Below are 57,671 nucleotides of genomic sequence, written 5' to 3' on the forward strand. Positions count from 1 at the left end.
GTGCCACATCCTCCGGACCTTCTTCCGGATAGTCGTAGTCCGCCACGAATCTGGGAAACCAGCGCCTCAACAGCCGTTGATGACTGGCAGGGTTGAGGTCTACCCCCGGTAGAGTCTTGGCTCCCGACCATATCCGTTGTTCGTCGGCGACCACCTCTTCGGTGTTCACTACAGGGGAGTAAAAGTGGCCGTCGGGAAACAATGCTGATTTCGTCACTCTTGCTCTCCTGTCTTGCTCTTCACTTGCAGCAAAACGTGTCGTCTGGACTCTATTCCGGGCCAGCGGGGAAATCTGGAACCTGCCGCCTATCAAGCAGCCACTGGCTACTTTGTCGCCAGGATGACGAGTTGCTCCTGGCCGATGTAACCAAATGCTACCGACCAGAACAATTCGGCCCTTGCATCCGTGAACCCTGCGTTTGTCAGCGCTTGCAGGAGGTCCCAGCCAAAGTGATGGAAACAGAGTATTCCGCCGCCCGAGGCCACGGGATCACCGTGATACTCCGGCGGAAGCAGGTGCTCAATCTCACCATTCCGACCGATACGGGCACGCTCGATGGTTTGCGGCGAGGAGACAACGAAAGGTGCCGAAAGCATCAAGGTTCCGCCCGGCTTGAGCACCCGGTAAAACTCCGCCAGCGAGGCCTTGTAGTCAGGCACGTGTTCAAGCACGTCAAAAGTCATGACGCATTGAAAGGCTGCGTCAGGAAAACTGAGCTGCGTAACGTCTTCGTGCCGAAGGCCACGCTCGTCAATTTGCCCAGGATGAAAAGAAGGGCCGAGGTATTCGCTGGTTACCACGCCGGGATGGCGTTCACGCATGAGAGCAGCGAGCGAAGTCACCGCTTCGGTAAGGTAAATCTGATCCCCATCTGCGCAGCCGAGGTCCTCAAACAGGTGAAAACTCAGGCGCAAACGATTGTTGAGCTGGCAAACAGGACAGAGGAGCCGCTCCCGCCAGTTGACCTGATCGGCAGGTGCGTAGTGATGATCATAGCTGAGCAACCGATAAGCGCGACAAGCTCTGCAGTAAGCAGGGATGGAGGCCGTTGCTCCTTCAGGCAGGCTGGCCGCCAACGCCGACTCAAACGCCCGGCGCTGAGAAAGCAACCCTGCATGGTCGCGCTCCAGTGAGGCGTATTCGCAGTACTGGCGGGCCACGATCTTCCACAGATGCGGCTCGACCCCGTCTAGCCAGGTGTAACGTTCGCGCTCACCATCCATGCTGTTTCCCTCGCTGGTGTAGCCGTGGGCTTCTATCGGCATTCAGCCCGCGGCTTGTTTACGACAGCTTTGATCATCGCATTTCGTCGACCAAGGCGTGCCTGCGACTGCACTGGCGGCTTTTCCATCCTCTCGCCCGTCAGTGCGAGGCCACATCATTACCCAGCGCCCGCGTCAACGCTGTAGTCATCGTCCCCACCGAGAAGCGATGTGAGATGTATTCGCTGCCCCGTTTGGAAACTTCATGCCATGCACCATCGTTATCGAGCATTCGGATGACCGCTTCCGCAATGCCCTCCGGGTCGTCTGCGACGCAAACCGTGGTTTCCAATGCCGGCAAACCCTGCGCCCCCACCGAAGTGGTCACCAGCGGGACGCCCTGCTGCATGGCCTCAAGCACCTTTAGTTTTACGCCTGCGCCGAAACGCAGCGGTGCCACCACGACTCGCGAGGACTTGTACAGCGATGCCAGCGTGGCATCGTCGACGTACCCCAGCACCTGAACATCGGTGGCAGCCAGCGCCCTTACCTGCTCGGTGGGATTGGAGCCAACCAGTCGCAACGTGACCCCGGCTATGCGACTGCGTACCTTCGGGAAAATTTCCTCGACCAGCCAACACGCCGCGTCGACGTTCGGTGGATGCGCAAAGCCAGCGACGAACAATATGTCGCTGCGTTCGTCGAGGTTGGATGCAGCATCCTCCACCACGTTGTCAAAGCAAAACAGCGGCACGGACATGACGTTCACGCCCGGAGCGATGGCAAGCAGCTCGGCCACCTCGTCTTCCGACGGATACAGCACCACATCGCAGCCCGACCATAATTTTCTTTCGACGCGCTCGATGGCGGCTGCCTCGCGACCAAAAGCGCTATCCCCCGTGATTTTCTGCTGGCGACGCAGGCGCATGCAGTGGAGGTCATGACCAAAATAGATCAGGCGGGCCCGGGTGTATTTGCGCAATGCCTCGACATAGTTGATGGCGATATTCGGTCGGCTCAGGAGAACGTGATCAACCCCGCTGCCACGCTCGGCAATGAATTTGTCGAATGCATCCGGCCGCTTCTCACCATAAATCACCTCGATACCCATCGATTGCAACTGCCGCGTATAGACCGGCATGTTCCACAGATTGTCCGGCCAGAAGACAACCTTCATCCCCATCGCCACGAACTGACGCATGAACTCGACCATGACCCGCGAACCGGCGTCGCGATCGGGTTGTGGCACGTAGTGGTCGATAACCAAAATGGTGGCTACCGGCGAGTTACGCTCGCGGGCACGAAGAACGTTCAATGCATTCGGGTAGTGGGCCTGTTCCAGGTTTTCCGCCCAACGTTCCCGGAAGAGCTCGCGGTTACGAACCTGATACCCCTTGATACCCACATTTTCATCCGTGCCATGCGAAACCCCCTCATGGTGGATCACCGTGGAGAACGGCGTGTAGTAGACCCGCTTGCCAGCGTCCCTTACCTTGAAGGCCAGATCGGTGTCCTCGTAATAGGCCGGCACATAACGTTCGTCAAAGCGACCGAGCTGGTCGAACAACGTGCGAGGCACAAGCAATGATGCCCCGGAGCAATAATCCACCTCTCGCACATAGTTGTACTCAGGATCGGCTGCGTTCTGCAGCCTGCCATAGTTCCAACCGGATCCGTCTCTCCAGATAATGCCGCCAGCTTCCTGCAGACGGCCATCGGGGTAGACCAGTTTGGAGCCGACCATGCCGCACTCGGGATAGTTCGCGAAAACTTCGAGCATGGCGTCCAGCCAGCCCTCGGTCACCTCGGTGTCATTGTTGAGGAAATACAGGTACTGGCCACGCGCCAACCCGGCCGCTCGATTGCACGACAACAGGAAACCCAGGTTCTCGGGGTTATTCTCAAAACGCAGCCCCGGCACTTCGGCTAGTGCCTGGATCTGCGGATCGCCGGAAGCATCCTCCATCACCAGCACTTCATAAGGTACCGCTGGCGGATGGGCGGCAATCGAGTCGAGACAGGCAACGGTGATGGGGAGATTGCCGTAGCCAGGGATGATGATCGTGACTTCGGGGGTGTGGTACTGCGGAAAGGTCAGCCGCGCGAGAATTTTCTTCAGCGCGACGTGATCATCCTCCTGTGGAGGTTTGCTGCCGCTCGCGGATACCGAACCGGATGACTTGTTGCGATTGCGCCGGGATGCCAGCCCGGCGCGAACGCCCGCGATATCGCCGCGCAACAAACGCGCCGCAAAACGAAGGGGGCGGGTCAACCGCCATGAGTGCGAACGCAGCATCTGTTCGTAGAGCTGCCGCTGCGCTCCAAGCTCACCGCCCAACTCCTCCGTCCGACCCTTGAGCCGCCGGCACTCCGCCACCAACGCCGCCATTTGCGTATCGCGGTCAGTCAGCTTTTTGCGCAGCTTTGCAACCGCTGTATCGTCATCAACCAGCGCTTTGCGGAGCTTTGCAACCTCTTTATCCAAACCCTGACCCCAGACCGCGACTTCTTCGTGCTCGGCGACCAAGCTCGCGTAGCGTTTCCCAATTTCGAGCAAATCCACATCCAGCTTCTTCGCCCACGCGGCCACCTGCCGATGGTGTGTGTAAAGATCCTCGTTCTCGGAGAAAAGCACTGAGGAATGCAGTCGTTCGGAGAGCCCAGCCCCTTCTGCCCCAGCGACGGCAATGAAATACACTGGATCGGCCAAGGACGCCGCCCGCGGAACAACTTCCGCACCCGTATCCGTGAAAGCATCGATCGTCGGGCTTGCGGACTTGTCGAACAAGGCAAATATCGATGAGCCGACAGCAAGTCGTTGGCCGAAATAACTGACGTTATGAAATTGACCCTTCAGTACCTGATCAAACTCATCGAAATTCAGCTCTTTGACATGAAATTCGTTGTGATACCCCGCCAGTTCTGAATAAACCGTACGATTGGGCGAGGATATGATGAGTATTCCATCCGGGCGCAGCACGCGCCGAATTTCACTCAGCATTTCTTCATGCCGATCGTGATGTTCGATGGTTTCGAAGGACACGACCACATCCACGCTGTCATCAAGCAGCGGTATCTCCGCAGCGTTGCCTGAGCGGAATGTGAGATTCGCAACATCTCCATACGCTTTTTTAGCGTGTTCCACAGCCTCGAGCGAGATGTCCACGCCCACTACGGAGCGCGCGCGTCGCGCCATGAGCGCGCTGCCATATCCTTCGCCGCAGGCGATATCGAGCACGGCCTTGCCAGCAATCAAAGGCATGCACCATGCATAGCGGTGAAGGTGTTCGTGGCGGACTTCTCCCGCTTCGGTTGGAACATAGCGTTCGCCAGTGAATTCCATTCCTAATCTCCAATTTTCTCGATTTCGACGGAGTGCATCGGAATACCAACCAGACCATGACGCATGGTGCTTTCGCTGGCTCGAAAGGTCAGTGCATCATGTATCCAGTGTTGCTGGGTATGATTTTCCTGGGCGCCAGTTGCGAGCGCCACATCGACCGAGTAATCGCCACTGGGTAGCACCGGAAGGCGAAAACGGAAATGTGCGCGCAAACGCGCCCCCGGCTGTGCATGCACCGGTTGATCGCGGTAGCTGACATAGGTGTTGTCGCCGAAAAGCCGCTGCCCCAACCGGTCCTTCACATAGAACCCGAAGATCGGCGCATCCAGTGGTTCGATCACCTCGGCTTCGATCACCAGCTCGGCGACCTCGCCGCCTGCCGTCAACTGATGCAACTCGCCAACATCGTTGAGCAATCGCACATCAATAATGCGTGCGGCTCCGGCACCAAACTCGTTATTGAGCTTCGCGGTATCGAACTCGAACACCTCGACCAAGTTGCGCGTTGCTTCGCCGTTCAACACCGCCCTGCGCGGGTCGACGACGTCCATCGGCATGGCATCGACTTTATGGGTCGAGTTCTTCGTAGCTTCACCGGCAACCGAAGCGAGTGGCCGAACGGTAACCGTCTGCCCCAACGATGCGCGATCGGCAGCATGTTGCTCGGCAAGGTAGTACTCCACCACATCGCGCGCGCTGCCGTCCTTCATCATCCGGCCCGAATCCAGCCAGATGGCACGGCTGCACAGGCTAGTGACCGCACTGGTGTCGTGGCTGACGAACAATAGCGTTCCGGTCCGCTGGAACTCACGTAGGTAGCGCATGCATTTCTGCGTAAATCGAATGTCGCCGACGCTCAGCGCCTCATCGATGACCAACGTATCGGCATCGACGTGGGCGGCGATCGCGAAGGCGAGTCGAACGTACATGCCGCTGGAGTAGGTCTTGACGGGTTGATTGATGAATTCGCCGATATCGGCAAATTCCACAATGGACTGATACCGCTTGCGCAGCTCGCTTTCAGGAATACCGTAAAGGAGGCCACTCAGGTAGACGTTCTCCTTGCCGGTGAACTCCGCGTTGAAACCCGCACCGAGTTCAAGCAACGCGGCTATGCGCCCATGGACGCTGACCGTTCCCTCGGTCGGGTGCAGTGTGCCGCATACCATTTGCAGCAACGTCGACTTGCCGGAACCATTGCGCCCGATAATGCCGACAGTTTCGCCCCGCCGCACCTCGAAGCTGACGTCCCGAAGGGCCCAGAATTCATCGTAGTAGGCGCGCCTTCCCCTGCCGACCAACCGGCCAACGCGTGGCAGGACCATCTGTTTGAGGCGATCCGCAGGTTGCGCATAGATGTCGTACTTCTTGCCAAGCGACTTGACAGAAATGCTCAGCGGCTCAGAGGACATCAGCAAACCCCTTGCGACTGCGCTCGAACCAGGCAAACGCTACCCACGCGAAAGCGCAGGACACCAGCGTATAAATGCCAAGCATGCCCCAGTCCGGCAAGCGCCCCCAAACCAGCACGTCCCGCGAAGCCTCGACGATAGCCGTAAGCGGATTGAGGTAAAGCAGATTGCGATAGTCTGGAGGAATCTGTTCCATGGGGTAGAAAATTGGCGCCAGAAACATGAGCGCAGCCGTGATGATGCCCATTGCCTGCTTGAGATCCCGGAGAAACACCCCAAGCGAGCTCAGCAGCCAAATCAGGCCGGCGATGAAAGGAAGAAACGGGGCGACGACGATCGGAAACAACACGATCGTCCACGGCACAGTGCCAAGCACGAGCAACGAGATCGCCAACAGCACGAGAGTCGACACCAGTAAGTGAAAAAGCGCAGATCCCAAGGTGCTCCATGCCAGAGTCTCCAGCGGGAAAACTACTTTCTTCACGAAATTCGTGTTTTCTATGATCAGCGTTGGCGCGCGGTTTGCGCATTCAGCGAACATCGAATTGATGTTCATCCCCGCGAACAGGATGATCGCGAACTCGAACTTGCCGCCAACCTGGCCGGCCCAGTGCGATTTGAAGATGACACCGAAAACAAACGTGTAAATGATGAGCATCAACAGGGGGTTGAAAAACGACCACAGCAGGCCGACAAATGAACCTCTGTAGCGACCCACAACATCGCGCCTACCCATTTGCGCGATTATGGCGAAATGACGAAGAAGCGCCAGATAGGGCGAAAATGGGTTATTTGTCCGATAAATTGAAATCATGCTATCTCGGATAACTCTTCACTAAACTCAGGCCAGGGGTCAGACCATCAGCAGACCCGGACGGTGATCCGCTGAATAACCGAATTGAATCGTCTTTGAAAAATGCCTCGGTAAATTGCTGTCCACGCAAAAGCCGATACTTTTTGACGCCGAAGCCTCTTGATGAACCAACCCCATTAGCGGTGCTCGACAACCCATCGCTGAAACCAGGATTCTCACTGAGACGAACAGGCATCAAAGCGCGGGCGAATGGTTTTCAACCCAGAGCCGCAGCAAGCTCATCGCGCAGATCTTCCACGTTCTCCACCCCCACCGACAGCCGTATCAATCCGTCACTGATGCCCAGACGTCTACGGTTGGCGGCGGGCACAGAAGCGTGCGTCATGATCGCGGGATGTTCGATCAGGCTCTCGACCCCCCCAAGCGATTCAGCCAGCGAGAACAGCTCGCATCGTTCAAGCATGCGCCGGGCCTTTTTCAGACCGCCCTTGACCTCGATCGTGATGATGCCGCCGAAGCCACGCATCTGGCGCTTTGCCAACGCATGCTGAGGGTGGCTCTTCAGTCCCGGGTAGATCACCCGCTCCACCGCCGGATGTTTTTCCAGCCACGTGGCAAGTTCCAGCGCACTGGCGCAATGGGCCTTCATGCGCAGGTGCAGGGTCTTCAGGCCACGCATGGCAAGGAAGGCATCGAATGGCCCGGCCACGGCACCCACGGAATTCTGAAGAAAGCCCATCTTCTGAGCTAGATCCTCGTTGCCTGCGACCACGATGCCGCCGACCATGTCGGAATGACCATTCAGATATTTGGTAGCTGAATGCAGCACCAGGTCGGCGCCTTGTTCCAGCGGCCGCTGGATCATCGGTGAGCAGAACGTGCTGTCGACCACCAGAATCAGACCGTGTTTTTTTGCAAATGCGGCGACCTTGGTCAGGTCGACCAGCTTAAGCATCGGATTGGTAGGCGTCTCGGCCCATATCATCCGGGTGTTCGGCTTCAGCGCAGCCTTCAGCGCCGCGCCGTCGTTCAGATCGATAAAGCTGAAGTCCAGACCAGCCGAACGCCGACGAACTTTTTCGAACAAGCGATAGCTGCCGCCATACAGGTCATCCATCGCGATGATATGGCTGCCCGAGTCAAGCAGGTCCAGCACAGTCGATGCCGCGGCGAGACCGGACGCGAAAGCGAAACCGGCTACCCCACCTTCCAGATCCGCCACGCAGCGCTCGTAGGCCATCCGTGTAGGGTTCTGCGTACGTGAATACTCATAGCCCTTGTGCTTGCCGGGGCTTTGTTGCACGTAGGTCGAGGTGGCGTAGATCGGCGTCATGATGGCGCCAGTGGAAGGATCCGGATGCTGCCCGGCGTGGATGGCCCGGGTTCCCATGCCATGCCGCTTTTGCTTCGTGCCAGTTTTCATCGACCTCAACAACCCGCCGTGCGGGCTCCTGTCATACATGAAGTCCGTCATCTTACCTTCTATGGAGGTTTTGCCGACTGCCCGGACGCGCAACGTTCATCCAAGGGGAGGCAGAATCGGCTTTTTTCGTCACAGTTCCAACCTGCCCGAGCCCTCGAGCTTGGTTGGCGAAGCGGGAAAAGGCATCATTTGCCACTCCCTCGGCAAACAAGTTGCCGCTTATTTCCGTCGAACCATGGACGTATTGATGACTTCTCCATCCACCTTGCTGGTCACCGGAGGCGCCGGTTTCATCGGTGCCAACTTCGTGTTGCAGGCGGTCGCCGACGGCTTGTTGGTGATCAATCTGGACAAGCTTACCTACGCCGGCAACCCGGACACGCTGGCCTCGCTGGCCGGCAATGACCGTCATGTGTTCGTGCAGGGCGATATCGGTGACCGGGAACTGGTGGCGAAGCTGCTGGCCCAGCATCGCCCCGACGCCGTCGTGAACTTTGCGGCCGAATCGCACGTAGACCGGTCCATCGACGGCCCGGCCGAGTTCGTGCAGACCAATGTGGTGGGCACACTGGCCTTGCTGGAAGCCGCCCGCGACTACTGGCGCGGCCTCGACGACGGGGTGCGCGATGCGTTCCGCTTCCTGCACGTGTCGACCGACGAGGTCTACGGCTCGCTGGGCGCCGAGGGCAAGTTCACCGAACAGACCGCCTACGCGCCGAACTCGCCCTACTCCGCCTCCAAGGCCGCCTCCGATCACCTGGTGCGCGCGTTCCACCATACCTACGGGCTGCCGGTACTGACCACCAACTGCTCGAACAATTACGGGCCGTACCAGTTCCCCGAGAAGCTCATCCCGCTGATCATCCAGAAGGCGCTGACTGGCGAATCACTGCCGGTCTACGGCGACGGAAAGAACATCCGCGACTGGCTGTTCGTGGGCGACCACTGCAGCGCTATCCGCCGCGTTCTTGACGCCGGCCGGGTCGGCGAAACCTACAACGTCGGCGGCAATGCCGAGCGTGAAAACATCGAAGTGGTGGAGGCCATCTGCGCCCTGCTCGATGCGCGCCAGCCGTTGGCCGACGGGCGCCCGCGCGAATCGCTGATCACCTACGTGAAAGATCGCCCCGGCCACGATCGCCGCTACGCGATCGACTCCAGCAAGCTGCAGGGCGAACTGGGCTGGCGGCCGTCGCAGACCTTCGAAACCGGCATCGCGCAGACGGTGGACTGGTATCTCGCCAACCAGCCGTGGAGCCAGCGCGTGCTCGACGGCAGCTATCGCATGGAGCGGCTCGGATCATGACGACAACCAAGGGCATCATCCTGGCCGGCGGCTCGGGCACCCGGCTGCATCCGATCACCCGCGCGACCAGCAAGCAGCTGCTGCCGGTGTACGACAAGCCGATGATTTATTACCCGCTGGCCACGCTGATGCTGGCCGGTATCCGCGAAGTGCTGGTGATCAACACGCCGCACGAGCAGGAAATGTTCCAGCGCCTGCTCGGCGACGGCTCGCAGTGGGGCATCGACATTCGCTACGCGGTGCAACCCTCGCCGGACGGGCTGGCCCAGGCTTTCACCATCGGTCGCGATTTCATCGACGGCAAGCCGAGCTGCCTGGTGCTGGGCGACAACATTTTCTATGGCCACGGCTTCACCGAGCGGCTCAGGCACGCTGCGGCACGCGAGCATGGCGCCACCGTGTTCGGCTACTGGGTGAAGGATCCGGAGCGCTACGGCGTGGCCGAGTTCGATGCCGCCGGCAAGGTGATCGGCCTGGTGGAGAAACCGGCCCAACCGAAATCGCACTACGCGGTAACCGGCCTGTATTTCTACGACGAGCGCGTCTGCGACTACGCCGCGGCGCTGAAACCCTCGCCGCGCGGCGAGCTGGAAATCACCGACCTCAACCGCTGCTATCTCGACGACAACTCGCTGCACCTGGAGCAACTGGGCCGCGGCTTCGCCTGGCTCGATACCGGCACGCACGAGTCGCTGATGGAAGCAGGCAACTACATCCAGACGATCGAAAACCGGCAAGGACTCAAAGTTTGCTGCCCCGAGGAGATCGCCTACCTCAACGGCTGGATCGACACCGAGCAATTGCTCGCCCTGGCGGCGCCCTTGGCCAAGACCGGCTACGGCCAATACCTGCAGCAATTGCCGAAGCAGGGCCTGGCACGATGAAGGTGATCGAGACCGCGCTTCCCGGCGCACTTGTCCTCGAACCGCAAGTGTTCGGCGACGCCCGCGGCTTTTTCTACGAAAGCTACAACGAGGCAAAGTACCGCGACGCCGGCATCGACCGCCGTTTCGTGCAATCCAACGTCTCGCGTTCCGCCAAGGGCGTGTTGCGCGGCCTGCATTACCAGTGGCCGAATCCGCAGGGCAAGCTGGTCAGTGTGCTTGAGGGCGAGGTCTACGATGTCGCGGTGGACATTCGCCAAGGTTCACCGACATTCGGTCAGTCGGTCGGCGTAATGCTCACCGCCGAAAACCATCGTCATTTCTGGGTGCCGGAGGGTTTCGCGCACGGCTTCTGCGTCTTGTCCGACTTCGCCACGTTCAGCTACCAATGCACCGCGCTGTACGACGCCAAGACCGACGCGGGCATCCGCTGGAATGACGCCGCGCTGGGCATCGACTGGCCGGTCAGCGACCCGTTGTTGTCGGACAAGGATCGAATCACGCCGTTTCTGCACGATGTGGCGCCGGAGCGTTTGCCGGTCTTCAAGGCATGAGAATCCTGCTGCTCGGCGCCAATGGACAGCTTGGTCGCACGTTTCTCGACCAGGGCGGCCTGGCGGCACGCGGCGACCTGCTTGCCGCTAGCCGCGACGGCGTGCTCGTCGACGGGCGCCATGGCGAAATTGCCGATCTGTCGATTCCCGAATCGCTGCCCGCGCTGCTTGATCGCGCGCAGCCGGACGTGATCGTCAACGCCGCGGCCTATACCGCGGTCGATCGCGCCGAGCAGGAAGAAGCGCTGGCGACACGCGTCAATGGTGAGGCTGTCGGCGTACTTGGTCAGTGGGCCGCCACGCATGACGCGCTGGTGATCCACTATTCCACCGATTATGTATTCGATGGCCGCCAGTCGCAGCCTTACGAGGTTGACGCGCGCACCGCGCCGCTGGGCGCCTATGGCCGAAGCAAACTGGCTGGTGAAAGGGCACTGCGTGACAGCGGCGCCGACCACCTGATCTTTCGCACCGCATGGGTGTACGCGGCCCATGGACACAACTTTCTGCGCACCATGTTGCGCCTGGGCGCCGAACGCGAGGAGCTGCGCGTGGTTGCCGACCAGCACGGCGCCCCGACTGATACCTCCCTCATCGTCAACGGCAGCCTGACCGCGCTCGATCGCTGGCTGGCAACAGACCGTAACGAACAGCCCCCACTGCTCGGCACGCACCATCTCGTAGCCGGGGGCGCCACCAGCTGGCACGGTTTTGCCACCGAGATCTTTGAGCAGGCCGAAATGCTGGGGCTTCTTGCCCGGCAGCCGCGTGTGCTGCCGATCAGCAGTGCCGAATTCGCCACGCCTGCCGTGCGTCCGGCGTGGTCGTTGCTCGACAATAGCGGCTTTCGGCAACGTTTCAACTTTCCCCTGCCCGACTGGCAACAGGGCCTGCGCGAGGTCGTGCGCACGCTCGCTACTTCAGGACATTGAATCATGTTGATCCCCCTCATTCTCAGTGGCGGCAGCGGCACTCGGCTTTGGCCGGTGTCGCGCAAGAACCTGCCCAAGCAATTCCTGGCGCTAGCCGGCCAGGGCACTCTTTTCCAGCAGGCGATCGCGCGTACGCGGCAGTTGCCGCGGGTGGCGGCGCCGATCGTGGTGGCCAGTGACGACCACCGCTTTCTTGCCGCCGACCAGTTGTTGGAATCTGGCATCGACGACGCCACCATCGTGCTGGAGCCGCTGGCGCGCAACACGGCGCCGGCGATTGCGCTGGGTGCGCTGCAGGCGATCGATCGCGATGCCGACGCGGTGCTGCTGGTGCTTCCGGCCGACCACCTTATCGGCGACACCGCCGCGTTTGCCGCGGCGGTGGAAAAGGCGTTGCCGCTGGCCGAGCAGGGCTGGCTGGTGACGTTCGGCATCCGTCCTGATCGCCCGGAAACCGGCTTCGGCTACATCCATCATGGCGACGCGGTGGGTGACGGTTACCACGTGGACAAGTTTGTCGAGAAACCGGATCTCGCCACCGCACAGTCTTATGTCGCCGACGGCGGCTACGACTGGAACTCGGGCATGTTCCTGTTCAAGGCGTCGCGCTACCTGGAAGAGCTGGCGGCGCATGCGCCGGCGATGCTGGCCGCGGTGCGCGAGGCGCATGCGAAAGCGTCGGTCGATCTGGATTTCGTGCGCATCGACCGTGACGCATTCGCCCGCGTGCCGGACGATTCGATCGACTACGCGGTGATGGAAAAGACCCGCCGCGCGGCGGTGATTCCGGTCAGCTGCGCGTGGAGCGACATCGGCTCGTGGTCGGCGTTGTGGCAGACCTCGGCGCACGATGCGCAAGGCAATGCGCACGACGGCGACACGCTGGCGATCGATACCCGCAACTCGCTGCTGCGCTCGCACGATCGCCATCTGCTGGCGACCGTCGGCGTCGACGACCTGATCGTGGTGACCACGCCGGACGCCACCCTGGTGGCGCATCGCGATGCCGCGCAGGACGTGAAGAAGATCGTCGAGAAGTTGAAGGCCGCCGGTCGCAGCGAACACTCACTGCATCGGGTGGTGCATCGCCCCTGGGGCAAGTACGACTCGCTGGAGGAAGGCGAGCGTTTCCAGGTGAAACGCATCGTGGTCAAACCCGGCGCCAGCCTCAGCCTGCAGAAGCATCACCACCGCGCCGAACACTGGATCGTGGTCTCCGGCACGGCCGAGGTCACCTGCGACGACAAGGTTTTCCTGCTGGGCGAGAACCAGAGCACCTACATCCCGCTGGGCAGCAAGCATCGCCTGCGCAATCCCGGCAAGCTACCGCTGGAACTGATCGAGGTGCAGTCGGGCAGTTATCTGGGTGAGGACGACATCGTGCGGTTTGACGATGTTTACGGGCGGGCCTGATTCTCGACATTCACTGTGGGAGCGGCTTCAGCCGCGATGCTCTTGCTGTGGGGTTCCAGAGCAGAAGCATCGCGACTGAAGTCGCTCCCACAGAGGTCGTGGCTCCTACAGGAAATCGGCGGGTTGCAGTTTGTAGGTCTGGCCGGCCTTCGTCGACAGCAACACCTGCCGCTTGCCATAGCGCACCTTGCAGTCGCCGCCGCGCAGTGAGCGCACGCTGGCTTCTACCAGCTTGCCTTTCGCCCAGCGCATGTCGATCACGAAACCGCCGCGCGCGTGCAGGCCGCGCACTTCGCCTTGCGGCCACGCATCGGGCAAGGCGGGCAGCAGGTCGAGCTGGCCGGGTTCGCTTTGCATCAGCATTTCCACCATGCCCGAGGTGGCGCCGAAGTTGCCGTCGATCTGGAATGGCGGGCCGGCGTTGAACAGGTTCGGATAGGTGCCGGCCCATTCGTGGCCCAGCCGGGTGTCGCGCGAGGCGGGTTTGAACAGCACGTTCAACAGGTGCAGCGCGCGGTTGCCGTCGCCCAGGTGGGCCCACAGGTTCACCTTGTACGCCTCCGACCAGCCGGTGGAATCGTCACCGCGCACGTCCAGCGAGCGCGCTGCCGCGGCGGCGAGCTTCGGGGTTTTGGCAAGGTCGATCTGGTTGCCGGGAAACAGCGCCCACAGGTGCGATACGTGGCGGTGGTGCACTTCCACTTCGCGGTAAGGCTTGAGGTATTCCTGGATGCGCCCGTCGGGGCCGATCTGGATCGGCGCCAGTCGCGCCCGCTTGGCTTCCAGCTCGCGGCGGAAATCGGCATCCACGTGCAGGGTTTGCGAGGCCTCGATCACCGCGCCGAACAGGAAGCGGATCAGTTCCTCGTCCATTGTCGGGCCCATCACGATGGCGGCTTTGCCACCGTTCTCCATGTAGACCGTGTTTTCGGGCGAGCTCGATGGTGCGGTCACCAGCCAGTGGTGGCTGGGCTCCTCGATCAGCACATCGGCGTAGAACTGCGCGGCGCCGCGCAGCACGGGGTAGTAGCGGCGCAGGAAGTCGCGGTCGCCGGTGTAGCGGTAGTGATCCCAGATGTGGAAGCTCAGCCATGCAGGCGCGCCCTGCCACACGCCCCAGCTGGCCTCGGCGCCGGGTGCGGTGAAGCCCCACAGGTTGGTCAGCGTATGCACCACCCATCCGCGCGCGCCGTAGTAGCGTTGCGCGGTTTTGGCGCCGGGCTGTTGCAGCGAGGCGGTCAGCGCAAACAGCGGCTGCACCAGCTCGCCCAGGCCGGTGGGCTCGGCCGGCCAGTAGTTCATCTCGATGTTGACGTTGGTGTGGTAATCGCCATTCCATGGCGTGCTGGTGCCTTCGGCCCACAGCCCCTGCAGGTTGGCGGGCAGCCCGCCGGGGCGCGAGGAGGAAATCAGCAGGTAGCGCGCGTACTGGAAATACAGCGCGGCGAAACCGGGGTCGCCGCTGGCGCCGTAGGTATCGAGCCGCGCCCGCATGGACATCGTTTCGCGCGTGTTGTCGACGCTGCCCAGTTGCAGCGAGAAGCGGTCGAACCAGGAACTGAAATCGGCCACGTGCGCCGCATGCAGTTGCGCCACTGAGCGGCTCGCCACCCGCTGCAGATCGGTGGCGCTGGCGGCGACGGGGTCGGTGGTGTGGCGTCCGGCGAAACCATCGTAGTCAGTGGCTTCGCTGATCAGCACGGTGACGTCGGTGCCGTGTTCGACGCGGATGCCGTGCGCGTCGGCGTGCATGCTGGCGCCGGGTGCGATCACCCGCACCCGCGCGGCGAAAGCCAGCCCCTTGCCGCTGCCACCGCTGTCCAGTTCACCGCGCATCAGCAGGCCGTTGGCGCCATCGCCCTCGACGCTGGCGCGTTCGGCGCGATCGAGGCGAGCCACGAAATTCAACGCACCAGCGCGGTCGGCGCTGAGGTGCAGCACCATCACCTGGTCGGGCGCGCTGACGAACATCTCGCGCCGATAGCGGACGCCGTCTTGCGCGTAACGCACGTCGCTGGTGGCGCTGGGGATGTCCAGGCGGCGGCGGTAGTCGCTGACCGGTGCCGCGTTCGCGGCGAAATCCAGTGTCAGCGTGCCCAGGCCTTGGTAGGTGCCGTAGTGCGCATTGGCGCCCTCGCCGCTCCAGGTGAAGTGCTGGTTGGTGAGTTGCTCGGCTTCGACATTCCGGCCTTGCAGCAGCAGCTGGCGGATCTTCGGCAGGTAGTTCACCGCCTCCTTGCGATCGGCGCCGTCGTAGCGCGAGCCGGAAAACATGCTGATTTCGCTGAGCGAATAACGCGCCTGCTGCACGCCACCGTAAACCATCACCCCCATGCGCCCGTTGCCCAGCGGCAACGCTTCGTTGAAGGTGTTGGCGGGCGCGTCGTAGTGCAGTTGCAGGTTCTGGGCAGCGAGGGACGCGCCGGAAAACAGGCCGAGTGCGGCGACGGCGGCCAGCATCAGGCGGGCGCGCGCCTTGCCACGGCGGCGCCGGGGCGGGTCGGGTATGAGCATGTGATCATTCCAATCTTGTGAAGAAAGCCACTGCTGGGGGTTTTTCCATCGCGTGCCCCCATCCGCCCTCCGGGCACCTTCCCCCGCAAGCGGGGGAAGGAACAGCTCTCCGCGTTGTTGCTGTCGGCGTGGCGAAAACCCCCAGGCCGGCGATGTTCACGACCGTCCCACCTGCCCGGACTCGGGCATCAACCCCGCGGCCCGTGCGATCTGCCACAGGCCCAGTGCGGCGGCGCCGCGTGGCGGTAACGCCATGCCCAGTTCGAAGCAGGAGGCGGCCACCGCGTAGCGCCGACACAACACCGGGTTGCCGATGAGTTGCAGCGGGGTGGAGGTGTTGACGCGGCCGGCGGCGATCGCGCTGCGCAGCTCCTCGCCGATCAGCAGCCCGGAGAGGTAATCGGGTACGGCGGGCAATGCCAGCTCGCCGGTGAGTACCAGCGCACGGCTGGAAAACAGCCGGCTCAGCGCGCCGCCCGCGCCGCTGTCGCGCGCGCTCTGCGCGCCGCGCAGGAAGGCGTCCTGGTCGAACGGCGGGTCGTCCTTGCCCAGCCCGGCACCCAGGATGCTGTGGTGACGCAGCGCCGTGTACAGCTCGCCGGTCATCGCGGTGGCGAAATCGACCACACGCCCGTGCAGCACGTTGACCCATTTGCTGTGGGTGCCCGGCAGCAGCAGCGCCGAGCGTCCCGCCAGCACCGGTTGCAGCGCCAGCGCGCCGAAGATCTCGGTCTCCTCGCCGCGCATCACGTCGGCGACAACCGTATTGCGCAGGCCCGGCACCAGATGCACGCGACGGCCGCTGACGCTGTCGACTGAACCCAACGCCACCACCACCGCATCGATGGTGGCGGGCAGTTCCACGTAGGGCACTTCCCGCCAGCCACCGCGGCTGCCGACCATGCCGGAGGCCAGCACCGGCAGGTCGGGCCAGTCGGCCACGATGCCGTCCAGCGCCGCATCGAAACCGCCGGCAGGCAGGTGCCGGATGCCCCACGGACGCTCGCGGGATTCCAGCACGCGACCACCTTCGCCCATCAGGTAGGCGCGCAGTCCGGTGGTGCCCCAGTCAAGACCGATCAAGCGCGGCCGTGGCGTACTTTCTTTCATGGTGTCGACGCGTCCTTGTGTACGGTGATCGCGGTGCCGTCGTAGTGCACGCTCTGCGCCGCCTTCGCCTCGAAATCGGTGGCGGTTGGCGTCGGGCCGGAGATCCAGCGGATGTTGAAGGTGCGCTGCGCGGGCATGCCCGGATAGCTGCCTTCGCGCTTGCCGATGGTCAGCGTAGCACTGGCCTCGTCATAGCTGAACGGCACGCGGGCGAACGCACCGTGCTCGTAGTCGTAGGTGGTGCCCTGGTCCTTGTACATCGAGAACGTGCCGTTGGCGCCGGTGTAGACGAACAGCGTGATCGGCGCGTCGGGCTTCTCGTTGGTGTACTGGATGGCCGGGCCGACCGGCACGATCGCGCCGGCGCGCACGAACAACGGCATCCGCGCCAGCGGCGCATCCGCCGTGATCGTCTGGCCGCCCTGGTACCGCTTGCCGGTGTAGAAGTCGTACCAGCTGCTGCCGGCCGGCAGGTAGACGTCGCGGCTGCGCGCCTGGTATTCGGTGACGGGCGCGACCAGGAACGCCGGGCCGAACAGGTACTCGTCGTCGATCTCGCGCACCTTGGGGTCGTTCGGGAAATCCATCACCAGGCCACGCATGATGGTGCCGTCCTTGAAATACGTATCGGCCGCCAGCGTGTAGATGTACGGCAGCAGGCGATAGCGCAGTTTGTCGTACCAGGCCAGCGTGTTGTAGACGTCCGAACCGACCGGCGCCAGGTTGTAGATCTCCCGCAGCGGCGCCTGGCCGTGCGAGCGGAACAGGGGGCTGAAGGCGCCGAACTGGAACCAGCGCACGTTGAGCTCGCGCCATTCCTTCAGGCTCTCCGCATCGGGTTTCTCGTAGCGCGTCTCCACCGCGAAGCCGCCGATGTCGGTAGTCCAGTTGGGGATGCCCGACAGCGAGAAGTTCACGCCGGCGGAGATCTGGTCGCGCAAGTTGCTCCAGCGCGACACCACGTCGCCGCTCCAGCTTGCCGCGCCATTGCGCTGCTGGCCGGCGAACGCCGAGCGGGTCAGGATGAACACGCGCTGGTCGGGATACGACTTGCGGCTGCCCTGGTACACCGCGGTGGTGGTCATCAGCGGGTACGAGTTGAAGAACGCGGCGCCCGGCCCTTGCGCGGTCGGCCCCATGCGCAGCTTGCGCTCGTCGATGCTGATGTTGGACTGGATGTCGGGCTCGGTGGCGTCCATCCACCACGCGTCCATGCCCAGCTTGCCCAGGTTGTCGTTGATCTGGCGCCAGTAGATCGCGCGCGCCTCCTCGCTGTACGGGTCGTAGAACGAGTTGAGGTAACCCTTGCCGACCCAGTCCTTCTGGCCCAGCTCGACGTTGCGCTTGTACATGTAGCCCTTGGCGTCGAGCTCCTTGTAGTTGGCGGTGGTGGGGTAGAACTTCGGCCACACCGAGATCATGAAGTGCGCATGCAGGCCGTGCAGTGTATCGACCAGTTTCTGCGGGTCGGGGTAGCGCGCGGGGTCGAACTGCTGCGAGCCCCAGGCGTCCTCTTTCCAGTAGAACCAGTCCTGCACGATGTTGTCGAGCGGCAGGCCCAGCTTGCGGTATTCCTTCACCGTGCTGATCAGGTCGTCGCTGGAAGCGTAGTGCTCGCGGCTCTGCCAGAAGCCGTACGCCCAGCGCGGCAGCATCACCGCCTTGCCGGTGACGTCGCGGTAGCCAGCGATCACGTCGTCGAGATTGTCGCCGCCGATGAAGTAGTAGTTGATCGCATGGCCCAGCTCGGAGAACAGCGACAGCTCGCTCTGCTCGGCGGCGGGCAGCGGGTCGAGATGATCCAGCGCGATGTAGCCCGATTGCGGCGTCCAGTCGAGGCGGATGGCGTGTTTCTCGCCGGGCTTCATCGCCACGGTGAAGTCGCGGTACCAGGGGTTCCAGTTCTGGCGCCAGTCATCGAGTACCAGCTTGTCGTCGATGTACAGCTTGAAATAGCCGCTGGCATACAGCCGGAACTTGTGCAGGCCGGCCACGTCGGACGCCAGCGAACCTTTCCACTCCACCTTCTGCCCCGGTCCGCCGGTAAGGGGGTTGCCCTGGAAGTCGACACCCTGCAGCGATTTGGGCCAGTGCTTCAGATCCTTGTTGTATTCGTAGTTGATCTGCGACTCGACCCGGCTGAGCTTGAGCTTGCCGTCCACGTAGTAGTTGGCGGTGAGACCGCCAGGCTTGCCGTCCGCGTCGAACACCTTCAGCTGCTTGTCGATCATCTGGTACGGGCGCGGGTCGCCGAAGCGGGTGATCGAGTTGTTGTCCCACAGCACGCCGTAGTTGCGGCTGGAGACCACGAACGGAATGGCGATGTCGATGTTGTGCTGGGCCAGCTCCACGTCCTTGCCCTTGTAGTTCATCGTGCCTTTCTGGTGCTGGCCCAGGCCGTAGAACGCCTCGTCGTCGGGCGAGGCGAACTCCTGCCGCACGGCGTAGAACGGCTTGCCGTCCACCTTCACCGGCGTGAAGCTGCGCCCGTCCGGCTGCTCGGCCAGGATCACTTTGCCGCTGCTGTCGAGGAAGCGCACCGCGCCGGTTTTTGTCGCCACCTCGGCGGTGACCTTGGGCGTCTTCAGCAGCACGTGGCCGGCGTCGGTGGCGACGGTGAACTGCTTGTCGCCGCCGGTCTTGATCGCCATCAGGCTCTTGGGCAGGTCGAAGCCGCCCGTGGGCACGGCGGTGACGTGGATGATCGAATCGTCCACCACCTGCAGGCGCACTTTCTCGCTGTCGCCCACGTCCACGATGACGCCGTCGGCAATCTGCTGGAACGCGGCCTTGGTCGACGCGGCGCTGTTGTCAGCGGATGGCGCGGCGTTGCTGCCGCAGCCGGACAGGAGCCCGATCAGCAGGCATCCGACCAGCGGATTCAGGGGAATGCGGTACATGGGTCAGTCTCCAATCGGTGAATCGGTTGAGCGCGGCGTACGTTCGGGACTCAAGTGTGTTCTTGCTTCCCCCGCGCAGCGGGGGAAGGTGCCCGAAGGGCGGAAGGGGGTGCTTTTCGCTGTGCAAAGGCAAGATCAAGAGCGCCCCCATCCGCCTTCGGCACCTTCCCCCGCTTCGCAGGGGAAGGAAAAAATTGGTTGCGCGCTGCCCCATGGACTATTCACGACCTATGGGCACCATGCGGTTCGGGATTCAATACGTGGCCAGCTTCACCCGCAGCACCTGCGGCTGGCTGGTGAGGTTGAGGCCGTAGTCGGTCTGGTCGCCGTTCCATTCGCGGATGAAATGCCACTGGCCGTTTTCGTCGTAGCGGCCTTCCTGCACTTTTTCCAGCAGGAAGTGCTGGCCGTCGTGGCCCTTGGGCGGCATGAAGTTCACCCGCGCGTGATAGCCGGCCACCAGGTATTCATTGGGGGCCAGTTGCACGATCACCACGCCGCCGAGTTTTTGCGGATTGCCCTGCGGCGGATCCATGCCGAACTGCGGCCGGCCGTAGCTCACCTGCACCCGCCAGTCGCCCAGGTCCAGCGTCTGCTCGTGGGCTTCATCGGGTTCGGACGCGCCCCACACCTTGCCCGCGAAACTCTGCTTGGCGATCAGCCCGGCCAGCGGCGCCAGCAGCTCGTAGTTGGCGGCGAACGGCTGGATGGTTTCCGGGGTGATCGCCTTGGCGCCCAGCGGCCAGTTGGAATACTTCGTGTAATCCATGCCGAACGGCGAGAAGCCAATGCCCTGATGGCCCAGCGTGGCGAACACGTAGCGCGCATAAGCCACGTCGTTGCCGGTCTCGGCCACGAACAGCGCGTTGTCGGGGCGGCTGTAGCGGTCCAGCACGGTGGTGTATTTCTTCCACTCGCGCATGTAGATGTCGGGCGAAACGAAATCGAGCGACGGCGCTGCCGCACGCCAGATGCCGATCACGTTGTCGGTGGGGCCGCCACTGGAGTAACCGCCGGGCGGGCCGGGGTTGAACGGATCGCGCAGCGCCGCGTTGGCGTACATCGGCAGGTTGTAGACGGCCTTGCCCGCGGCGGCCACCTGTTCGATGTAGTGCGCGATGGCCCAGGCGTAGGAATATTCCGCCGCATCCTTGCCGAACACCTCACTCCACGTGCCGACCGATTTGCCGGCTTTCTTCAGCACCGCGGCAGGCACGGGCGACTGCAGCAGCTTGTCGCCCGCGGCCGAGTAGTCGCGATCGCTGCCGTAGGTGCCCGACTCGTTTTCCACCTGCACCATGATCACCGTGTGGCGATCGCCATCGATCTGCCGCAGGTGCTTCATCAGCGCCACGAAGGCGGTGCGATCGGCGTCCAGCGTGTGGCTACCCAGCGGCGACAGCGAGCCCAGTGTGGAGCCGTCCTTCTTCACCACGCGCGGGTAGCGCGCGTTGTCCAGCTTCACCCACGCGGGCGCGTAGTTCGGGCCGTTGTTTTTCCAGGTCGCGAACCACAGCAGCACCAGCCGCACGTCGTGCTCGCGCGCCTGCGTCACCAGCGTATCGAGGAAGCTGAAGTCGAACTGCCCCTGCGTGGGCTCGACCTGGCCCCAGCCGATCGGCACCTGCACCGTGTTGGCGTGCAGCGCTTCGATTGCCGGCCACACCGCCGGCAACATGTCCGGCCAGCCGCTGGAGTTGTTCACCTGCGCACCGAGGATCAGGTACGGCTTGCCATCCACCTGCAACTGATGGCGGCCCTCGGCGGTGACCACACGCGGCAATGGCGTGGATGCGGCCTGCACGGTGGTGACACCCAGCGTGGCGACGCAAAGCAGCGGCAGCAGCAAGCGACGAATGGATCGGGATGGGGAAATGATCATGGTTTCACCAGGGTCGGGTTTCAAAGGGCGAGGCCGGCAGGCCCTCGCGATTGATCAGGGTGGCGTGCACCGGGTTGTCGCTCCAGCCGTAGCGCACCGCGATCGGCACGCTGACATCGGCGCTGGATACCACCACGGTGTCGCCCTCGATGCGCGCCTGGGCGGGATGGAATTGACGATCGGCACCGGCCATCTGGAAACCGCCCAGCTTGCCGTCGCGCGCGGCCAGCGTGCTGCCTTGCGTATCGAACGAGAGGATGGCGCGCGGGCCGTCGATGCGGATCGTGGTGTAGCGCGGCCCGGCATACACCAGCGTGTCGCCGTACACCACGTGCCGCGCCGCCAGCGCCAGCCGATGGCCGACGTCCTGCTTGTTGACCGGGTGGATATCGTCGGGATTGCCGATGTCGATCGTCACCGCCTGCCCCGTGGCCGGCAAGCTCAGCGCGGCCGATTGCGACGCGCGCAATTGCGCCCACGGACTCGCTTGCGCGGTGTCCTGCCCGGAAATCCAGTTGGCCAGTTGCACCCACAGGAACGGCAGTTGCGGTTGCTGCCAGTCTGCGCGCCACGCCTTGATCATGGTGGTGAACTGGTCGCGATAACGGCTCGCATCACCGGGGCCGGCGTTCGCCTCGCCCTGGTACCACAGCACGCCGCGCAGCGGGTAGCGGATCAGCGGATGGATCATCTTGTTGTAGAGCAGCGTGGCCAGCTGATTCTTGCCGTCCAGCGTGGTGATGGTCACCGTCGCCGGCACCGGGCGGAACTGCCAGTCGCCGGCCAGCGGATGGCGCGTGCCGCCTTGCGCCTGCACGTAGAACATGTCGGCGTCGCCATAGATGCCGCCGTAGCCACCTTCGTCGGTAACCTGCAACGCGATGGTGTTGCGCCCGGCATGCAGCAGCGCCGGTGCCACGTGGTAGACACGGGCGACGTTCCACTCGTCGCTCTGCGCGGTAACACGCTTGCCGTTGACCCACGCCTGCGCGGTGTCGTCGAACTTGCCCAGGCCCAGCTGCACGCCGCGCGCGGCTTCGGCCGCATCGAGGGTGAAACTGGTGCGATACCAGGCCACGCCATCCATACCGAAATAACCGGCCTTCTCCCAGTACGCGGGCACCGCCATGGATGCCCAATCGCCGGTATCCAGCGCCGCCGCAGCCCATGATGGTTCACCGCTGGCATCCATCACCGGACCCTTCGCCCCGGCCCCGGCCTCGAGCCGCTTCCACGTAGCCTGCGTCTTGCGCCGATCCTCCGCCGCCAGCCCGGCAGCCTGCGCACTCACCACCGACGGCGACACGCCGGTGCTGGCGGCATCCATCCACGCCTCGATGCGGCTGCCGCCCCAACTGCTGTGGATCATGCCGATGGGCACGCCGGTGCGAGCGCGGATCTCGCGCGCGAAAAACCAGCACACGGCGGAAAAGTCGCCCGCCGTCTGCGGCGTGGCGTGCTGCCAGCTGCCCCCGGCGAGGTGGTCGGACGGCTCACCCGACCACGACTTGGGCACGGTGAAACCACGTATGCCGACATCGTTGGCGCGGGCGATTTCCGCCTTGGCGTTCCGCGCCTGCGACAGCTTGAACTCCATGTTCGACTGGCCCGAACACAGCCACACGTCGCCCAACATCACGTCGTGCGCCACTTTCTTCTGGGTGCCGTCGGCGATCGTCAAGGTGTAGGGGCCACCGGCGCCATGGGCTGGCAAGGCGGCCTTCCATTCGCCCTTCGCGCTGGCGGTGGCTTGCGTCGATTTGCCGTCGAAGGCGACCTGCACCACGCTGCCTGGCGCGGCCCAGCCCCACACATTCAGCGGCTGGTCGCGCTGCAGCACCGCGCCGTCGGTAAACAGCAGTGGCACGTCCAGCGATGCCGCTGGCGCTGTCGCGGCGCAGGCCAGCGGGCTGCACAACAGCGCAAGCCACGCCATGTGATTCAGACGGCTATTCATCGTTTACCCCCGACCCGATCGAACACGATGGCGGCGGCCTGGTAATCGCCCTTCAGGGCCAGGTCGATGCCGTGATTCATCCAGTAGGCGCCGCTGGCCTCGACCAACGTGCCTGCCACCGGCGCGCCGTGCAGCGAACGCCAACGATAGCGCGCATCGGGATCGAGCCCCTGCAGGCGCACGCGCGGATAGGGGTACTTCATCTGGCTGGCATGCAGGAAGGCGAACAGCACTGCCTGCGCACCATCGCGCGATACCGATTCGGTGGCCGCGTGCGGGCTGTTGTCGCGTGGCGACAGCAGCCGGTACAGCTTGCCCTGCTGCACGCTGGTGCGGATCGCCTTGTACTCGGCCACGTATTTTTTCGCGGCGGCAAAGTCCTGCGGACTCCAGTGCAACAGGTTGGCGCCGATGCCCAGCGAACCCTGCATCGAGGACAGGAAACGGTAATCCAGCGAGGTGCTGCGGTCGTTCACCCAGTTTGGCGAATCGGTGACCCAGGCCATCATCACGGCCGGCGCGTAGGCGTAGCTGAAACCGTCCTGGATCGACAGCCGGTCGAACGGGTCGGTGTTGTCGGACGGCCATACTTCGTCGGTGTGGCCCAGGATGCCCAGGTCGACGCGACCGCCGCCGCCCGAGCACGATTCGATCTCCACGTTCGGGTGCCGTTTGCGCAGCTCGGCCAGGATGCCGTACAGGTTGCGCACGTAGTCGACGTAGACTTTCTGCTGCTGATCGGGCGCCACCTGCGGCCAGCCCGGCTCGGACCAGTTGCGGTTGTAGTCCCACTTCAGAAACGCGATGTCGTTGTGGCTGAGGAGGTCGTCCAGCACCTTGAACACGTGGTCGCGCACATCCTGCCGCGCCAGGTTCAGCACCAGCTGGTTGCGCCCCTCGCTGCGCGGGCGGCCGGGGAAATTCAGCACCCAATCGGGATGCGCGCGGTACAGGTCGCTGTCCGGGTTGACCATCTCCGGTTCCACCCACAGGCCGAAATCCATCTTCAGCGCGTGCACCTTGTCGATCAGCGGCTTCAGCCCGTGCGGGAATTTCTTCGGGTTGACCACCCAGTCGCCCAGCCCGGCATGGTCGTCGTTGCGGGCGCCGAACCAGCCGTCGTCCATCACGAAGCGCTCCACCCCGATGCTGGCGGCCAGCTCGGCCAGATGTTCCTGGCCGGCCTGGTCGACGGCGAAGTTGGTGGCTTCCCACGAGTTGTACAGCACCGGGCGCAGCCGCGGTTTCGGATGCTGGGGCACGATCTGCGCCAGCTCGAACCGGTGCAGCAGGCGCGATGCCTCGCCGATGCCGCCGCTGGTGTAGCCGGCGTAGAAAACGGGTGTGCTCACCGATTCGCCCGGCGCCAGCGGCCAGGCGAAATCGAACGGGTTGAAGCCGCCGGTGACCCGCACCTGATGCAGCACGCCCTGCTCCACGGTGATGCGCCACGAGCCACTCCAGGCCAGCGCGCCGAACCACACGTCACCGTGATCCTCGGCCCAGTCGCCACCGCGCTCGATCGCGAACCACGGGTTGTTTTCGTGGCCGGTGGAACCGCGCCGGCTCTCCAGCACGGTGTTGCCGGGGGTGATCGCACGCGTCTGCAGCTGCCATTCGCCGGCCCAGCGTCCAGTGAGGTAGCGCAGCGAATAGTCCTCGGCGGCGGGCAGGTTCCAGCTGGCCGCGGCGACGCTGTCGATCGTCAGCGCCTGCTTCGTGTGGTTCTCGATCAAGGCCGAGCGGCCGATGATGCCGGTGGCCGGATCGACCACGTAATGCAGCGTCACGTCCAGCGGCTGGCGGATGTCGCGCAGGTGCACGTCCAGCGTGTCGCCCTTGATTTGATGCGACACGTAATGCAGCACCAGGTCGCGGTTGCCGTCGGCGTAGCGCAGTTTCAGGTCCGGCTCCACATACATCGAACCGCCCCAGCCGGCGTACTCCTGCAGGCTGGTGCTGGCCGGCGGATCGAACGAGACATTGCCCTCGTTGGTATGTGCGGCGGGCAACGCGTCACTCGTCGCCAGCCGCGCGCCCCAGTACAGCGTCTGCAACTGGTCGCTCTCGTTGACGCCGAACGCGTAGGACATCGCGTCGGTATCGATGCGGAACACCCGCGTGGTCGCGTCGTAGCGGATGGTCTGCGCCTGCGCCATGGCGGCGACGCCCATCAATACGCACGCCAGCAGCAGCCGCCGTGTCGCGCTCCACGAAAGAGAGAAGGTGGCGGCTGGATTCATGGTTGTTCCCCTTTCGGATCGCCGCGGAAGATGCCGCGGCCACCCGTAGCAAAATACACGCGCCCGAACACGCGCGGGTCGCCGGTGACGTAACCCACCTCGCCGTACTGATGCGCATCGTCGTTGACGCGCTGCCACTGCGCGCCGCCGTCGATCGAACGGAACAGCCCGCGCTGACCGTCAATCGCGCCGGCCAGGAACAACGCCGATTCGCTGTGCCCAGGTGCGGGCTTGCCGAAGCCCAGCGACACCGCGCTGTCGATGCCGTGGCTCTGTCGCAACACACGGCCGTCGTCGCTGCCATGGATCACACCGCCGCGCGCGCTGATCGCCACCAGCTCGCCGGCCTGCCCCGGCACCGCGTAGACCACGGCATTGGTGGGCCGATGCGGCGCCTGGTATTGCTGCTTCACCGCGTCGCCGAAAGCACCGTCGATCGCGCTGAAATGCAGCCCGCCATCGTGGCTGGCGAACAGCGCGCCGGTGGTGATGTCCTGCGCGTAGAAACGCTGCGCATCGACGCGATCGGCCAGCACGCGCGCCGCTTTCGGCAAGCCTTCTGCCGCATTCCAGTGCTTGCCCCAGTCGCGGGTGACATACGCGTTGCCGGCGTCCAGCGGAAACCACAACGCGCTGCGGCCATCGGCGGCCACGGCCACCGTACCTTCGCCCTTGCCGCCCGGCTCGCTGGCAAACGCGTGCCAGGTGCTGGCGCCGTCCAGCGAGTACGCAGCGCGTACCGCGTCGACCGACCCGCGGATGCGGCCCGTGCGCACCACCACGCGCGGCGCATTGCCGGCCACATCGATGCTGTAGCCATTGGCATAGCGTGGTGGCGCGGCGAACTGCAGCGGCGCCACGTCGAGATCGTCATGCCGGAAACCATCGAGGTCACCCACCGCGCTCAGCAGATGCGCGCCCTCGGCCGGGCTGGCCAGACCCAGCGGCACGGTCTCCTCCAGGTTGGTGTCCTGGAACCACCAGTCCACGGTGCCGCCGTGGTCGAACGCGCGCATGTTGCGCGAGGCCCACACGCCGTAGCCGGTGACGAACATCACGTGGTCGGGATCGAACGGATCGATCACCAGACTGCTCATCCAGTGCGGATGATGGTCGGCGGTCCAGCGTGCATTCGAATGATCGAAGGTGGAGCGCGGAAACACGGGCTGCCAGTGCTGGCCGCCATCGGTGCTGCGGTAGATCTCGTCGTACGGCGTGTAGTGGCAGAACGTGCTGGCCATCAGGATGCGCGGATCGTGCGCATCCACGGTGATGTCGCCCCAGCCGAAGCCGCTGGGTTTGCCGTTGCGCGGGATCGGCGTGATGTCGGTCCAGCGGTCGTCGGCGGGGGTGAATTTCCACACCGCGCCGTCGTTCATGTCGTCCGGCCCGGGCTCGTCGCCATAGGTCAGGTAATAGCTGCCGTCCGCGCTGCGGCGCATGTGCGTGGGGCGCAGGCCGGTGGGTTGGCCCGGTACCGCCTGCCAGCTTTTGCCGCCATCGGTGGAACGGAACAGGCTGGTTTCGCGGGTGGAAACGCCGGCGTACAGCACCGGCGTGGGCTCGCCGCTTTTGCCGCTGGCCGGCTCGAACACCACGAACACGATGCCGATCGGCTGGCGTCGCCACTGGTTCTTCGCGGTGGAGGCGAACGAGGTCGCCACCGCGGGAAACGCGTCGACACGCGCCCAGTGCGCCGCATGGTCGTCACTGCGCCACAGGCCCGCATCGCGCGAGCCGAAGAAAAGAATGCGGCCATCATGCGGATCAACGGCGAGTCGCTCGCCATTGCCGCGGGCCAGTTCATTGCCACCCAGTTTGAACGGCAGGTCCACGCGCTGGAACGTGGCGCCACGATCGTGCGAGCGCAGGATCGCGCCGTTGCCGGCGGCCTCGGTCGTATACGTGCCGGCGGCCAGGTAGATCCAGCCGGTGTCGTGCGGGTCCACCGCCATGCTGCCGATGCCGGTGAGGTTGGCGTCGTCGGCGCCCAGCCAGTCGGTCAGCGGCAGCCATTTTTTCGCCGCATCGTCCCAGCGGTACGCGCCACCGACGTCGGTGCGCGCGTAGTACAAGCCTTTTTCGGCGGGATGAAAAACCAGGCCACTGACATAACCGCCACCACCGATGCGCACGCTTTGCCAGTCGTAGTGCACGTCCTGCGCGACGGCAGCCAGCGGCAACCACAAGCCGCAGACCCACAGGCAGGCAACACGCCGAAGGCGCGACAGCAGGGTGGAAGAAGGACGATGGAATCGGTGCTGGCTCATCATCGCGTCCTGTGGAAAAAGGTGCCGACAACCCGGGAAGGGGTACGGACTGCCGGCACCGTGGAGCAACGGATCAGAAACTGAACTGTGCCTTCAGGCTGAACATGCGGTCGTTGATCTGCACATCACGCGGACGCGTATCCACACCGAAGATCGTGGCGCGCTTGGTGTTGGTCAGGTTTACCGCCGCGGCGGTCAGCGAGAACAGGTCCGAGAAGTGATACGTCACCGACGCGTCGACCTGGCCATAGGCCTTGTCGTAGATCGGCAGGTCGCCGGTGCCGTTGCCGCGCGTGGTGACTACCCACTGGCTGCGCCAGTTGTAGGCAACGCGGGCGGAAATCGGGCCCTTCTCGTACATCGCCACCAGGTTGTAGCTGTTCTTCGACAGGCCTTCCAGCGGCACCTGCAGCGGGTTGCCGTCGGTGTCCATCGCATCCGGGCTGGGTGCCTTGCTGTAGACGTAGGTGTAGTTGACCTGCATGCCCAGTCCGTCGAATGGCTCGGGCAGGAAGTCGAAGAAGGTCTGGTAGCCCGCCTCGGCACCCTTGATCACGCCGTTCTCGCCATTGACCAGACGGGTGATGTCGTAATCATGCATTTTGCCCAACTGATCGGGATGCGGCTCGTTGACCGAGGTGCTCTGCACGAAGCCGTCCACCGCCTTGTAGAACAGCGCGCCGTAGAGCATCTGGTTGGGCGAGATGTACCACTCCAGCGAGGTGTCGTACTGCTTGGCCGTCATCGGTTTCAGGTAGGGATTGCCGCCGGCGTTGCCGGTGTAGGCGTTCGCGCCGGTATCCGCGTTCGGGGTGCTCAGGGTCAGCATCGGGTTGAGCTGGTCGAAGCTGGGCCGCGACAAGCCCTTCGACGCGGCGAAGCGCCACTGCAAGGTGTCGGTGAGGTGGGCCGTGACGTTGAGGCTGGGCAGGTAGGAGTTGTACGAGTTGTCGACGCTGAGCGGCAACACCGCGCCGGTCGAGTCGGTCATCACGCCGTGCGTGCTGACATTCGTGCGCACCGCGCGCACGCCGACATTGCCATCGACGGGGATGGAGCCCAGCTGGGTACCGAAGGTGATCAGGCCGTAGGCGGCGTAGGTCTTCTCGCCCTGCTTGTTGGTGCCGGTGGCCGGATAGGTCAGCGGATCGGGGTATCCAAACATCGTGCGCGAGGCGTCGTAGTCGTACAGCAGCGACGGATTCGGCGCGATGAACGAGCCGATCACGTCGGCATCGCCATGGAAGAAATCGGCAAACGAACGCTGGATCCAGGTGGAGTCGTCGTAGTTGGACAGCGGCTGGCCCACCCACTTGAACTGGTAACCCGAGTCGGCGGTTTCCGCCTTGCGATCGGTGGTGCGCACGCCGAACTTGATCGACTGCAGGAAATCGCCGCCAAACGAATACTCACCGTCGGCGCGCCAGGCAAACTCGCGCCCGTTGCTCCTGGTCTTGTCGTCCATGATGAAGTTGAACGCGTTGTTGGCCGGATCGGTCACGTACGCGTTGTCCACGCCCAGCACCGGCGTGTGGCCAGCGATGTTCTGATAGAAATACGGCGTGGTGGTGTGGGTGTTGAGGATGTAGCGGAAGGTGTCGGTCTTGGCCTTGATGTACTGGAAATCGGTTTTCAAGGTGAGGTTGTTGGTGGCGTTCCACGAGCCGCCCCACGAGAAGTCGGTGGTGACCGAATGGCGCGTGGTGAGGCTGCTGTTGGAGTCCACGCTGACGCCCGCGGTCGGCGCCACGGAGGGATCAGGTACGCCCTTGGCATCGTTGCCGCCGGTACCGTTGAAGGTGCCGCTGATGAAGTCGCCGTTGGGGCCGAATGCGAACGGCTTGGTCGGGTCGGGAATCATCCCCTGCGCACTGGTGTAGGCGAAGTACGAGTAGTCGTTCCACTGGAATTTGTAGTCCGAACGCAGTGCCTGCGCGTACAGCTCGACGTCGGCATTCGGACGCCATTGCAGCGCGACGGATGTGCCCAGTCGACGGCGCTGCCCCAGCGTCTCGCCGACGCCGCCGCCATGCGGCACCTGCAGCGTGCGGCCTTCGAAACCCGGGTAATCCGCTTCCGGATAGACCTCGCCCGTCGCGTCCGCAGCGCCGGCATGGATGGTGTAGAACGGCTCGGTGCTGATCACGTCCTGGCGGAACGAATGCTTCTGGTAGGCCACGTCCACCAGCAGGCCGAACTCGCCGGCATCGGTATCCCAGCGGTTGCTGTACAGCGCGGAGGCCGACGGGTGGCCGTCCTTGATCAGGTCGCCGTAGTCGTATTCGCCGGTGACCGCGATCTTCTGGCCCGCGAAATCGAACGGCTTGTGCGTGCGCAGGTTCACCGTGCCGCCGAGGCCGCCCTCGATGATTTCCGCGGACGGGTTTTTGTACACGTCGATGCCGGCCAGCAATTCGGACGGCACATCCTCGAAACTCAGCGCGCGCCCGCCGTTGGCGGTGAAGGCGTCGCGGCCGTTGATCTCGGTGCGCACCTGGGTCAGGCCGCGGATGGCGATGGTGCTGCCTTCGCCGTAGTTGCGATCGATCTGGATGCCGGAGATGCGCTGCAGCGCCTCGGCCACGTTGCTGTCGGGCAGCTTGCCAATGTCCTCGGCCACGATCGAATCGACGATCTGATCAGCGTTCTGCTTGATCGAGATGGCCGACGCCATGCTGGCGCGCACACCGGTAACGGTGACCGCACTGAGACTGGTGGTGTCCTTTTTGGGCGCGGGCTTTTGTGTCTGCGGTGCAGCCTGGTCGGTGTTCGCGCTGGTGGTCGTGTCGGCCTGTTGCGCCCACACCGCCGCCGGCATGGCGAACATCGCCACGCTCATCGCGATGGCCATCGAAAGGCCGCTGCGGCGCAATGGCACCGTGCCGAAACGCCCGGATTTATCGTTGTCTTGCCTGTTCATCTGATATTTCTTCCCGAAGAATTTGGATTGCCGCTGCAGTGATCTGCGCAAGCATGTCGCCGATGGCGATGGCACCAACCTGGCGTACATCTCCGGGTTGCGTCAGCGCCCTGCCCGTCCCCTGTTGCTCACTGAAGAACATTCGGTGCACTGGCAGCGCACGCATGCTGGAGCGAGCGCAACACGGGCGCAATTACGAAATCAGCGATTCGCGTGACGTTTCTTCATTTGCATCCGCCGCAAAACACAAGGCGAATCCAGCGCATCGGCCCGCACGAAATCCCCGCGAAAACACGGCGATCCGAATGCTTTGCGAGCCGGGACCGATCGACCGACCGTCGTATGGGTTGCGACCACGCGAGGGCGGGAACGGCGACGCAACCTCACGCCAATTATTTGCCCATCACCCTTGCCAGACCCGCGACCTTCTTGCCGAACGCCGCATCACCACCGGTGGCGCGCAAGCTTTGCGATGCGTTGTCCCAGTGCAGCGCCGTGGTGGTGCCCTGCCCCTTTTGATAGGCGTACGACGTGCCGTCGTCGTCATACAGCGCGAACTCGGCGTCGCTGCCGGGATAGACGCGGATCTCGGCAATCGATTGCTTCGAGACGGTGGACTGGACGTCCGAACCCAGCGGCACGATCGAACCGGCGCGCACGAAGACGGGAATCCGGTCGATGGGTGCGGCCACCTTCACCCAGCGTCCGCCGGCCAGCTTTTCGTTCGTCCAGAAGTTGTACCAGTCGCTGCCGGCGGGCAAATAGACGTCTTTTTCGGTCTGGCCCTGCGCGGTGATCGGCGCCACCAGGAAGGCCGGGCCGAACATGTATTGCGTGCCGAGATCGGCGACGTTGGGGTCGTTGGGAAAATCCATCCACAACGGCCGCATGAACGGCGCGCCGGTGTCGTAGGTCTTCTTGGCCAGGCTGTAGATGTACGGAATCAGGCGGTAGCGAAGCCTGTCGTACTTCGCCATCACCGCCTCGGCCTCATGGCCAAACGCCCAGATTTCCGTGTGCTTGCGGCTGCCATGGATGCGCAGCGTGGGCAGGAAGGTGCCGTACTCGAACCAGCGCGTGAGCAGTTCGGGGTAGTCGTTGTTCTGCCCCACCGTGTCGCGTGCGTCGGACGGATCGAGCAGCGGCTTTTTGGTGGCGCTTGTGGTTTGCGGCAGCCATTGCCAGCCGCCGATGTCGTTGCCCCAATAGGCGATGCCCGAGGCGGTCATGTTGAGGCCGGTGGGAATCTGGCGGCGCAGCGCTTCCCAGCTCGGGTCGATGTCCGACGACCAGAACAGTGCACCGGTACGCTGCGAGCCGAGGTACGCGGCGCGGGAAAGAATCAGCACGCGCTCATCCGGTTTCCAGGCGCGCATGCCCTTGGCGACGCTTTCCACGTGCAGCAGCGGGTAGACGTTGTGGTAGCGATCGCCGGAGCCGATCGAGAAGAAATAGCCGTCCGGCACCAGGTCCGGCTCGGTCTCGTCCAGCCAAGGGTAGTCGTAGCCGTGCGAGAGAATGTTGTCGCGCACGTGCGTCCAGAACCACTGCCGCGCGGCCGGGTTGGTGGCATCGAGCAGCGCACCGGCGCGGTCGGAACGGAACGGCAAGCCGTCGACCGTCTTGCCGTCCTTGTCCTTCAGGAAATAACCCTTGGCGTCGAGCTCCTTGAAGTAGCGGCCGGAGCGCTCGAAACGCGGCCAGATCGACACGATGGATTTCATGCCCATCGCATGCAGCTCTCGGTTCATGCCGTCCGGGTCGGGAAATTCCGCCGGATTGATGTCCATCTGGCCCATGCGCGTCCAGTAGAACCAGTCCTGCACCATCACGTCCAACGGATAGTTTTTCTCGCGATAGGTGCGCGCCACCCGTAGGATTTCGGCCTGGCTGCTGTAGCGCGCCTTGGACTGGATCAGGCCGAACGCCGCCTTGGGCGGGATCGGCGTCTTGCCGGTCACCCGCGCATAGGCCGAGTAGATCTGCTCCGGCGTGCCGCCGGTGATGACGAAGAAACTGACGCGTTCACCCACCTTCGACTGGAACCGGGTGTGGCCGTTGATGCCGGCCACGAAGCGCGTCTCCGACGGGTTGTCCCAGATGATGCCGTAACCCTTCGACGAGACCATGAAGGGCACGCACACGGTTTCACCGCTGGGCGCGTCGTACCAGTGCTTGCAGTCGATCACGCGACCGCGCAGATCGAGCGGCCCCAGGCTGCCCTGGTTCTGGCCCATGCCGTAGTAGTGCTCATCGGCGGGCGCCTTGAAGGTCGCACCCACCTGATAGGTCGCCTCGCCCGCCACCTCGTGCGGCGACATCTCCCAGCCGGTCATGTCGACGACCGTCGCACCGCTGGCGTTCTTCACCTGCAGGCTCACCGGTGCCAGCTGCGGCGCGAAATAGCGATCGGTGATCGCCGGCGCGCGCGGTGGCGGTGGCGCATCCACATGCAGGGTCAACGCGGGCGACGCGAAGGTATTGCCGCTGGCGTCGCGGGTTTGCTGGAACGCCGAATCATCGACGTGGTCGGCAAGGATCCCGTAACCGGGCGCCGCCAGCACCTGCGCCTTGTCGGCGGCAATCGTCACGTGGACGACGTTCGGCCCATACGCCTCGACGCTGACCCACGCACCATGGCGGTCGAGCGTGACCCGCTCTGCGGCATCGACGGTGGCCATCGTCGCGGCAAGGGACAAGGCCAGGCCCAACAAGGCAGTTCTGGAAATTCGCACGGCATCCCCTCAACGCTGATACGAACGTGCACCACCGGGCACACGTCGGAATGCCTGACTATTTATCATACGAATCGGCCCCGCCCGCTCCGCTGCCCCGCTTTCGGCAAAATTCGTTATGCGGGTTGGGGGATTTGATAAAGACCGGGAGTTTCCCGGCAGGTCGTGTAACGGGAGGAGACGGGCTTGTATGGACACGCTCGGTGGTAGCGGCTTCAGCCGCGATGCTCTTGATGTTTGCAGGAGCGATTTCAGTCGCGACGCTCATTGTTGGTGGAGCAAAGTCAAAGGCTTTCGATCGCCTACGGCGCTCGAGTCACTTTTCTCTTGCGTGGCCAAGAGAAAAGTAACCAAAAGAGAAGGCCACCCCACTTGGCGCTTGCCGCCCGTCCATGGGCAGCAAGTCCGTGAGCCGGGGTCGGGCTTTTCGACAGGGCATCCTGCCCTGGCGAAAAGGAGTCGACATCCATGTCGACTCCCGCTGCGCGGCCTTGTCGCCCCCGCCTCACCGCCGCACAGGGGCCCCGGGTAGAGCGGCGGGCCATCCTGGCCCGCACTCGGGATGGAGCCAAAGCAAAAGCAAGGGCAGAGGCAGAAGCAAAAAGGCAGACGCAGAAGCAAAGGCAGAGGCAGAGGCAGAGGCAGAGGCAGAGGCAGAGGCAGAGGCAAAGGCAAAGGCAAAGGCAAAGGCAAAGCCGCCAGCCTCGACCGTTCTCCCTGAGCGTAGGCCGAAGGCCGAAGTCGAAGGGCACCCGCCAACCGCACCCTTCGACTTCGCCGCTGCGCGGCTACGCTCAGGGCGAACGGAGCTGAGGGGGAAACATCGAAAACATCACGTCGCGGCGCTCTCGCCGCGGCAACGCCGCGGCACACCGAGTCCGCGCCACGATGGCGCGGCGCTCTTCCCGGGGCCCCTCTGCAGCGGCGGGCGGGCGAAGGAGAAGCCCGCAGGGTGGCTTGCATGGATGCAAGCCAGTTTGGCGTCAGTCCATGGATGGACTGTCGACAAACCCCGTAGCCTGCCCGCGGACCTTGCGGACAGGATGTCCGCAAGGCGCGGAAGCGGGGTGGCCTTTCTCTTGGTTATCTTTCTCTTTGGCCACGCAAAGAGAAAGTGACTCGAGCGCCATAGGCGATCGAAAGCTCTTGCTCTAAGGCCACATTCAAGAGCAAGAGCATCGCGGCTGAAGCCGCTCCCACAGGTGCGTGTCAGCGGCGGGCGCCGCTGGAGACCACGTCGGCCCAGACGGCCAGCACCAGGATCAGGCCCTTCACGATCATCTGCCAGTACGCGTCCACGTCGATCATCGACATGCCGTTGTCGAGGCTGGCCATCACCAGCACGCCGACCAGCGCGCCGTGCACCGTGCCCACGCCGCCGCGCATCGAGGCGCCGCCGATGAAGCAGGCGGCGATGGCGTCGAGCTCGCCGTTGATGCCGGCCGAGGGCGAGCCCGCGGCCAGGCGGGCGGTGTTGACCAGGCCGGCGAAGGCGCACATCACGCCCATCAACGCGAACACGGCCAGGCGCACGCGGTCGACGTTGATACCGGACAAGCGCGTCGCTTCGATATTGCTGCCGATCGCGTAGATATGCCGCCCGAACACCGTCTGCGTGGCGATGAACGAGAACACCGCCAGCAGGCCCAGCAGCAACAGCACCGGCACCGGGATGCCGCCGTAATCGTTGAGCACGTGCACGAATACGAACAGCGCCACGGCGGCCGCGACCAGTTTGGCGGCATCCATCCAGACCGGGCTGACCTTCAGTTCCAGCCGCTGGCGCGCGGTACGCCGGCGCCAGGTCACGAAGGCCAGCAAGACCAGGATCAGCACCGCCAGCACATTGCCGGTAGCCGGCGACACGTAGCCCTGGCCGATCACCACGAAGGCGTCGGACGATGGCGCGATGGTGGAGCCGCCGGTGGCGCCCAGCAGCGCGCCGCGATACGCCAGCATGCCGCCCAGGCCCACGATGAATGAGGGCACTCTCAACCACGTCACCCACAGGCCGTTGAAGGTGCCGACCAGGGCGCCCAGCAGCAGCACCAGCAGGATCGTCACCGGCAGCGGCAGGTGCTGGCTGATGTCCAGGATGGCGGCCACGCCACCCAACAGGCCCAGCAACGAACCGACGGAAAGATCGATCTCGCCGGCGATGATGATGAACACCATGCCCAGCGCCAGCATGCCGGTGATCGACATCTGCCGGAACAGGTTCGAGATGTTGCGCGAGGTGAGGAAGGCGCCGTTGGTGGCGTACGAGAAGTAGGCCCAGATCAGCGCCACGGCCACCAGCAGCGCCACGATCTTGTATTGCGAAAAGAACTGCCGGATGCGGGTCGAGCCCGGCGTTCGGTTCTGCCCGGCGGGCGCGGGGGAAACATTCACGGAAGCGTTCATGCGTTATCGATCCTGTGCGGCAATTCCAGCGCGGCGGCCAGCAGGTCTTCCTGGCGCAATCCGTCGTTGATGAAGTCGCCACGTATGCGGCCATCGGCCATCACCAGCACCCGGTCGCTGAGACCGAGCACCTCGGGCATTTCGGAGCTGACCACGATGATCGCCATGCCGCGCGATGCAAGGTCGAAGATCAGCCGGTAGATTTCCTGCTTGGCGCCCACGTCGACACCGCGGGTGGGCTCGTCGAGGATCAGCACCTTCGGGTCGGGCAGCAGCATGCGGGTCAGCACCGCCTTCTGCTGGTTGCCGCCGGAAAGGCTGGCGATCGGCAGCATCGGGTTGGCCGCGCGCACATTGAGCCGTTTCATCTCGTGATGGAACGCGTGCGCCTCGCGGTTGCCGTCGATCACGCCGCCGCGCGCGTAACGATGCAGCACGCTCAGGGTGATGTTCGGCCCCACCCCCATCAGTGGCACGATGCCGTCGCGCTTGCGATCCTCCGGCACCATGCACAGACCGGCAGCCACCGCCGCCTGCGGGCTGCGGATGTGCACCGGTTTGCCTTCGATGCGCAGCTCCGCACTCCAGGTGCCTGGATAGGCGCCGTAGATTGCCGACACCAGTTCGGTACGACCAGCGCCGATCAGGCCGGCGATACCCAGGATTTCGCCCTTGCGCACTTGCAGCGACACATTGTCGACGCGCTTGCGCTTGGGGTTCATCACGTCCAGGCAGGTGACGTTCGATGCCTCAAGCACCACCTCGCCGATGGTGTGCGGCTTGCGCTCGAACATCTGGCCCAGTTCGCGGCCCACCATCATGGTGACGATCTGGGCGGTGTCGAGCTCGGCCATCGACCGCGTGCCGATGTGCTTGCCGTCGCGGATCACGGTGATGCGATCACACACCTCGGCCACTTCATCGAGCTTGTGCGAGATGTACACGCAAGCCACGCCGCGGCGCTTGAGGTCGGCCACGATGGACAGCAGGGTGCGGGTTTCGGTGGCGGTGAGCGAGGACGACGGCTCATCGAAGATGATCAGCCGCGCCTCCTTGCTGAGCGCCTTGGCGATCTCTATCAGCTGCTGATGCCCGCTGCCGTAGTGCAGCACCTGCTGCGCCACGTTGATGCCGTCGATACCCAGCTCGCGCAGCAGCGCTTCGGCGCGCTGGTGCATCGCCGGGTAATCCATCAGGCCGCCGAAGCGACGGATCTCGCGGCCGAGAAAGATGTTCTCGGTGACGCTGAGCTCCGGCACCAGCATCAGCTCCTGATGGATGATGGCGATGCCGGCGCGCTCGCTGTCGGCCACCGTGTGCGCCTGCAGCGGCACCCCGTCGACCAGGATCTCGCCCTCGTAGCTGCCGTAGGGATAGACGCCCGACAGCACTTTCATCAGGGTGGATTTGCCGGCACCGTTCTCGCCGCACAAGCCCAGGCATTCGCCGGCGCGCACCTGCAGGTCGACGCCGTCGACAGCGGCGAAGCTGCCGAACATCTTGCGGATGCCGCGCATGTCCAGCAGGCAATCGCCGTTCTCCCCGGCGCGGGCGGCGGACTCAGTTGCCATAGACCTGCGCATGGGTATAGAAGCCGTCGGTGATCACCTTGTCGACGTTGTCGCGGGTCAGCGCGACCGGCTGCAGCAGCACGCTGTCGACCGACTTCTCGCCATTGTCGTAATGCGAGTTGTAGGCCGGCTTCTCGCCACGGGCCAGGTCCACCGCCAGTTTGGCCGCCTGGGTGGCCAACTGGTCGAGCGGCTTGTACACGGTCATCGTCTGGGTGCCTTCGACCACGCGCTTGACGCCGGCCAGGTCGGCGTCCTGACCGGACACCGCCACCTTGCCGGCCAGCCGCTGCGCGGCCAGCGCCTGCACGGCGCCGCCGGCGATGGCGTCATTGGAAGCCACGATCGCGTCGATGTTGTTGGCGTTGGCGGTGAGCGCGTCCTCGACGATGCCCAGCGCACGGGTCGGGTTCCAGTCCGGCACCCACTGGTCGCCCACGATCTTGATGTCGCCCTTGTCGATCAGCGGCTGCAGCACCTGCATCTGGCCCTGGCGCAGAATCTTGGCGTTGTTGTCGGTGGGTGCGCCGCCGAGCAGGAAGTAGTTGCCCTTGGGCTTGACGTTGACCACGCCCTGCGCCTGCATCTCGCCGACCTTGAGGTTGTCGAAGGAGATGTACGCATCGACGTCGGCGTTGAGGATCAGGCGATCGTACGACACCACCTTGACGTGGTTGCGATGCGCCTCGCGGATCACGTTGCCCAGCACCTTGGAGTTCTGCGGCACGATCACCAGCACGTCCACGCCGCGCGAGATCATGTTCTCGATCTGCGCCACCTGGCGCTCCTCGCTGCCGTTGGCCGACTGCACCAGCACCTTGGCGCCCAGCTTGGTGGCGGCGGCGTCGAAGAAGTCGCGATCGCGCGCCCAGCGCTCCAGTCGCATGTCGTCGATGCTGAAGCCGATCAGGGTGGGTTTCTTGCTGCTCTGCGTGCAGCTGCTGGCAAGGCCCGCCAGGCCCAGGCACATCAGCACCCCCAGCGCACGTAAGGTCGTCAGTTTCATGCTTGCTCCGTCATTCGCTTATTCGAGGATTTCATGGGTACCCCAGCCTTTCGGCCATGTGGATGTCACGGACAACGGCACGCCGCCGCCCATAGTAGGAGCTTGGGCTTCACGCCAACAACCGCAGCGACGGCACTGCACCCTTGCCGTCGCCATCCGGTTTGGCCGTCCATGCCGTCCCAGCTACGCCACTGCACGGTGATCGAAATACCGGGCAGCGTGGTCGACGATGCTCGCGACCATCATCGTCGGCGACACACTTGCCTGCCGATGGTAGCGCTATCAGCGGCTGTTCGCGTAGCCCCCACCATTGAGCGGTCCGGCATCCACCCATGGCGCCTGCGCGCGCGGCCCGGGTGATCCTTCCCGCACCAGCCCGGCAACGCCGCATGGACCGTTTACCGAGCCTGGCGGCGCAGCCAGGGAACGATCATGGTGCCGATGCTGCGCCGCGGCATGCAATGACGAAATCGCCCAGCGGGGCGACATTTCTTCTTGTGCACACGCCGCAGCGCACCACGGCCATGCGTTGCACTCGTGCTAGCCTCGGGAAATCCGGCTGCAGCACGTGCGCGTATACGGCGCACGCCAGGTACGGGCCGCCTTCGAGGCGGCTCCTCCAAGGTGAACCCATGAGCCACCCACACGGCGTCCATCGCATCGCGTTGTTGTTCAACGCGAACAAGGCATTCGACCGCCAGGTCATCGCCGGCATCGGCAACTACCTGGCGTCCACCCGGGTCAGCTGGGACCTGTTCATGCAGGAGGATTTCCACTGCCGGGCGACCGACCTGATCGAGTGGTGCGGCGACGGCATCATCACCGCCGTCGACGACCCGATCTATACGGCGCTGCGCCAGGTCGACGTGCCAGTGGTCGCCGTCGGTGGCTCCTATGCCGATGCGTCGCGCTACCCGAAGGGCCTGCCGTACATCGCGACCGACAATGCCGCGCTGGTGCGGCTGGCCTATGACCACCTGATCGAGCAGGGCCTGCAGAACTTCGCGTTCTATTCCCTGCCACTAGCGCCCAACATCCCCGGCTGGGCCGAGGAGCGCGAGCGGCTTTTCGACGCGATGCTCCGGCGCGACGGCCTCGAGGGTTTCATCTATCACGGCCATGCCACCACCGCCGCCGGCTGGAGCGACGCCACCGAGGCGCTGATGGCCTGGCTGCAATCGTTGCCCAAGCCGATCGGCGTGCTGGCGGTGACCGATGCACGCGCGCGGCAGTTGCTGCAGGCCTGCATGATGGCCGACATCCCGGTGCCCGACGAAGTGGCCATCGTGGGTATCGACAACGACCCGCTGACGCGGATGCTCAGCCGCATTCCACTCACCTCCGTGCAACAGGGCACCGAGGAAATGGGGCGCACCGCTGCGCATGTCCTGCACCGCATGCTGCATGGCGCCGACTGCAGTGACACCCGCGTGCTGGTGCCGCCGGAGAACCTGCACGTGGGTGCATCCAGCATGTACCAGTCGGTGTGCAGCCCGTACGTGATGCGCGCGCGCCACTACATCCGCCAGTACGGTTGCCTTGGCATCCGCACCGAGCAGGTGGCCGATTACGTGGGGGTGTCGCGCTCGCTGCTGGAGGAGCATTTCCGCCGCACGCTGAAACGCAGCGTCCACCAGGAGATCCTGCGACACAAGCTGGAAATCGCGCAGGACTTGCTGCGGCAGGGTGAATCGTCGATGGCCGACATCGCCGTGCGTTGCGGCTTCACCTCGGTGCAATACCTCTACACCGTGTTTCGCCGGGAACTCGGTTGCACGCCCAGGGCGTTCCAGGAACAGCAGCTGGCCGACGCCCGCGCCTGAGGGCTCGGGTTTTTGTGGGAGCGACTTGAGTCGCGATGCTTTTGCCAAACCTCGTCGAAGAGCATCGCGACTGAAGTCGCTCCCACACGGCGGGCTCAGCCCACCACGCGCTTGGCCGCCTCGATCACATGCGCCACGGTGATGCCGAAGTGCTCGAACAATTGCGGTGCGGGAGCCGAGGCGCCGAAGGTGTTCATGCCGATCACCTCGCCGTCGAAGCCGACGTACTTGGCCCAGAAATCGGCGCTGGCCGCTTCCACCGCCACGCGGGCGCGACACCAGCCCGGCAACACGCCTTCGCGGTATTCCAGCGGCTGTTCGTCGAACACGTCGGTGCATGGCATCGACACCACGCGGGCGGCGATGCCCTGCTGTGCCAGCGCGCGCGAGGCTTCCATTGCCAGCTCCACTTCGGAGCCGGTGCCGATCAGGATCACCTGGAATTTCGTGTCCGCCGGATCGGACAGCACGTAGCCGCCGCGGCGGATATCCGCCAGCTGCTGCGCGTCGCGCTGCTGATGCTTCAGTGCCTGGCGCGAGAACACCAGACACGACGGCGCGCCGCGGCGCTCGATCGCGGCCTTCCACGACACCGCCGACTCCACCGCGTCGCAGGGGCGCCACACGTGGTTGTTCGGGATGAGGCGCAGGCTGGCCATGTGCTCCACCGGCTGGTGGGTGGGGCCGTCTTCGCCCAGGCCGATCGAGTCGTGCGTGTAGACGTGGATGGCATGCGCAGGGATCAGCGCACTCATGCGCACCGCGTTGCGGGCGTAATCGGAGAAGACCATGAAGGTGGCGTCATAGGGAATGAAGCCGCCGTGCAGCGCCAGGCCATTGGCGATCGCGGTCATGCCGAATTCGCGCACACCGTAATAAACGTAGTTGCCTTTGCCGTCCGAGCTGTTGCCGTTGCCGGCGTCGAGGCTGCCCTTCCACTTGGTGAGGTTGGAGGCGGCCAGGTCGGCCGAGCCGCCCAGCAGTTCGGGCAGCAGCGGGCCGAAAGCGTCCAGCGTCATTTGCGAGGCCTTGCGCGATGCCACTTCCGGGCCTTCGGCCTGCAGTTTTTCGATGTAGGCCTGCGATTTGGCCGCCCAATCCTGCGGCAGCTCGCCGGTCAGACGGCGCTTCAGCTCGGCCGCCAGCTCCGGATGCGCCGCGGCGTAGGCGGCGAATGCCTCATCCCAGCTGCGCTCGCGGGCGGCACCCTTGTCGCGCGCATTCCAGCCGGCGTAGATGTCGGCCGGGATCTCGAACGGGGCGTAATTCCACTGCAACTGCACGCGCGCGGCAGCGATCTCGTCCTTGCCCAGCGCGGCGCCGTGGCTTTCTTCCTTGCCCTGCTTGTTCGGTGCGCCGAAACCGATGATGGTCTTGGCGCAGATGAGGGTCGGACGCTCGCTTTGCGCGGTGGCCTGCGCCAGCGCCTTCTTCACCGCCTCGGCGTCGTGGCCGTCGACGTCGCGGATCACGTTCCAGCCGTAGGCTTCGAAGCGCGCGGGCGTGTTGTCGGTGAACCAGCCTTCGACTTCGCCGTCGATGGAGATGCCGTTGTCGTCATACACCGCCACCAGCTTGCCCAGCTTCCAGGTGCCGGCCAGCGAGGCGACTTCGTGCGAGATGCCTTCCATCAGGCAGCCGTCGCCCAGGAACACGTAGGTGTGGTGATCGACGATGGCGTGGCCGGGCCGGTTGAAGCGCGCCGCCAGGATCTTTTCCGCCAGCGCAAAACCCACGGCGTTCGCCAGGCCCTGGCCCAGCGGACCGGTGGTGGTTTCGGCGCCGGGCGTGTGGCCGTACTCGGGATGGCCGGCGGTCTTCGAATGCAGCTGGCGGAAGTGCTTCAGCTCATCGATCGGCAGGTCGTAGCCGGACAGGTGCAGCAGCGCGTACTGCAGCATCGAACCGTGGCCGTTGGAGAGCACGAAACGGTCGCGGTTGAACCAGCCCGGGTTGCCCGGATTGAACTGCAGGAAATCGTTCCACAACACCTCGGCGATGTCGGCCATACCCATCGGCATGCCCGGATGGCCGGACTTGGCCGCCTCGACGGCATCCATGGCCAGGGCACGCACGGCATTGGCTAGTTCACGACGGGTGGGCATCAGGTTCTCTCCGGGGCGGGCAAAATCCCATTATCGCTGATTCAGCTTGCCACTGTCGCGCCCTTTGGGATGCGCGGGTTTGGACGGCTGAAAGGCCAAACATTAATTCGGCCTTAATTTTTGATCAGGACATATCGGCGCGCTTCAGGCTCGGGCCTGTTCAATGCACCCCGCCCCCGGATTCCGGGGGTCGTCATCGGGCTTACCCCAACCCGACGATGCATTGGTTATACGCAGGAGTTCCCTCATGAAAAAAACACTACTAGCCCTGGCGATTACCTCCGCGTCTCTTTGCGCCCTGCCCGCACTTGCGCAGGACGACTCTGTTTCCAGCAGCACCCCGACGTCGGCGAACGGCAACTACCAGCCGAACCAGGCTGTCGGCAGCGGCAACTGGTTCATCGGTGCCAACGTTGGCCAGGCCCACGTGGCACAAGGCCCGTACAACGATCACCCGACCACCTATGCACTGACCGGCGGCTACCGCTGGAAGGTCGGCCAGGACGTCGGCCTGGGCGTCGATATCGGCTACAACGACCTGGGCAATTTCCGGTTGAAGAACGCCTTCAACAGCGACAACGTCAACCTCACCGGTCGCCGCAACGCGTTGCGCGGCTGGACCGCCGGCGTCAACGGGCGCATCAACGTGTGGCAGGGGCTGTATGTCAGCGGCCGCACCGGCGTCTATGGCTGGAAGGGTCACGGCTACAACAACCAGGACGTCAACCGCCACTCGCTGGACAAGGTCGACTACTACGCCGGTGCCGGCGTGGGCTACGACTTCAACAACAACTTCAGCCTGGGCCTGGCGTACGACTACTACCACGCCAAGAAGCACGGCATCAGCTTCAGCTCGGATACCGCCACGGTATCGGCTGAATACCGGTTCTGATCGGGCGATGCCCCGAAGGGGTGCGGCGCGAGCCGCCGCGCCCCTTCCCGCCGCGGATTAACCCAGACTTAATACTGAACTTGCCGGTATTGAATCTCCGGGCCGCAGCGCCATCTAAGTGTCAGGTGTCGTCGCCCCCAAGGACGCGCACCCGCAGCGACCACTCCCCCAACGGGTCGCCTGCCACAAAAAAAACACTGGAGATATCCATGAAAAACAAGAGTCTGCTTGCCCTCGCCCTCGCCACTGCCGGCCTGGTTGCCGTACCCGCGGCCTTTGCGCAGAGTGCGCCCACGCAGAACGGCGGCTGGTTCGTCAACGGCAACGTCGGCCAGACCTCGATCAACCACGGCCCTTACGATGACAACGACACTGGCTACGCCATCAACGGTGGCTACCGCTGGTCGGTGAACCCGTCGGTCGCGCTCGGCGTCGAGGTTGGCTACAACGACCTGGGCAATATCCACGCGAAGAACGTCTTCAACGACGATCCGGTGGTGGAAAACGGCAAGTCGCAGCTGCACGGCTGGACGGCCGGCGTGAACGGTCACTTCAACGTCACCCCGAACTGGTACGTCAGCGCCCGCACCGGCATCTACGGCTGGAAGGGTCACGGCCTGAGCAACAACGAGAACCCGATCCGCAAGGGTCTGGATGACACCAGCTGGTACGCCGGCGCCGGCTTCGGCTACGACTTCAACAACAACGTCAGCGTGGGTCTTAACTACGACTACTACGACGCGAAGAAGGACCGCGTGGACCTGAGCACGGACATGGTGTCGGTCAGCGCGGAATACCGCTTCTGATTCGAGTCACCCCATCGTGCAGACGACAGGGAGAAGGGCGCCGCAAGGCGCCTTTCTTTTTGCCCGCGTTTCTCCGCCTCCGAGCCAGCCGTTACAATCGCGTCGCCGCAGAAGCGGCTCATCGGATTGATCGGACCATCAGGAGGGTCCCTGTCCCCATGCGTAAACAACTGCTTCCCCTCGCCATTGCCGCCAGCGGCATGGCCTTCGTCGCGACCGCCCACGCAGAACAGCCCAATGGCTGGTTCGTCAACGGCAACGTCGGCAGCTCGCACTACAGTGCAGAGGTCGACGACTTCGGCTCGGGCACCGAAACCGACACGGCGTTCATCGTCAACGCCGGCTACCGCGACCAGCGCATCCTGGGTTTCGAGGTCGGCTACACCAACCTCGGCAGCGTCAGTGAGAGCGACGACTTCGGCGACCGCGTGAAACTGTCCGGCGACGGCTGGACGCTGGGCCTCAACGGCCATTTCAACCCGACCAGCCACTGGTACATTTCCGCGCGCGGCGGCGCCTTCCTGTGGAAGCTGCACGCCAAGGCGCGCATCGCCTATGACGACGGCAGCTCGGACACGTTCCGCGCCAGCGAACAGTCGCTGGGCTGGTACGCCGGCGTGGGCACGGGTTACGACATCAACCGCCACTGGAGCGTGGGCGGCAACTTCGATTACTACAAGATCGACAAGGACGTGTACGAACTGGGCACGCGGATTTTCTCGGTCAGCGCCGAGTACCGCTTCTGAGTCCTGTGCCCTGACGCCACCGCGTCATCGCAACGAAAGAGGGCACCTTGAGGTGCCCTCTTTCGTTCATGCCCTGGTGGCGATTCGCTTGCGTCAGCCGTTCCAGCGGCCCAGTGCCGCCAGGCCATTGTCGCGGGCGCGGGCATGGACCATCTTCTGCGCCTCGGCAACGTTCGCCTTCGGGTCTTTCGCCCACAGTTTCAACGCCGCTTGCTGCATGGCGCGGCCATACGAGAACGACAGCGGCCACGGATGCGGGCCGATATGGTTGATCGCGTTGAGATGGCTGGTGGCCTGCTTGTCGGTCTGGCCCCCGGAGAGGAACACGATGCCCGGCAACGAGGCCGGCACGCACGACTTCAGGACGCGCACGGTGGCATCGGCCACTTCCTCGGCATCCACCTGCTCGTCGCTGTCCTTGCCCGGGATGACCATGCTGATCTTCAGGATGGTGCCTTCCAGCATCACGTTCTGCTCGTACAGCGCGTTGAACAGGCTGCGCAGCACGGCTTCATGCACTTCATAGCTGACGTCGATGGAATGGTCGCCGTCCATCAGCACTTCGGGCTCGACCATCGGCACCAGACCCGCCTCCTGGCACAGCGCGGCATAGCGCGCCAGCGCGTGGCAGTTCGCCTCGATGGCGGTGGAACTCGGGGTGTCCTCGGTAATCTTGATCACCGCCCGCCACTTGGCGAACTGCGCACCCAGCTTCGCGTATTCCTGCAGCCGCTCGCGCAGGCCGTCCAGCCCCTCGGTGACCACGTCGCCCGGAAAACCGGCCAGCGGCACGGTTCCCTTGTCGACCTTGATGCCGGGAATGATGCCGGCCTTCTTCATCACGGTGGTGAACGGCACGCCATCCTTGGTGGACTGGCGGATCGTCTCGTCGTACAGGATAGCGCCGGAAATATGTTCGCCGAGACCGGGCGTGGTCAGCAGCATTTCGCGATAGGCGCGCCGGCTTTCCTCGGTGCTCTCGACGCCGACGGCGGCCAGACGCTTGCCGATCGTCTTGGTCGATTCGTCGATGGCGATGATGCCCTTGCCGGGCGCGACCATGGCCAGGGCGATGCTTTCGAGATCTTCAATACTCATGGCGACTCCGTGGAACGCGGCGGCGACAAACCGCACGAGGGACGATGCCGCACCAACATGCGCGCCGGTACGGTTCAGAGCTCGCCATTATAGGCCAGTTGCACGAGGGAGATTCGCCCCCGGGAAGACAGCCGCGTCAATGCTGGCTGTTGTATCCCGGCAACACGCAGGCGTCGACCACCTGCTTCCGCGCCGCTTTGTCCTCGGGCGCGTTGAACGGCACGATGTAATAGGTGGATATCGGCTCGGCGTTGCGATTGGTCAGCGACGGCCCGTAGCGGAAATTGGCGACCGCGTTGAGAGCCATCGGGCCCAGGTCACTCTTGGGAATCAGCTTGACCAGGGTCACATCAAACGGCACGCCGTCCGAGCCGACCGTGTAGGTCACGGCGGCACAGCCGGGCTTGTCGAGGTTCAGCCCGCTGTTCGGTGCATCCAGCTTGATCTGCGTATTGAGCAGGAGCCAGTAGCGGTAAAGATTCTGCGGATCGAGCTTGCGCATCTGCGTCTGCGCCAGCAACGGTACCGAGAACAGCGCCATCAGTACGGGCAGCACGATGGTCAGGGACGGGCGGAACGACGATTTCATGACAGCCTCCGGGGATGCAACCGCATGCCCGCAGTGTAGCTGCGGGCATGTGTAGAAATCGCACTGGGTCGTTACAGGTCGCGCAGGCTTTCCACCATGCCGCCGGTACCGACCGCCAGCAGCTTCAGCGTGTTGGTGCCACCGCCACGACCGACATGGTCGCCGTGGGTGACCACCACGCGATCGCCCTCGCTGAGCTTGCCCTGGTCGAACAGCAACTGCACGGCGGCGCGGGCGGAGGCCGCCAGGTTCTGGCCGGCATGGTTGAATTCCACCGGCTTCACGTCGCGCAATACCAGCATGCGACGGCGCGCATCGTCGAACGGCGACAACGCGTAGATCGGCACCGAGGTGCGGTAGCGCGACAGCCACTGCGCGGTGGCGCCCGACTCGGTCAGCGCGATGATCGCGCGCACGCCCAGCTGCTTGGCCACCAGCATCGCCGCCAGCGCAATGGCCTGATCGGTGCGATCGAGGCGGTGACCGGCGGTGGTGAGGTCGTCCTTGGGTTCGAACTGGCGCTCGGCGCCCAGGCAGATGCGCACCATCGCCTGAACGGCCTTGTCCGGATGCGCGCCCGCGGCGGTTTCCTGCGACAGCATCACCGCATCGGTGCCGTCGATCACCGCGTTGGCCACGTCCAGCACCTCGGCGCGGGTGGGGATCGGCGCATAAACCATCGACTGCAGCATCTGCGTGGCGGTGATCACCGAGCGGTTGCGCTGCACCGACTCACGGATGATCTTCTTCTGCAAACCAGGCAGCTCGGCGTCGCCGATTTCCACGCCCAGGTCGCCGCGCGCCACCATCACCACGTCGGAGGCGTCGATGATCTCGCCCAGCACCGGAATCGCGTCGGCACGCTCGATCTTGGCCACCAGCGAGGCGTTGCCACCCGCCTCGTGCAGCAGGCGACGCGCCTGATGCATGTCGTCGGCCGAACGCACGAAGGACACGGCCAGGAAATCGGCGCCGATCTCGGCGGCCAGCTTGATGTCGGCCTTGTCCTTGTCCGACAGCGCCGTCACCGACAGCCCGCCGCCCTGGCGATTGAGTCCCTTGCGGTCGGACAGGCGGCCGCCGATCAACACCTGGCAACGCACTTCGGCGCCCACCACTTCCAGCACCGTCAAAGCCAGCAGGCCGTCGTCCAGCAACAGCACGTCGCCGGCATGCACATCATTGGGAAGTCCGTAGTAGCTGACGCCGACGCGCTGGTCGTTGCCGGCAGGTGCGTCGGGGCGGCAATCCAGCACGAAGGACGCGCCGTTGACCAGTTCGATCGGGCCGTTGGCGAATTTCTCGATACGGATCTTGGGGCCTTGCAGATCGGCCAGGATGCCGACCTCGCGACCGGCGCTGGCGGCAGCGACGCGAACCGCGGCGGCGCGTGCGCGATGGTCGTCGGGCTGACCATGGGAAAGGTTGAGTCGAACCACGTCCACGCCATCGGCGATGATCTGTTCGAGCATGCCTGGAGCATCGGTGGCGGGGCCGAGCGTGGCGACGATTCGGGTGCGGCGGGATTGGGGTTCGGTAGTCATCGATTCAGATTACCAGAACTCTTCGTCCCCATATCAATGCTCGTGCGCATGTTGCGTGACGACGTCACCCAGGTGACGGTTCAACACCTCGGCCAGGCGCCTTCCCGCCACGCGCAAACGCCGTTCGGCAAGCGGGAGGCTCCTGTCCACATAGGCCGACCCGATTCGCCGTCTGGATGGATAGAAGTCCATCGCGGCGGTGAGCCGGCACGACTCCTCGGCCCACTGCGCGTACGGGTTGTCCAGCGGAGCGATCGGCCGCGGCAAGGTCACCAGCGGCCGCGAATCCAGCAGATTGGCGTAATCCCTCCAGCGCAGATGGCGCGTACCCAGCAGGCCCGAATCCCACACCTTGTGCAGGTTGCTGCCCTTGCTCTCGAACTGCACCTGATACCGGTTGCCACCGCGGTCCGGTCGGTAACCGGCGTGCAGCGGCTGGTGCACGTCACCCACCAGATGCACCACGAACTTCAACGCTTCGCGACGCACCGCATCGGGCTGCGAACGATCGCCCAGCACCTGCACCTCCCGCGCCAGCGCGGCCACCACGCACTCGCCCTTCGGGCAATCGCGCGGCGCCACATAATTGCAGCGGTCACTGGAAAAATTGATGTAGTGCCAGCGGCTTGTGCGTTTCCACACCCCCTGCAGCGCGGGGTCGTTGCGGACCTGGTCGGGCCAGTTGGCCACATCGGCCAGGCGCGTGGTGTGCTCCGGTGCCAACAGCCGCTCCACTTCCCTTTCGGCCGCGGGACTCAGCTGGCGTTGCGCCAGTTCGGCCACCACGCTGTGTCCCAGCGGCCCCCATGCCCGGGCGGATGGCGCGACCAGGAGCATGGCCGACGCCAGCAGGAGGGACAGCCTTGTAAGCGACATCACGTGCACTCGCGCAAACGCGGAAGTCTGCCACAAGCCGAATCCTCCTCCGCAGGAACAGCGCTTTCATTGTAAGATTCGAGGGCTGAAACACCGGCGCCGTGCCCCGCGGCAGCCATCCATCTTCGCAACGGAGGACGCTCTCTCATGACCATCAGGGTCGGCATCAACGGCTTCGGCCGCATCGGTCGCAACGTGCTGCGCGCAGCCGTGCAGAACTTCGGCGACGACATCGAGATCGTGGCAATCAACGACTTGCTGGCGCCGGATTACCTCGCCTACATGTTGAGCTACGACTCCGTGCATGGCCGTTTCAAGGGCGACGTCAAGATCGAGAACGATCACCTGGTGGTCAATGGCAAGACCATTCGCCTGAGCCAGGAGCGCGATCCGGCCAACCTGAAATGGAATGAAGTGAACGCCGACGTGGTCATCGAATCCACCGGCCTGTTCCTGACCAAGGAAACCGCGCAGAAGCACATCGATGCGGGCGCGAAGAAGGTGATCCTGTCGGCGCCGTCGAAGGACGACACGCCGATGTTCGTCTACGGCGTCAACGACAGGACCTACAAGGGCGAGGCGATCATCTCCAACGCCAGTTGCACCACCAACTGCCTGGCGCCCATCGCCAAGGTGATCAACGACAAGTGGGGCATCAAGCGCGGCCTGATGACCACCGTGCACGCCGCCACCGCCACCCAGAAGACGGTCGACGGGCCCAGCAACAAGGACTGGCGCGGCGGCCGCAGCATCCTGGAAAACATCATCCCCTCGTCCACCGGCGCGGCCAAGGCCGTGGGCGTGGTGATCCCCGAGCTCAACAAGAAGCTCACCGGCATGAGCTTCCGCGTGCCCACCGCCGACGTGTCGGTGGTCGACCTCACCGTGGAGCTGGTCAAGGACGCGACCTACGCCGAGATCTGCGCCGAAATGAAGGCTCAGAGCGAAGGCGCGCTGAAGGGCGTGCTCGGCTACACCGAAGACAAGGTCGTGGCCACCGACTTCCGCGGCGAAACCTGCACCTCGGTGTTCGACGCCGACGCCGGCATCGCGCTGGACAGCACCTTCGTGAAGCTGGTCAGCTGGTATGACAACGAGTGGGGCTACTCGAACAAGTGCCTGGAGATGGTGCGGGTGGTGGCGAAGTAAGACATTCCGGTGGGAGCGGCTTAAGCCGCGATGCTCTTCCGTTTCGTGGCGGGAAAGCATCGCGACTGAAGTCGCTCCCACCGGAAATACCGCTGCTGAAAGAAAAAGCCGGGCAATGCCCGGCTTTTTCTTTCAACGTTGCAGCAGCGGCAACTTGTCCGGCACGCCATCCCACTTGGCGGCGTCTTCCATCGCGGGGATCTTGCTGGTCAGCACCGGCCACTCGCGCGCCAGTTCCGCGTTGATGGCGAGAAAACCTTCCTGCCCGGCAGGCACGTCCAGCTCGGGGAAGATCGCGCCCACCGGGCATTCCTCCACGCACAGGGTGCAGTCGATGCACTCGTCCGGATCGATCACCAGAAAATTCGGCCCGGCGTGGAAACAATCCACCGGACACACCTCCACGCAATCGGTGTGTTTGCAATTGATGCAATTTTCGGTGACTACATGCGTCATCAGGTTTACCTCATCTGGCAGCGACAGTGTCGCGTACGGCTTGCCGCACGGCGATGATCCAGGTCAGTGCCGACGCCTGCGCGGCGGGGGCACAATCGGCCTGCAGTTTATCCATGTCCCCTCTGCCGGAGTAATTCCCCATGCGCAAGTTGATCGCGATCGCCCTGCTCGGCCTGTTGTCCACTCCGCTGATGGCCGCCGAATGCGCCACCACCGTCGAAGCCAACGACGCCATGCAGTTCAACGTCAAAACCATCACCGTGCCGAAGACCTGCAAGACGTTCGCCGTGACGCTCAAGCACACCGGCAAGCTGCCCGTCACCGCGATGGGCCACAACTGGGTGCTGGCACACAGTGCCGACGAATCGGGCGTCATCGCCGACGGCATGAAGGCCGGCGCGGCCAACAGCTACGAGAAGCCCGGCGACGCCCGCATCATTGCCCACACCAAGCTGATCGGTGGCGGCCAGTCCGACACAGCCACCCTCAACGTGTCGAAGCTCAAGGCCGGTGAGCAGTACGCCTACTTCTGCACCTTCCCTGGCCATGCCGCGCTGATGAAGGGCACCTTGAGCCTGAGCAAGTAAGCTCGACACAAGTACCAAGCCTTCATCCGGGCGCGCGGTTCTGCCGCGCGCCCTTCATTTCAAGTCTCGAATCGCATGAATTCATCTGCCGCACTGGACGAACCCCTCCTGGCCACGTTGGTCGACCATTTCTACGAAAAGGTGCGACGCGACCCGGACATCGGCCCGATATTCAACGCCGCCGTGGAGGACTGGGATGAACACAAACGCCTGCTGACCTCGTTCTGGGCGTCGGTGGCGTTGCGTGCGGGCAGCTATCGCGGCAACCCGATGGCGGCGCACCGGCCGCACCCGATCCAGGCGCGGCACTTCGACCGCTGGCTTGAGCTGTGGCAGGAAACCTGCGGCGAGGAACTCGACGAGGCGAATGCCGCGCAGATGCTGGACTATGCGCAGCGCATCGGACGCAGCCTGAAGTTCGGCCTTGGCCTGCATCCGGAAGGGCACGCTTTTGGCGCGCCGGTGGTGGGCACCGGCCGCTGAGGGCGGCTCATCCCCGAGAGATATTTGTGGGAGCGACTTCAGTCGCGATGCTTCTTCCTTTGAGGCCCGTTGTTTGGGAACCCACAAGCCAGAGCATCGCGACTGAAGTCGCTCCCACAAGTCGCTTCTACAGCTATTCGATCACGCCAGTGCGGCGAGTGCGGCGTCGTAGTTCGGCTCGTTGCCGATCTCGCCGACGAGTTCTGCGTGCAGCACCTTGTCGTGCTCGTCGAGCACCACCACGGCACGCGCGGCCAGGCCGGCCAGCGGGCCTTCGGCGATCGCCACGCCGTAGTCATTGAGGAACTGGCGACCGCGCATCAGCGACAGGTTGACCACCTTGTCCAGACCCTCGGCGCCGCAGAAGCGTGCCTGCGCGAACGGCAGGTCGGCCGAGATGCACAGCACCACGGCGTTGTCGAGCTTGCTGGCCGATTCGTTGAAGTGGCGCACCGAAGCCGCGCAGGTCGGCGTATCGACGCTGGGGAAGATGTTGAGCACCTTGCGCTTGCCGGCGAAGCTCGCCAGCGTGGCATCGGCAAGGTCACCCGCTACCAGGGTGAATGCCGGTGCGGCGGATCCCGCGGCGGGAAACTGGCCATTGACGCTGATCGGCTTGCCATGAAAGGTGACGTTGGACATGTGAAGCTCCTGGGGGAATGAATCGTTACAAGTAGAACATGGTCTTGGCGAGAAACACGATGCCGACCATCAATGCCAGCACCACGCGGTGCGTGTGCTTGAAGCGGCATACGTCCATCTTTCCATGGCGCATCGCCCACATCGCATTGACGAACACGCCCAGCACGGCGAACGCCAGCACCACCTTCAGCAGCAGCCAGTTGCCGAAGCGCGAACCCACGCAGGCAAAGCCGTCACAGCGGATATCGAACAGCACGCCACCGCTGACGAAAAGCAGGATCACCACCACCGGCATGAAGCGCCGCACCCGCGCCATCACCGCCTGCTCGATGCGTTGCATGGTGGCCGTATCGAACCGCTTGTGCAGCGCCTCGACCACCAGCACCTCAAACGCCACCGCGCCCACGAAGACAATGGCGCAGGCCAGGTGGAGCAGAACGATCCAGGGATACCAGGCAGACATGGAAGCACCAGCAGCGCGCGACGAGGCCACCACTATCTGCCGCTCCACTGATAGCTGCCATGACTTGCATCAGCCCTTGGCACGCCGCGTCGTGCCCATGGAACGGCCCGACCGCCCATGACCACTGGTAGATGACAGCCGTCGCTCGACTCTGCAACCATCGGACTCTTTTTTTGGCGTCAGCGCCCGCACAGGAGCTTCCATGTCCCAAGCCAGCCAGATTCGCCGCGAAGTGGGGCCATTCGCCCTGATGCTTACCGGCCTGGGCTCGATCATCGGTTCAGGCTGGCTGTTCGGGGCGTGGCGGGCGGCGCAGATTGCCGGGCCGGGCGCCATCTGGGCCTGGGTGATCGGCGCGGCGATCATCATGACGGTGGCGCTGACCTACGCCGAACTGGGCGCGATGTTCCCCGAATCCGGCGGCATGGTGCGCTATGGCCATTATTCGCACGGTTCGCTGGTCGGTTTCATCGCGGCCTGGGCGAACTGGATCGCGATCGTCTCGGTAATCTCGGTGGAAGCCGAGGCCTCGGCGCAGTACATGTCGTCGTGGAAGTGGCAGTGGGCCAAGGACCTGTACCACCAGATGCCGGGCGGCCACGGTGAGCTGAGCACCAATGGCCTGCTGATCGCGGCGGCGCTGGTAGTGATGTACTTCCTGTTCAACTTCTGGAGCGTGAAGCTGTTTGCGCGCTCGAACACGGCCATCACGCTGTTCAAGCTGGTGATCCCCGCGCTTACCGCGGTACTGCTGATCGCCAGCGGTTTCCATGCGGAGAACTTCGCCGTGGGCATCCACGGCGAACTGCATGAGACCGACTTCCCCTCCATCCTCACCGCAGTGGCGATCGCCGGCATCGTGTTCAGCTTCAACGGTTTCCAGAGCCCGGTGAACCTGGCCGGCGAAGCGCGCAACCCGGGCAGGAGCATTCCGTTCGCGATCGTCTGCTCGATCCTGCTGGCCACGGTGGTCTACGTGTTGCTGCAGGTGGCGTTTATCGGCTCGGTGCCGCGCGAGATGCTGGCCAACGTGGGCTGGCACGGCATCAACTTCAGCTCGCCGTTTGCGGATCTGGCGATCATCCTGGGCATGCAGTGGCTGGCCACGCTGCTGTTCATCGACGCGGTGATCAGCCCCAGCGGTACCGGCATGACCTACACCGCCACCACCGCGCGCATGCTCTACGGCATGGAGCGCAACGGCACCTTGCCGAAGATCCTCGGTCGCGTGCATCCGAAGTGGGGCGTGCCGCGGCCGGCGATGTGGGTGAACCTGGCGGTGTCGTTCCTGTTCCTGTTCTTCTTCCGCGGCTGGGGTTCGCTGGCAGCGGTGATTTCGGTGGCCACCATCATTTCCTACCTCACCGGCCCGGTCAGCGTGATGACGCTGCGCCGCACCGCGCCGGAGCTGCACCGCCCGCTGCGACTGGCCGGCCTGTCCGTGCTGGCCGGCGTCGCCTTCATCATGTCCACCGAGCTTTTGTACTGGGCCAAGTGGCCGCTGACCGGCGAAATCATCCTGCTGATGGTGGTCGCGCTGCCGGTGTATTTCTATTACCAGGCCAAGGCCGGCTGGCACGATTTCGGTAGGCAGATGAAGGGCGCCTGGTGGCTGGTGTTCTACCTGCCCACGCTGGCGCTGGTCTCGTGGGCCGGCAGCACCACGTTCGGCGGCAAGGGTTATTTGTCGTACGGCGTGGATCTGGGGGTGGTGGCGGTGATCGGCCTGGTGTTCTACCTGTGGGGCGTGAAGTCGGGCTGGCGCACGCCGTCGGTGGAGGCGGCGCAACTGGAAGCGCGCATCGATCCGGCCGCACCGCTGGTGCCGCCGGACGAGGAAACCGCCGAGCGCATTACCGGGCACTGATCCGCCCTGCCCTTGGCTTACGGACGCGCGGCCATGGGCCGCGCGTTTTCGTTCAGCGTCCAGCGCCGGCTGTGCGCCGCGCATCGCCCAGCGACAGCAGCGCCAGCACCGCGGCCAGTACCAGGTAGGCACCGGCGAACTGCCACACGACATGCTGCAGCGGCGCATCCAGCAGCCACGGCAGATAGATGCCGCCGGAAAGCTCCACCGAGTGGATCACCCCGAACAGGCTGAGCGCCCCGCCCAGCAACAGGATCAGCGCGGCGCGCAGCGGGCGCGCATCGATCAGCGCCACCACGAAACTGGCCCAGATCATCGAGGTGATGATGAAGCCGTTGCCCAGCACGGTGATCACCGCCAGCTCGGAAATGCCGTGCGTGCCGTCGTTGAACAGCTGCGCGAAATGCTCGGGTGAAACGTAGGCCGGATCGCTCAGCTTGATCGTCAGCATCCGCGCGATCGCCGGGAAGAAGCTGAACACTACCGCCGCCGCATAACGCACCGGCGTGGCCTCGAACGCCTGTACGGTAATCCCGATCGCCACGAACACCAGGATCGGCGCCAGCACCGGCAGCGGCAGCAGTTCGACCAGGTTGGACAGGTAGCCGAAGATGCCGCCCAGCCCGATCACGATGCCGGTCAGCAGCGTGTAGCCGCTGCGTGCGCCCATCGCCTTGTACGACGGCTGGCCGATGTACGGCGTGGTCTGCGCCACGCCGCCGCAGAAGCCCGCGGCCAGCGTGGCCAGGGCTTCCACCAGCAAAATGTCGCGGGTGGAGTAGTCGTCGCCGGCGGCGCGCGCGCTCTCGGTGACGTTGATGCCGCCCACTACCATCAGCAGGCCGAACGGCAGGATCAGCGGCAGGTACGGCACGATGTACGCAAGCCCGTCCACCCACTGCAGGGTCGGCCACGGCAGCGCGACGCGCCACTGCCACGCCGCTGGCGCGTGATAGCCCGCGCCCAGCCAGCCCAGCGGGCCGAGCACGTAGTACAGCAGCGCGCCGACCACGAACGCCACCAGTACGCCAGGCAGTCCGAACGGCATGCGCGCCTTGGCCACCAGCGCATACAGCACCACGCCAAGCCCGGCAAAACCGACCACCGGCAGCTTGAGGATTTCCACCAGCGGCAGGAAGCCCATCAGCACCAGCGCGATGCCGGCGATCGAACCGAGCAGGCCGGCGCGCGGCACGTGCCGCTGCACCATCGCGCCGAAAAACGACAGCACGAATTTCAGCACGCCCATCACCACCAGCGAGGCCATGCCCAGCTGCCAGGTGGCGATCGCCGCCGCATGTTCGTCCATGCCGCCCTGCTTGAAACCGAGAAACGCCGGACCCAGCACCAGCAGCGCCATGCCGATGGTGGTCGGCGCATCCAGCCCCAGCGGCATCGCCGTCACATCGTCGCGCCCGCTGCGCCGGGCCAGCCGCCGCGCCATCGCGGTATAGGCCAGGTTTCCCAGCAGCACGCCGAACGCGGTGCCGGGAAACATGCGCAGAAACACGACATCGGCGGGAAAGCCGAAGATGCCAATCAGCGCCGCGGCGAGGAAAGCCATGATGGACAGGTTGTCCACCACCAGGCCGAGGAAGCCATTGAGGTCGCCGGGGGCGATCCAGCGGTTGCGCGTAGGGGTCACGTGGGAAGCCTGTGGATGAGGGAGCGGTTCAGAACGACACGTCCGCCGGCTGCGTCACGCGCAGCACCGACTGGTCGCCGGTGCGCTGCTTCCACGCCGCACGGATCGCCTCGACCTTGGCGCGGTTGGCCGGCGTGTCGGGGTAATCGATCACCAGCATCTTGGAGCGCAGCCGCTCGGGGCTGGCCTGCTGCTTGCCCTGCCATTGGCCGTAGACATCGACCACGCTGAGCCCGTCGGGAAAGCGCGTACTGACCTCGCGGTCGAGAAACTCCCGCCACGCCTGCTCGCTGATGCCCTGCTGTGGCTGGTCGGCCAGGCCCAGGCCGAAATACAGCCGGGTATCGACCCAGCCCTGTGCCTGCGCCGGATGCGCGGCATCGCCATGCAGCACGGCGTCGGCAACGCCCGGTCGCGTCGCGCAGCCAGCCAGCAGCGCCAACAGCACCAGACTCAAAAGCAAACGAAATTTCATTAGCACATTCCCGATGATCATTTGGACGTCTATACGTATAGACGGGTTTGGCGATAGAGTATTGGCAGCAACGGCGCTGCGAGGCAACCACTATCTTTCGCCCGCAACGCCGCCATCGCCAGCCAGGGGCTCGCCGCAACGTGCATCACGACTATCGCCACGGAAACCCGCCCATGCCGCGGTGTTGTCGCCGCCGCTGACGTCCTTTCCGCGGCGCCGCACGCGCCACCCTCACATCCCCGCCATCGCGTCCCCACGCATGGCCTGCACTACCCCAAGGAACCGCTCATGTCCTCCGCTTCCGTTCTCCCGCGGCACCACCGCCTGTACACCGCCGTGCTGCTGGCCGGCCTTGCCGCCCTGCCGGTCCACGCTCAGCAGGCCGATGCCGCACAGGCCCGGACGCTGGATCAGGTGGTGGTGACCGGCGTGCGCGCCAGCAGCCGCACCGCGCTGGAATCGCCGGTGCCGATCGACGTGCTCACGCCGGACGACCTGCGCGGCGCCGGCGCCTTGAACGGCGAACTGGGCCAGGCGCTGGCTACCCTGCTGCCGTCGTTCAATTTCCCGCGCCAGTCCAACTCCGGCGGCTCCGACCACGTGCGCGCGGCGCAACTGCGCGGACTCTCG

The 57,671-nt window shown here is 64.3% G+C and carries 42 protein-coding genes (1 of these 42 running past the window's edge); 14 read left to right on the forward strand and 28 right to left on the reverse strand.

Going from position 1 to position 57,671, the window contains the following annotated elements; translation table 11 throughout:
• The 6 genes from UU9_RS18335 to UU9_RS03115 all read right to left on the reverse strand — a co-directional run.
• Positions 1-217: hypothetical protein (locus UU9_RS18335; RefSeq protein WP_237710201.1), on the reverse strand; the 217-nt coding region annotated here is incomplete at its 3' end.
• A 107-nt stretch (positions 218-324) separates the two neighbouring features.
• Positions 325-1,224, reverse strand: a complete 900-nt coding sequence (locus tag UU9_RS17220) for a class I SAM-dependent methyltransferase (RefSeq protein WP_007080258.1) — start codon at positions 1,222-1,224, stop codon at positions 325-327.
• A 139-nt stretch (positions 1,225-1,363) separates the two neighbouring features.
• Entirely contained in the window at positions 1,364-4,546 is a 3,183-nt protein-coding gene (locus UU9_RS03100) for a glycosyltransferase (protein ID WP_007080259.1), read from the reverse strand.
• Between the two features lie 2 nt (positions 4,547-4,548).
• Positions 4,549-5,958 (reverse strand): ABC transporter ATP-binding protein, encoded by a 1,410-nt coding sequence (locus UU9_RS03105; RefSeq protein ID WP_007080260.1) that lies wholly within the window; start codon positions 5,956-5,958, stop codon positions 4,549-4,551.
• Positions 5,948-6,772, reverse strand: a complete 825-nt coding sequence (locus UU9_RS03110) for an ABC transporter permease (protein ID WP_050982367.1) — start codon at positions 6,770-6,772, stop codon at positions 5,948-5,950. The genes UU9_RS03105 and UU9_RS03110 overlap by 11 nt, the downstream gene beginning before the upstream one ends.
• 256 nt (positions 6,773-7,028) lie before the next feature.
• Positions 7,029-8,195 (reverse strand): trans-sulfuration enzyme family protein, encoded by a 1,167-nt coding sequence (locus UU9_RS03115; RefSeq protein WP_007080262.1) that lies wholly within the window; start codon positions 8,193-8,195, stop codon positions 7,029-7,031.
• A gap of 247 nt (positions 8,196-8,442) precedes the next feature.
• Between UU9_RS03115 and rfbB the strand changes: the two genes are divergently transcribed.
• The 5 genes from rfbB to UU9_RS03140 are packed head-to-tail and all read left to right on the forward strand — an operon-like array spanning position 8,443 to position 13,284.
• The gene (rfbB, locus tag UU9_RS03120; protein WP_040670148.1) at positions 8,443-9,501 is read left to right on the forward strand and encodes a dTDP-glucose 4,6-dehydratase; all 1,059 of its coding nucleotides are present in this window, start codon (positions 8,443-8,445) and stop codon (positions 9,499-9,501) included.
• Entirely contained in the window at positions 9,498-10,385 is an 888-nt protein-coding gene (gene rfbA, locus UU9_RS03125) for a glucose-1-phosphate thymidylyltransferase RfbA (RefSeq protein WP_007080264.1), read from the forward strand. The genes rfbB and rfbA overlap by 4 nt, the downstream gene beginning before the upstream one ends.
• Complete coding sequence (gene rfbC / locus UU9_RS03130; protein ID WP_007080265.1) at positions 10,382-10,939, forward strand: dTDP-4-dehydrorhamnose 3,5-epimerase; 558 nt, start codon at positions 10,382-10,384, stop codon at positions 10,937-10,939. The genes rfbA and rfbC overlap by 4 nt, the downstream gene beginning before the upstream one ends.
• Positions 10,936-11,871 carry a dTDP-4-dehydrorhamnose reductase gene (rfbD, locus tag UU9_RS03135; protein WP_007080266.1) on the forward strand — a complete coding sequence of 312 codons (936 nt, stop codon included), beginning with the start codon at positions 10,936-10,938 and terminating at the stop codon, positions 11,869-11,871. Before rfbC ends, rfbD begins: the two co-directional genes overlap by 4 nt.
• Before the next feature lie 3 nt (positions 11,872-11,874).
• On the forward strand, positions 11,875-13,284 hold the full coding sequence (locus UU9_RS03140; RefSeq protein ID WP_007080267.1) for a mannose-1-phosphate guanylyltransferase/mannose-6-phosphate isomerase: 1,410 nt from the start codon (positions 11,875-11,877) through the stop codon (positions 13,282-13,284).
• A 105-nt stretch (positions 13,285-13,389) separates the two neighbouring features.
• Here the strand turns inward: UU9_RS03140 and UU9_RS03145 are convergent, their stop codons facing one another.
• The 12 genes from UU9_RS03145 to xylF form a co-directional block, all read right to left on the reverse strand.
• Entirely contained in the window at positions 13,390-15,798 is a 2,409-nt protein-coding gene (locus UU9_RS03145) for a glycoside hydrolase family 95 protein (protein WP_007080268.1), read from the reverse strand.
• A 156-nt stretch (positions 15,799-15,954) separates the two neighbouring features.
• Positions 15,955-16,908, reverse strand: a complete 954-nt coding sequence (locus UU9_RS03150) for a 2-dehydro-3-deoxygalactonokinase (RefSeq protein ID WP_007080269.1) — start codon at positions 16,906-16,908, stop codon at positions 15,955-15,957.
• Positions 16,905-19,808, reverse strand: coding sequence for a TIM-barrel domain-containing protein (locus UU9_RS03155; RefSeq protein WP_007080270.1), 2,904 nt, complete (start codon positions 19,806-19,808; stop codon positions 16,905-16,907). Before UU9_RS03155 ends, UU9_RS03150 begins: the two co-directional genes overlap by 4 nt.
• A gap of 253 nt (positions 19,809-20,061) precedes the next feature.
• A complete protein-coding gene (locus UU9_RS03160) occupies positions 20,062-21,690 on the reverse strand; it encodes a GH35 family beta-galactosidase (protein WP_156804162.1) in 1,629 nt (542 codons plus the stop codon).
• A 4-nt stretch (positions 21,691-21,694) separates the two neighbouring features.
• Positions 21,695-23,647 carry a sialate O-acetylesterase gene (locus tag UU9_RS03165; RefSeq protein WP_040670131.1) on the reverse strand — a complete coding sequence of 651 codons (1,953 nt, stop codon included), beginning with the start codon at positions 23,645-23,647 and terminating at the stop codon, positions 21,695-21,697.
• Positions 23,644-25,890: an alpha-galactosidase gene (locus UU9_RS03170; protein WP_156804163.1), complete on the reverse strand. Its 2,247-nt coding sequence runs from the start codon at positions 25,888-25,890 to the stop codon at positions 23,644-23,646. Before UU9_RS03170 ends, UU9_RS03165 begins: the two co-directional genes overlap by 4 nt.
• A complete protein-coding gene (locus tag UU9_RS03175; RefSeq protein WP_083838906.1) occupies positions 25,887-28,160 on the reverse strand; it encodes a WD40/YVTN/BNR-like repeat-containing protein in 2,274 nt (757 codons plus the stop codon). Before UU9_RS03175 ends, UU9_RS03170 begins: the two co-directional genes overlap by 4 nt.
• A 73-nt stretch (positions 28,161-28,233) precedes the next feature.
• Positions 28,234-31,080 (reverse strand): TonB-dependent receptor, encoded by a 2,847-nt coding sequence (locus UU9_RS03180; RefSeq protein ID WP_007080275.1) that lies wholly within the window; start codon positions 31,078-31,080, stop codon positions 28,234-28,236.
• Between the two features lie 392 nt (positions 31,081-31,472).
• Positions 31,473-33,815 (reverse strand): glycoside hydrolase family 31 protein, encoded by a 2,343-nt coding sequence (locus UU9_RS03185; RefSeq protein WP_040670133.1) that lies wholly within the window; start codon positions 33,813-33,815, stop codon positions 31,473-31,475.
• Between the two features lie 1,209 nt (positions 33,816-35,024).
• On the reverse strand, positions 35,025-36,218 hold the full coding sequence (locus UU9_RS03190) for a sugar ABC transporter permease (RefSeq protein WP_007080277.1): 1,194 nt from the start codon (positions 36,216-36,218) through the stop codon (positions 35,025-35,027).
• The gene (locus UU9_RS03195) at positions 36,215-37,801 is read right to left on the reverse strand and encodes a xylose ABC transporter ATP-binding protein (protein ID WP_425476835.1); all 1,587 of its coding nucleotides are present in this window, start codon (positions 37,799-37,801) and stop codon (positions 36,215-36,217) included. The genes UU9_RS03190 and UU9_RS03195 overlap by 4 nt, the downstream gene beginning before the upstream one ends.
• Complete coding sequence (gene xylF, locus UU9_RS03200; protein WP_007080279.1) at positions 37,779-38,795, reverse strand: D-xylose ABC transporter substrate-binding protein; 1,017 nt, start codon at positions 38,793-38,795, stop codon at positions 37,779-37,781. The genes UU9_RS03195 and xylF overlap by 23 nt, the downstream gene beginning before the upstream one ends.
• A 632-nt stretch (positions 38,796-39,427) precedes the next feature.
• On the opposite strand from xylF, the gene UU9_RS03205 reads away from it, so the two are divergent.
• Positions 39,428-40,618, forward strand: a complete 1,191-nt coding sequence (locus UU9_RS03205; protein WP_007080280.1) for a XylR family transcriptional regulator — start codon at positions 39,428-39,430, stop codon at positions 40,616-40,618.
• Positions 40,619-40,713: 95 nt separating this feature from the next.
• Here UU9_RS03205 and tkt read toward each other — a convergent pair whose 3' ends face one another.
• Complete coding sequence (gene tkt, locus UU9_RS03210; protein WP_007080281.1) at positions 40,714-42,723, reverse strand: transketolase; 2,010 nt, start codon at positions 42,721-42,723, stop codon at positions 40,714-40,716.
• A gap of 247 nt (positions 42,724-42,970) precedes the next feature.
• Here tkt and UU9_RS03215 point away from each other — a divergent pair, with 247 nt between their 5' ends.
• From UU9_RS03215 to UU9_RS03225, 3 genes are all read left to right on the forward strand, one after another.
• Positions 42,971-43,615 (forward strand): outer membrane beta-barrel protein, encoded by a 645-nt coding sequence (locus tag UU9_RS03215; protein ID WP_007080282.1) that lies wholly within the window; start codon positions 42,971-42,973, stop codon positions 43,613-43,615.
• Positions 43,616-43,824: 209 nt separating this feature from the next.
• A complete protein-coding gene (locus UU9_RS03220; RefSeq protein WP_007080283.1) occupies positions 43,825-44,421 on the forward strand; it encodes a porin family protein in 597 nt (198 codons plus the stop codon).
• A 158-nt stretch (positions 44,422-44,579) separates the two neighbouring features.
• On the forward strand, positions 44,580-45,167 hold the full coding sequence (locus UU9_RS03225) for a porin family protein (RefSeq protein WP_007080284.1): 588 nt from the start codon (positions 44,580-44,582) through the stop codon (positions 45,165-45,167).
• A 93-nt stretch (positions 45,168-45,260) separates the two neighbouring features.
• Here UU9_RS03225 and UU9_RS03230 read toward each other — a convergent pair whose 3' ends face one another.
• The 4 genes from UU9_RS03230 to UU9_RS03245 form a co-directional block, all read right to left on the reverse strand.
• Complete coding sequence (locus UU9_RS03230) at positions 45,261-46,265, reverse strand: class I fructose-bisphosphate aldolase (RefSeq protein WP_007080285.1); 1,005 nt, start codon at positions 46,263-46,265, stop codon at positions 45,261-45,263.
• Positions 46,266-46,401: 136 nt separating this feature from the next.
• Positions 46,402-46,854 carry an energy transducer TonB gene (locus tag UU9_RS03235; RefSeq protein WP_007080286.1) on the reverse strand — a complete coding sequence of 151 codons (453 nt, stop codon included), beginning with the start codon at positions 46,852-46,854 and terminating at the stop codon, positions 46,402-46,404.
• A 71-nt stretch (positions 46,855-46,925) separates the two neighbouring features.
• Complete coding sequence (gene pyk / locus UU9_RS03240) at positions 46,926-48,398, reverse strand: pyruvate kinase (RefSeq protein ID WP_040670136.1); 1,473 nt, start codon at positions 48,396-48,398, stop codon at positions 46,926-46,928.
• A 33-nt stretch (positions 48,399-48,431) separates the two neighbouring features.
• Positions 48,432-49,235 carry a S1/P1 nuclease gene (locus UU9_RS03245; protein WP_007080288.1) on the reverse strand — a complete coding sequence of 268 codons (804 nt, stop codon included), beginning with the start codon at positions 49,233-49,235 and terminating at the stop codon, positions 48,432-48,434.
• Positions 49,236-49,421: 186 nt separating this feature from the next.
• Here UU9_RS03245 and gap point away from each other — a divergent pair, with 186 nt between their 5' ends.
• Positions 49,422-50,423: a type I glyceraldehyde-3-phosphate dehydrogenase gene (gap, locus tag UU9_RS03250; protein ID WP_007080289.1), complete on the forward strand. Its 1,002-nt coding sequence runs from the start codon at positions 49,422-49,424 to the stop codon at positions 50,421-50,423.
• Positions 50,424-50,555: 132 nt separating this feature from the next.
• Here the strand turns inward: gap and fdxA are convergent, their stop codons facing one another.
• Positions 50,556-50,879, reverse strand: coding sequence for a ferredoxin FdxA (gene fdxA / locus UU9_RS03255; protein ID WP_007080290.1), 324 nt, complete (start codon positions 50,877-50,879; stop codon positions 50,556-50,558).
• Between the two features lie 140 nt (positions 50,880-51,019).
• On the opposite strand from fdxA, the gene azu reads away from it, so the two are divergent.
• Positions 51,020-51,466 carry an azurin gene (azu, locus tag UU9_RS03260; RefSeq protein WP_007080291.1) on the forward strand — a complete coding sequence of 149 codons (447 nt, stop codon included), beginning with the start codon at positions 51,020-51,022 and terminating at the stop codon, positions 51,464-51,466.
• 75 nt (positions 51,467-51,541) lie between these two features.
• Entirely contained in the window at positions 51,542-51,949 is a 408-nt protein-coding gene (locus UU9_RS03265; protein ID WP_007080292.1) for a group III truncated hemoglobin, read from the forward strand.
• A 141-nt stretch (positions 51,950-52,090) separates the two neighbouring features.
• Here UU9_RS03265 and tpx read toward each other — a convergent pair whose 3' ends face one another.
• Positions 52,091-52,591, reverse strand: a complete 501-nt coding sequence (tpx, locus tag UU9_RS03270) for a thiol peroxidase (protein WP_007080293.1) — start codon at positions 52,589-52,591, stop codon at positions 52,091-52,093.
• A gap of 25 nt (positions 52,592-52,616) precedes the next feature.
• Positions 52,617-53,054, reverse strand: a complete 438-nt coding sequence (locus tag UU9_RS03275) for a CopD family copper resistance protein (protein ID WP_007080294.1) — start codon at positions 53,052-53,054, stop codon at positions 52,617-52,619.
• Positions 53,055-53,256: 202 nt separating this feature from the next.
• Between UU9_RS03275 and UU9_RS03280 the strand changes: the two genes are divergently transcribed.
• Entirely contained in the window at positions 53,257-54,921 is a 1,665-nt protein-coding gene (locus tag UU9_RS03280; protein WP_007080295.1) for an APC family permease, read from the forward strand.
• Positions 54,922-54,973: 52 nt separating this feature from the next.
• On the opposite strand, the gene UU9_RS03285 is transcribed toward UU9_RS03280, so the two are convergent.
• Both UU9_RS03285 and UU9_RS03290 read right to left on the reverse strand, forming a co-directional pair.
• Positions 54,974-56,566, reverse strand: coding sequence for a hypothetical protein (locus tag UU9_RS03285; protein WP_007080296.1), 1,593 nt, complete (start codon positions 56,564-56,566; stop codon positions 54,974-54,976).
• A 28-nt stretch (positions 56,567-56,594) separates the two neighbouring features.
• Positions 56,595-57,041 carry a DUF3574 domain-containing protein gene (locus UU9_RS03290; protein WP_007080297.1) on the reverse strand — a complete coding sequence of 149 codons (447 nt, stop codon included), beginning with the start codon at positions 57,039-57,041 and terminating at the stop codon, positions 56,595-56,597.
• A 288-nt stretch (positions 57,042-57,329) separates the two neighbouring features.
• Between UU9_RS03290 and UU9_RS03295 the strand changes: the two genes are divergently transcribed.
• Positions 57,330-57,671, forward strand: the 5' end (the start) of a protein-coding gene (locus tag UU9_RS03295) for a TonB-dependent receptor plug domain-containing protein (protein WP_007080298.1). Its footprint extends 2,115 nt past the window's final position; 342 of the gene's 2,457 nt are visible here — the first part of the coding sequence; its start codon is at positions 57,330-57,332; its stop codon lies off the right edge, out of view.

The organism is Rhodanobacter fulvus Jip2, from assembly GCF_000264315.1.
Taxonomy (GTDB): domain Bacteria; phylum Pseudomonadota; class Gammaproteobacteria; order Xanthomonadales; family Rhodanobacteraceae; genus Rhodanobacter; species Rhodanobacter fulvus.

Excerpts from the sequence above, each read along its gene's own strand:
- UU9_RS17220 (WP_007080258.1), bottom strand. The coding sequence starts at position 1,224 with ATGGATGGTGAGCGCGAACGTTACACCTGGCTAGACGGGGTCGAGCCG.
- UU9_RS03100 (WP_007080259.1), bottom strand. The coding sequence starts at position 4,546 with ATGGAATTCACTGGCGAACGCTATGTTCCAACCGAAGCGGGAGAAGTC.
- UU9_RS03105 (WP_007080260.1), bottom strand. The coding sequence starts at position 5,958 with ATGTCCTCTGAGCCGCTGAGCATTTCTGTCAAGTCGCTTGGCAAGAAG.
- UU9_RS03110 (WP_050982367.1), bottom strand. The coding sequence starts at position 6,772 with ATGATTTCAATTTATCGGACAAATAACCCATTTTCGCCCTATCTGGCG.
- UU9_RS03115 (WP_007080262.1), bottom strand. The coding sequence starts at position 8,195 with ATGAAAACTGGCACGAAGCAAAAGCGGCATGGCATGGGAACCCGGGCC.
- rfbB (WP_040670148.1), top strand. The coding sequence starts at position 8,443 with ATGACTTCTCCATCCACCTTGCTGGTCACCGGAGGCGCCGGTTTCATC.
- rfbA (WP_007080264.1), top strand. The coding sequence starts at position 9,498 with ATGACGACAACCAAGGGCATCATCCTGGCCGGCGGCTCGGGCACCCGG.
- rfbC (WP_007080265.1), top strand. The coding sequence starts at position 10,382 with ATGAAGGTGATCGAGACCGCGCTTCCCGGCGCACTTGTCCTCGAACCG.
- rfbD (WP_007080266.1), top strand. The coding sequence starts at position 10,936 with ATGAGAATCCTGCTGCTCGGCGCCAATGGACAGCTTGGTCGCACGTTT.
- UU9_RS03140 (WP_007080267.1), top strand. The coding sequence starts at position 11,875 with ATGTTGATCCCCCTCATTCTCAGTGGCGGCAGCGGCACTCGGCTTTGG.
- UU9_RS03145 (WP_007080268.1), bottom strand. The coding sequence starts at position 15,798 with ATGCTCATACCCGACCCGCCCCGGCGCCGCCGTGGCAAGGCGCGCGCC.
- UU9_RS03150 (WP_007080269.1), bottom strand. The coding sequence starts at position 16,908 with ATGAAAGAAAGTACGCCACGGCCGCGCTTGATCGGTCTTGACTGGGGC.
- UU9_RS03155 (WP_007080270.1), bottom strand. The coding sequence starts at position 19,808 with ATGTACCGCATTCCCCTGAATCCGCTGGTCGGATGCCTGCTGATCGGG.
- UU9_RS03160 (WP_156804162.1), bottom strand. The coding sequence starts at position 21,690 with ATGATCATTTCCCCATCCCGATCCATTCGTCGCTTGCTGCTGCCGCTG.
- UU9_RS03165 (WP_040670131.1), bottom strand. The coding sequence starts at position 23,647 with ATGAATAGCCGTCTGAATCACATGGCGTGGCTTGCGCTGTTGTGCAGC.
- UU9_RS03170 (WP_156804163.1), bottom strand. The coding sequence starts at position 25,890 with ATGAATCCAGCCGCCACCTTCTCTCTTTCGTGGAGCGCGACACGGCGG.
- UU9_RS03175 (WP_083838906.1), bottom strand. The coding sequence starts at position 28,160 with ATGAGCCAGCACCGATTCCATCGTCCTTCTTCCACCCTGCTGTCGCGC.
- UU9_RS03180 (WP_007080275.1), bottom strand. The coding sequence starts at position 31,080 with ATGAACAGGCAAGACAACGATAAATCCGGGCGTTTCGGCACGGTGCCA.
- UU9_RS03190 (WP_007080277.1), bottom strand. The coding sequence starts at position 36,218 with ATGAACGCTTCCGTGAATGTTTCCCCCGCGCCCGCCGGGCAGAACCGA.
- UU9_RS03195 (WP_425476835.1), bottom strand. The coding sequence starts at position 37,801 with ATGCGCAGGTCTATGGCAACTGAGTCCGCCGCCCGCGCCGGGGAGAAC.
- xylF (WP_007080279.1), bottom strand. The coding sequence starts at position 38,795 with ATGAAACTGACGACCTTACGTGCGCTGGGGGTGCTGATGTGCCTGGGC.
- UU9_RS03205 (WP_007080280.1), top strand. The coding sequence starts at position 39,428 with ATGAGCCACCCACACGGCGTCCATCGCATCGCGTTGTTGTTCAACGCG.
- tkt (WP_007080281.1), bottom strand. The coding sequence starts at position 42,723 with ATGCCCACCCGTCGTGAACTAGCCAATGCCGTGCGTGCCCTGGCCATG.
- UU9_RS03215 (WP_007080282.1), top strand. The coding sequence starts at position 42,971 with ATGAAAAAAACACTACTAGCCCTGGCGATTACCTCCGCGTCTCTTTGC.
- UU9_RS03220 (WP_007080283.1), top strand. The coding sequence starts at position 43,825 with ATGAAAAACAAGAGTCTGCTTGCCCTCGCCCTCGCCACTGCCGGCCTG.
- UU9_RS03225 (WP_007080284.1), top strand. The coding sequence starts at position 44,580 with ATGCGTAAACAACTGCTTCCCCTCGCCATTGCCGCCAGCGGCATGGCC.
- UU9_RS03230 (WP_007080285.1), bottom strand. The coding sequence starts at position 46,265 with ATGAGTATTGAAGATCTCGAAAGCATCGCCCTGGCCATGGTCGCGCCC.
- UU9_RS03235 (WP_007080286.1), bottom strand. The coding sequence starts at position 46,854 with ATGAAATCGTCGTTCCGCCCGTCCCTGACCATCGTGCTGCCCGTACTG.
- pyk (WP_040670136.1), bottom strand. The coding sequence starts at position 48,398 with ATGACTACCGAACCCCAATCCCGCCGCACCCGAATCGTCGCCACGCTC.
- UU9_RS03245 (WP_007080288.1), bottom strand. The coding sequence starts at position 49,235 with ATGCTCCTGGTCGCGCCATCCGCCCGGGCATGGGGGCCGCTGGGACAC.
- gap (WP_007080289.1), top strand. The coding sequence starts at position 49,422 with ATGACCATCAGGGTCGGCATCAACGGCTTCGGCCGCATCGGTCGCAAC.
- fdxA (WP_007080290.1), bottom strand. The coding sequence starts at position 50,879 with ATGACGCATGTAGTCACCGAAAATTGCATCAATTGCAAACACACCGAT.
- azu (WP_007080291.1), top strand. The coding sequence starts at position 51,020 with ATGCGCAAGTTGATCGCGATCGCCCTGCTCGGCCTGTTGTCCACTCCG.
- UU9_RS03265 (WP_007080292.1), top strand. The coding sequence starts at position 51,542 with ATGAATTCATCTGCCGCACTGGACGAACCCCTCCTGGCCACGTTGGTC.
- tpx (WP_007080293.1), bottom strand. The coding sequence starts at position 52,591 with ATGTCCAACGTCACCTTTCATGGCAAGCCGATCAGCGTCAATGGCCAG.
- UU9_RS03275 (WP_007080294.1), bottom strand. The coding sequence starts at position 53,054 with ATGTCTGCCTGGTATCCCTGGATCGTTCTGCTCCACCTGGCCTGCGCC.
- UU9_RS03280 (WP_007080295.1), top strand. The coding sequence starts at position 53,257 with ATGTCCCAAGCCAGCCAGATTCGCCGCGAAGTGGGGCCATTCGCCCTG.
- UU9_RS03290 (WP_007080297.1), bottom strand. The coding sequence starts at position 57,041 with ATGAAATTTCGTTTGCTTTTGAGTCTGGTGCTGTTGGCGCTGCTGGCT.